Source organism: Pseudomonas sp. c313 (genome assembly GCF_055407145.1).
In genome coordinates, this window is record NZ_JBUZRD010000008.1 from 57672 (window position 1) to 115342 (window position 57671).

General features: G+C 59.8%; 52 protein-coding genes and 2 pseudogenes (2 of these 54 cut by a window edge). 21 read left to right on the forward strand and 33 right to left on the reverse strand.

Annotation, left to right across the window (positions count from 1 at the left end):
* Together phaC and ACZRKZ_RS20280 are read left to right on the forward strand one after the other, a co-directional pair.
* Positions 1-666, forward strand: partial view of a class II poly(R)-hydroxyalkanoic acid synthase gene (gene phaC, locus ACZRKZ_RS20275; protein WP_463982548.1) — the end only. It extends 1017 nt beyond the left edge of the window; only the last 666 of its 1683 coding nucleotides appear in the window; the start codon falls outside the window, past its left edge; its stop codon occupies positions 664-666.
* A gap of 33 nt (positions 667-699) precedes the next feature.
* On the forward strand, positions 700-1323 hold the full coding sequence (locus tag ACZRKZ_RS20280; protein ID WP_463982549.1) for a TetR/AcrR family transcriptional regulator: 624 nt from the start codon (positions 700-702) through the stop codon (positions 1321-1323).
* Positions 1324-1468: 145 nt separating this feature from the next.
* Here the strand turns inward: ACZRKZ_RS20280 and ACZRKZ_RS20285 are convergent, their stop codons facing one another.
* The 3 genes from ACZRKZ_RS20285 to ACZRKZ_RS20295 all read right to left on the reverse strand — a co-directional run bounded on the left by ACZRKZ_RS20285 (position 1469) and on the right by ACZRKZ_RS20295 (position 3154).
* Entirely contained in the window at positions 1469-2293 is an 825-nt protein-coding gene (locus ACZRKZ_RS20285) for a phasin family protein (RefSeq protein ID WP_463982550.1), read from the reverse strand.
* A 12-nt stretch (positions 2294-2305) separates the two neighbouring features.
* The gene (locus ACZRKZ_RS20290; RefSeq protein ID WP_463982551.1) at positions 2306-2728 is read right to left on the reverse strand and encodes a phasin family protein; all 423 of its coding nucleotides are present in this window, start codon (positions 2726-2728) and stop codon (positions 2306-2308) included.
* 150 nt (positions 2729-2878) lie between these two features.
* On the reverse strand, positions 2879-3154 hold the full coding sequence (locus ACZRKZ_RS20295; protein WP_463969007.1) for a polyhydroxyalkanoic acid system family protein: 276 nt from the start codon (positions 3152-3154) through the stop codon (positions 2879-2881).
* A 144-nt stretch (positions 3155-3298) separates the two neighbouring features.
* Here ACZRKZ_RS20295 and ubiE point away from each other — a divergent pair, with 144 nt between their 5' ends.
* The 11 genes and pseudogenes from ubiE (at position 3299) to ACZRKZ_RS20350 (ending at position 11397) form a co-directional block, all read left to right on the forward strand.
* Positions 3299-4069, forward strand: a complete 771-nt coding sequence (gene ubiE, locus ACZRKZ_RS20300) for a bifunctional demethylmenaquinone methyltransferase/2-methoxy-6-polyprenyl-1,4-benzoquinol methylase UbiE (protein ID WP_133101302.1) — start codon at positions 3299-3301, stop codon at positions 4067-4069.
* Positions 4069-4692 (forward strand): ubiquinone biosynthesis accessory factor UbiJ, encoded by a 624-nt coding sequence (locus ACZRKZ_RS20305; RefSeq protein ID WP_149411271.1) that lies wholly within the window; start codon positions 4069-4071, stop codon positions 4690-4692. The genes ubiE and ACZRKZ_RS20305 overlap by 1 nt, the downstream gene beginning before the upstream one ends.
* Positions 4689-6293 carry a ubiquinone biosynthesis regulatory protein kinase UbiB gene (ubiB, locus tag ACZRKZ_RS20310; protein WP_463982552.1) on the forward strand — a complete coding sequence of 535 codons (1605 nt, stop codon included), beginning with the start codon at positions 4689-4691 and terminating at the stop codon, positions 6291-6293. Before ACZRKZ_RS20305 ends, ubiB begins: the two co-directional genes overlap by 4 nt.
* A gap of 64 nt (positions 6294-6357) precedes the next feature.
* Positions 6358-6750 (forward strand): phosphoribosyl-AMP cyclohydrolase, encoded by a 393-nt coding sequence (gene hisI, locus ACZRKZ_RS20315; protein ID WP_133101299.1) that lies wholly within the window; start codon positions 6358-6360, stop codon positions 6748-6750.
* A gap of 2 nt (positions 6751-6752) precedes the next feature.
* A complete protein-coding gene (locus ACZRKZ_RS20320; protein ID WP_463969005.1) occupies positions 6753-7085 on the forward strand; it encodes a phosphoribosyl-ATP diphosphatase in 333 nt (110 codons plus the stop codon).
* A 27-nt stretch (positions 7086-7112) separates the two neighbouring features.
* Positions 7113-7391, forward strand: a complete 279-nt coding sequence (locus ACZRKZ_RS20325; protein ID WP_463969004.1) for a twin-arginine translocase TatA/TatE family subunit — start codon at positions 7113-7115, stop codon at positions 7389-7391.
* A 10-nt stretch (positions 7392-7401) separates the two neighbouring features.
* Complete coding sequence (tatB, locus tag ACZRKZ_RS20330; RefSeq protein WP_463982553.1) at positions 7402-7851, forward strand: Sec-independent protein translocase protein TatB; 450 nt, start codon at positions 7402-7404, stop codon at positions 7849-7851.
* Positions 7848-8654 carry a twin-arginine translocase subunit TatC gene (gene tatC / locus ACZRKZ_RS20335; protein ID WP_149493974.1) on the forward strand — a complete coding sequence of 269 codons (807 nt, stop codon included), beginning with the start codon at positions 7848-7850 and terminating at the stop codon, positions 8652-8654. The genes tatB and tatC overlap by 4 nt, the downstream gene beginning before the upstream one ends.
* Positions 8651-9358: a 16S rRNA (uracil(1498)-N(3))-methyltransferase gene (locus tag ACZRKZ_RS20340; protein ID WP_463982554.1), complete on the forward strand. Its 708-nt coding sequence runs from the start codon at positions 8651-8653 to the stop codon at positions 9356-9358. The genes tatC and ACZRKZ_RS20340 overlap by 4 nt, the downstream gene beginning before the upstream one ends.
* A 122-nt stretch (positions 9359-9480) precedes the next feature.
* A pseudogene (locus tag ACZRKZ_RS20345) lies at positions 9481-10491 on the forward strand (methyl-accepting chemotaxis protein); the annotation flags it as partial.
* Positions 10492-10692: 201 nt separating this feature from the next.
* Positions 10693-11397, forward strand: a complete 705-nt coding sequence (locus ACZRKZ_RS20350; RefSeq protein ID WP_463982635.1) for a methyl-accepting chemotaxis protein — start codon at positions 10693-10695, stop codon at positions 11395-11397.
* Between the two features lie 110 nt (positions 11398-11507).
* Here the strand turns inward: ACZRKZ_RS20350 and ACZRKZ_RS20355 are convergent, their stop codons facing one another.
* The 18 genes and pseudogenes from ACZRKZ_RS20355 to hutC all read right to left on the reverse strand — a co-directional run bounded on the left by ACZRKZ_RS20355 (position 11508) and on the right by hutC (position 33611).
* The gene (locus ACZRKZ_RS20355) at positions 11508-12242 is read right to left on the reverse strand and encodes an amino acid ABC transporter ATP-binding protein (protein ID WP_149411280.1); all 735 of its coding nucleotides are present in this window, start codon (positions 12240-12242) and stop codon (positions 11508-11510) included.
* Positions 12235-13194 (reverse strand): amino acid ABC transporter permease, encoded by a 960-nt coding sequence (locus ACZRKZ_RS20360; RefSeq protein ID WP_463982555.1) that lies wholly within the window; start codon positions 13192-13194, stop codon positions 12235-12237. The genes ACZRKZ_RS20355 and ACZRKZ_RS20360 overlap by 8 nt, the downstream gene beginning before the upstream one ends.
* A gap of 75 nt (positions 13195-13269) precedes the next feature.
* Positions 13270-14067 (reverse strand): transporter substrate-binding domain-containing protein, encoded by a 798-nt coding sequence (locus ACZRKZ_RS20365; RefSeq protein ID WP_133101290.1) that lies wholly within the window; start codon positions 14065-14067, stop codon positions 13270-13272.
* Between the two features lie 351 nt (positions 14068-14418).
* A pseudogene (mdoH, locus tag ACZRKZ_RS20370) lies at positions 14419-17006 on the reverse strand (glucans biosynthesis glucosyltransferase MdoH); the annotation flags it as partial.
* Positions 16999-18735, reverse strand: a complete 1737-nt coding sequence (locus ACZRKZ_RS20375; RefSeq protein WP_463969000.1) for a glucan biosynthesis protein G — start codon at positions 18733-18735, stop codon at positions 16999-17001. The gene ACZRKZ_RS20375 and the pseudogene mdoH, both read right to left, overlap by 8 nt.
* A 267-nt stretch (positions 18736-19002) precedes the next feature.
* Positions 19003-19440, reverse strand: a complete 438-nt coding sequence (dtd, locus tag ACZRKZ_RS20380; protein WP_463968999.1) for a D-aminoacyl-tRNA deacylase — start codon at positions 19438-19440, stop codon at positions 19003-19005.
* Positions 19437-20408 carry a prolyl aminopeptidase gene (pip, locus tag ACZRKZ_RS20385; protein ID WP_463982556.1) on the reverse strand — a complete coding sequence of 324 codons (972 nt, stop codon included), beginning with the start codon at positions 20406-20408 and terminating at the stop codon, positions 19437-19439. The genes dtd and pip overlap by 4 nt, the downstream gene beginning before the upstream one ends.
* A gap of 160 nt (positions 20409-20568) precedes the next feature.
* Complete coding sequence (gene hutG / locus ACZRKZ_RS20390) at positions 20569-21369, reverse strand: N-formylglutamate deformylase (protein WP_463982557.1); 801 nt, start codon at positions 21367-21369, stop codon at positions 20569-20571.
* An 11-nt stretch (positions 21370-21380) separates the two neighbouring features.
* Entirely contained in the window at positions 21381-22586 is a 1206-nt protein-coding gene (gene hutI, locus ACZRKZ_RS20395; protein WP_463982558.1) for an imidazolonepropionase, read from the reverse strand.
* A gap of 16 nt (positions 22587-22602) precedes the next feature.
* Positions 22603-24012 (reverse strand): amino acid permease, encoded by a 1410-nt coding sequence (locus ACZRKZ_RS20400; RefSeq protein WP_463982559.1) that lies wholly within the window; start codon positions 24010-24012, stop codon positions 22603-22605.
* A gap of 141 nt (positions 24013-24153) precedes the next feature.
* Positions 24154-25692, reverse strand: coding sequence for a histidine ammonia-lyase (gene hutH / locus ACZRKZ_RS20405; protein WP_149411289.1), 1539 nt, complete (start codon positions 25690-25692; stop codon positions 24154-24156).
* A gap of 127 nt (positions 25693-25819) precedes the next feature.
* On the reverse strand, positions 25820-27343 hold the full coding sequence (gene hutH, locus ACZRKZ_RS20410; RefSeq protein ID WP_463982560.1) for a histidine ammonia-lyase: 1524 nt from the start codon (positions 27341-27343) through the stop codon (positions 25820-25822).
* Positions 27344-27433: 90 nt separating this feature from the next.
* Positions 27434-28258 (reverse strand): quaternary amine ABC transporter ATP-binding protein, encoded by an 825-nt coding sequence (locus tag ACZRKZ_RS20415; protein WP_463982561.1) that lies wholly within the window; start codon positions 28256-28258, stop codon positions 27434-27436.
* Positions 28255-29106, reverse strand: coding sequence for an ABC transporter permease (locus ACZRKZ_RS20420; RefSeq protein ID WP_350613967.1), 852 nt, complete (start codon positions 29104-29106; stop codon positions 28255-28257). Before ACZRKZ_RS20420 ends, ACZRKZ_RS20415 begins: the two co-directional genes overlap by 4 nt.
* Positions 29107-29177: 71 nt before the next feature.
* Complete coding sequence (locus ACZRKZ_RS20425) at positions 29178-30146, reverse strand: ABC transporter substrate-binding protein (protein WP_463968992.1); 969 nt, start codon at positions 30144-30146, stop codon at positions 29178-29180.
* A gap of 161 nt (positions 30147-30307) precedes the next feature.
* Complete coding sequence (gene hutU, locus ACZRKZ_RS20430) at positions 30308-31993, reverse strand: urocanate hydratase (protein WP_463982562.1); 1686 nt, start codon at positions 31991-31993, stop codon at positions 30308-30310.
* A gap of 350 nt (positions 31994-32343) precedes the next feature.
* Complete coding sequence (locus ACZRKZ_RS20435) at positions 32344-32904, reverse strand: HutD/Ves family protein (protein ID WP_463982563.1); 561 nt, start codon at positions 32902-32904, stop codon at positions 32344-32346.
* Entirely contained in the window at positions 32901-33611 is a 711-nt protein-coding gene (gene hutC, locus ACZRKZ_RS20440) for a histidine utilization repressor (RefSeq protein WP_178114394.1), read from the reverse strand. Before hutC ends, ACZRKZ_RS20435 begins: the two co-directional genes overlap by 4 nt.
* Positions 33612-33757: 146 nt before the next feature.
* Between hutC and ACZRKZ_RS20445 the strand changes: the two genes are divergently transcribed.
* A complete protein-coding gene (locus ACZRKZ_RS20445; RefSeq protein WP_463968990.1) occupies positions 33758-35122 on the forward strand; it encodes a formimidoylglutamate deiminase in 1365 nt (454 codons plus the stop codon).
* A gap of 36 nt (positions 35123-35158) precedes the next feature.
* Here ACZRKZ_RS20445 and ACZRKZ_RS20450 read toward each other — a convergent pair whose 3' ends face one another.
* From ACZRKZ_RS20450 to ACZRKZ_RS20475, 6 genes are all read right to left on the reverse strand, one after another.
* Positions 35159-35728 carry a lipocalin family protein gene (locus ACZRKZ_RS20450; RefSeq protein ID WP_463982564.1) on the reverse strand — a complete coding sequence of 190 codons (570 nt, stop codon included), beginning with the start codon at positions 35726-35728 and terminating at the stop codon, positions 35159-35161.
* A 30-nt stretch (positions 35729-35758) separates the two neighbouring features.
* Positions 35759-36013 (reverse strand): hypothetical protein, encoded by a 255-nt coding sequence (locus tag ACZRKZ_RS20455; protein WP_133101272.1) that lies wholly within the window; start codon positions 36011-36013, stop codon positions 35759-35761.
* Between the two features lie 155 nt (positions 36014-36168).
* Complete coding sequence (locus ACZRKZ_RS20460) at positions 36169-37179, reverse strand: class 1 fructose-bisphosphatase (RefSeq protein WP_149411300.1); 1011 nt, start codon at positions 37177-37179, stop codon at positions 36169-36171.
* 112 nt (positions 37180-37291) lie between these two features.
* Complete coding sequence (locus tag ACZRKZ_RS20465) at positions 37292-38599, reverse strand: DUF3999 domain-containing protein (RefSeq protein ID WP_463982636.1); 1308 nt, start codon at positions 38597-38599, stop codon at positions 37292-37294.
* 35 nt (positions 38600-38634) lie between these two features.
* A complete protein-coding gene (locus tag ACZRKZ_RS20470) occupies positions 38635-42171 on the reverse strand; it encodes a DUF2339 domain-containing protein (RefSeq protein ID WP_463982565.1) in 3537 nt (1178 codons plus the stop codon).
* Between the two features lie 126 nt (positions 42172-42297).
* Entirely contained in the window at positions 42298-44748 is a 2451-nt protein-coding gene (locus tag ACZRKZ_RS20475; protein WP_463968986.1) for a glycogen/starch/alpha-glucan phosphorylase, read from the reverse strand.
* 223 nt (positions 44749-44971) lie between these two features.
* Here ACZRKZ_RS20475 and ACZRKZ_RS20480 point away from each other — a divergent pair, with 223 nt between their 5' ends.
* Positions 44972-45406, forward strand: coding sequence for a YkgJ family cysteine cluster protein (locus ACZRKZ_RS20480; RefSeq protein WP_133101268.1), 435 nt, complete (start codon positions 44972-44974; stop codon positions 45404-45406).
* A 115-nt stretch (positions 45407-45521) separates the two neighbouring features.
* On the opposite strand, the gene typA is transcribed toward ACZRKZ_RS20480, so the two are convergent.
* Entirely contained in the window at positions 45522-47342 is a 1821-nt protein-coding gene (gene typA / locus ACZRKZ_RS20485) for a translational GTPase TypA (protein ID WP_463968985.1), read from the reverse strand.
* A 139-nt stretch (positions 47343-47481) separates the two neighbouring features.
* Entirely contained in the window at positions 47482-48936 is a 1455-nt protein-coding gene (gene thiI, locus ACZRKZ_RS20490) for a tRNA uracil 4-sulfurtransferase ThiI (RefSeq protein ID WP_463968984.1), read from the reverse strand.
* Between the two features lie 332 nt (positions 48937-49268).
* Here thiI and glnA point away from each other — a divergent pair, with 332 nt between their 5' ends.
* The 4 genes from glnA (at position 49269) to ntrC (ending at position 54166) form a co-directional block, all read left to right on the forward strand.
* Entirely contained in the window at positions 49269-50675 is a 1407-nt protein-coding gene (gene glnA / locus ACZRKZ_RS20495) for a glutamate--ammonia ligase (protein ID WP_133101264.1), read from the forward strand.
* A 187-nt stretch (positions 50676-50862) separates the two neighbouring features.
* Positions 50863-51396, forward strand: coding sequence for a chorismate mutase (locus ACZRKZ_RS20500; RefSeq protein ID WP_463982566.1), 534 nt, complete (start codon positions 50863-50865; stop codon positions 51394-51396).
* A 251-nt stretch (positions 51397-51647) separates the two neighbouring features.
* Entirely contained in the window at positions 51648-52733 is a 1086-nt protein-coding gene (gene glnL / locus ACZRKZ_RS20505; protein WP_463968982.1) for a nitrogen regulation protein NR(II), read from the forward strand.
* The gene (ntrC, locus tag ACZRKZ_RS20510; protein WP_463968981.1) at positions 52730-54166 is read left to right on the forward strand and encodes a nitrogen regulation protein NR(I); all 1437 of its coding nucleotides are present in this window, start codon (positions 52730-52732) and stop codon (positions 54164-54166) included. The genes glnL and ntrC overlap by 4 nt, the downstream gene beginning before the upstream one ends.
* A gap of 381 nt (positions 54167-54547) precedes the next feature.
* On the opposite strand, the gene ACZRKZ_RS20515 is transcribed toward ntrC, so the two are convergent.
* Complete coding sequence (locus ACZRKZ_RS20515; protein WP_149411308.1) at positions 54548-54988, reverse strand: hypothetical protein; 441 nt, start codon at positions 54986-54988, stop codon at positions 54548-54550.
* Between ACZRKZ_RS20515 and ACZRKZ_RS20520 the strand changes: the two genes are divergently transcribed.
* Complete coding sequence (locus ACZRKZ_RS20520; RefSeq protein WP_463968980.1) at positions 54987-55442, forward strand: tRNA (cytidine(34)-2'-O)-methyltransferase; 456 nt, start codon at positions 54987-54989, stop codon at positions 55440-55442. The genes ACZRKZ_RS20515 and ACZRKZ_RS20520 overlap by 2 nt on opposite strands.
* Before the next feature lie 44 nt (positions 55443-55486).
* Here the strand turns inward: ACZRKZ_RS20520 and secB are convergent, their stop codons facing one another.
* Genes secB through ACZRKZ_RS20535 form a run of 3 tightly spaced genes read right to left on the reverse strand, consistent with a single transcriptional unit; the run spans position 55487 to position 56684 of the window.
* Positions 55487-55972, reverse strand: coding sequence for a protein-export chaperone SecB (gene secB, locus ACZRKZ_RS20525; RefSeq protein WP_133101259.1), 486 nt, complete (start codon positions 55970-55972; stop codon positions 55487-55489).
* A 42-nt stretch (positions 55973-56014) separates the two neighbouring features.
* A complete protein-coding gene (grxC, locus tag ACZRKZ_RS20530) occupies positions 56015-56269 on the reverse strand; it encodes a glutaredoxin 3 (RefSeq protein ID WP_133101258.1) in 255 nt (84 codons plus the stop codon).
* Position 56270: 1 nt separating this feature from the next.
* Positions 56271-56684, reverse strand: a complete 414-nt coding sequence (locus ACZRKZ_RS20535) for a rhodanese-like domain-containing protein (RefSeq protein ID WP_149411310.1) — start codon at positions 56682-56684, stop codon at positions 56271-56273.
* Between the two features lie 151 nt (positions 56685-56835).
* On the opposite strand from ACZRKZ_RS20535, the gene gpmI reads away from it, so the two are divergent.
* Positions 56836-57671 carry the 5' portion of a 2,3-bisphosphoglycerate-independent phosphoglycerate mutase gene (gene gpmI / locus ACZRKZ_RS20540; protein ID WP_463982567.1) on the forward strand. The gene runs 691 nt beyond the window's last position, so the window shows 836 of its 1527 coding nt (coding positions 1-836); the start codon lies at positions 56836-56838; its stop codon lies off the right edge, out of view.

Sequence of the window (57671 nt, forward strand, 5' to 3'; positions counted from 1 at the left end):
GCCGACGAGCAAACCCTGGAAGCCGCCAAGCGCCACTCCTATCAACAAGGCGTACTGGACGGCCGGGACATGGCCAAGGTGTTTGCCTGGATGCGCCCTAACGACCTGATCTGGAATTACTGGATTAACAACTACCTGCTGGGCAAGGAACCGCCGGCGTTCGACATCCTGTACTGGAACAACGACAACACCCGCCTTCCCGCTGCCCTGCACGGCGACCTGCTGGATTTTTTCAAGCACAACCCACTGAGCCACCCTGGCGGCCTGGAAGTCTGTGGCACACCTATCGACTTGCAGAAGGTCACGGTGGACAGCTTCAGCGTGGCCGGGATCAACGATCACATCACCCCGTGGGACGCAGTCTACCGCTCGACCTTGCTGCTGGGCGGCGAAAAACGCTTCGTGCTGTCCAATAGCGGGCATATCCAGAGCATCCTCAACCCGCCGAGCAACCCCAAGGCTAACTTCGTCGAAAACATCAAGCTGAGCAGCGACCCGCGCGCCTGGTACTACGATGCAAACCACGTCGAGGGCAGTTGGTGGCCGCAGTGGCTGGAGTGGATACAGCAGCGTTCAGGGGTCCAGCGCGAAACGCTGACTGCTCTGGGCAACCAGAATTACCCACCAATGGAAGCTGCGCCCGGCACGTATGTGCGGGTCCGTTGACAACTTGACTCACCGATTACTTAAGAAGACTGGATGAAAACCCGCGACCGTATCCTTGAATGTGCCTTGCTGTTGTTCAACCACAAGGGCGAGCCGAACGTATCGACCATGGAGGTGGCCAATGAAATGGGGATCAGCCCCGGTAACCTCTACTACCACTTCCACGGCAAGGAGCCCTTGGTGCTCGGCTTGTTTGAGCGTTTTCAGGGTGAGTTGGCACCCCTGCTCGATCCGCCGCCGGATGTGCAACTGGCCGCTGAGGATTACTGGTTGTTCCTGCACCTGATCGTGGAGCGCATGGCCCACTACCGGTTTCTGTTCCAAGACCTGTCGAACCTGGCCGGGCGCTTGCCGAAACTGGCCAAGGGCATCCGTAACCTGCTGAATGCGTTGAAACGAACGCTGGCCTCGCTGTTGGCGCGACTCAAGACCGAGGGGCAATTGGTCAGCGATACCCAGGCGTTGGGGCAACTGGTGGAGCAGATCACCATGACCCTGCTGTTTTCCCTGGACTACCAGCGGATTCTCGACCGCGAAGGTGAGGTGCGGGTGGTGGTGTACCAGATCATGATGCTGGTGGCGCCACATCTTCTGCTGCCGGCACGGCTGGCGACAGAGCGGTTGGCACTGCACTACCTGGATGAAGCGGATCTGTGAAAAAGCGCCGGCCAAATGTGGGAGCCGGGCTTGCCCGCGATGCAGTCACCTCGCTAACACAGTCAGACCGAGGTAATGCTATCGCGGGCAAGCCCGGCTCCTACAGGCCTTTGCAGGCCGGGCGTTTTTGCGTGTCCCGTGAAAATCAGGACTGACTGGTAGGCGTCGGGGTTACCGAAGTTGCAGTCGGGGTAGCAGCGGTCTGCGTCGGCGCGGTGGCCGAGTTGGTCGCGGGTGCCGGGGTTGCGGGTTTGGCCGCAATGACTGGCTTTGGAGCGGCTGGCTTCTTGGCTACGGCAGGTTTCTTCGCTGCGGCTGGTTTTGCAGCAGCTTTAGCCGCGACAGGTTTAGCAGCAGGCTTGGACGCTGCGGTTTTGGCCACTGGCTTGGCAGCAGGTTTAGCCGCTGTTTTTGCTGGTGCCTTGGCCGCTGGTTTGGCGGCGGCCTTGACCAACGGTTTGGCCGGGCTTTTCGCTGTTGGTTTGGCGGCAGCGGTTTTAGCGGCAGGCTTGGCAGCAGGTTTTGCCGCTGCGGTTTTCGCCGCCACTGGAGCCACTTTGGCGCCTGTGAGTTTTTCGATTTGCTTGGTCAAGGTATCGACCTTGCTGTGCAGCGCCTTCACTTCATTGCGGCTGGGTACGCCCAGTCGCGAAATGGCACTGTTCAGACGCTTGTCGAAAGCGCCTTCCAACTCATCCCACTTGCCCAATGCCTGGTTTTTAACCGCATTGATGCGAGACTTGGCAGAACCTGCAGTTGCCTTTGCTGCATCTACTTGTTTACCCACTGTGCTCTTGGTCAACTTCTCGGCTTTCTCGCCGTCTTTAACCAAGGTCTCGAAGTATTTACCGCCGTCACTGCTGACCTTCGAGTACACGCCTAAACCAGCAAGCCAGATCTTGCGGGAGTATTTTTCGACTTCCCCAATCCACGAGCTGCCTTCTTTCTCAGTATTCTTTTTACCAGCCATCCCGTTATCTCCTTAATGTTTACGCGCGACACGTTCGAGCAATGCCGTCAGCTCATCGAGCTTAGCAGAGACTGTCTCCACGTCATGTTTAGACGCAATGCCGATCCGATTCAAGGCACTTGCAACACGAGCATCAAAAGCCTTCTCGACTTTATCCAGCTGCACTTCGACACGACCTTTGACGCTGAAGACATTGCTCTTGACTTGATCAATCTGACTGTTGGCCGCATCAAGTTGCTCAATCGCAACTTTTTTGCCTTTGCTTTCAACATGTTGACCAGTCTTGATGAGTTCTTTGAAGTACTCGCTGCCCTCACTGCCAACCTTGGCATAAGCCCCCAAGCCGGCCAGCCAGATCTTGCGGGCATAGGTTTTAACGTCGCTTAGGGCGTTAGTCGAAGCGTCGTTTTTTTTCTTCAAAATAACTTTGGCCATGGTGCACCTCACGCATAAAAGGGTGGAGGAACTGCCCACAGGAGTTGAGGGCTTGGGCACAAAGTAGGCAGAAAAATTAGAATCGGCACCCTAAGAACAATACTAAAGCGCTTATAGCCACAGTCATCAACTGCGGCTACACGTCGTGAATCAGGCCAGCGCCTTATCCAGTGCCTTCTCGATTTCAGACTTGATAGTGCCACTCATGGCCGACATCAACAGGCCCAGTTCAACCTCAATCCTGAGGGAATCTTCAGCCACTTTCACGGTGCCTTTGACGCCGGAGCGCTTGAGGTTCAGCGTGTCGCCGGACCAGGACGGCTCCAGGCCATATTGTTCCTTGAGTTTGTGCGCCAACTTGTCAGCCTTTTCTCGGGCAGCTTCCTTACCGAGAGTGTGGGCACGCTCAACCTGTATACGGGCCATTTGAATGACTCCTCCTTATAGAGACTTATTGACCACCCATGCGGCAAAAGGTCTCGGTGGCCACCTATCTTACCTTCACCCTTGCCAAGACAAAGCATGCCTTGGGGATTAGAATGTCCCGCATTCTCTTTTGGTGACAGCGATATGACTGATCAGCGCAAAGGCAGCGATGCCGAACCCACCACTCACTTCGGTTTCAAGAACGTCCCGGAAAGCCAGAAAGCGGAAAAAGTCGCTGAGGTGTTCCACTCCGTGGCCGCCAAGTACGACCTGATGAACGACGTGCTGTCCGGCGGCATGCATCGCCTGTGGAAGCGCTTCACCATCGAACTGTCCGGCGTACGCACCGGCAACCGCGTGCTGGACATCGCCGGCGGCACAGGCGATCTGGCGGCAAAGTTTTCCAAACTGGTTGGCCCTACTGGCCAAGTGGTATTGGCCGACATCAACGGCTCGATGCTCAAGGTGGGGCGCGATCGCCTGCTGGATAAAGGCGTGGCCGGCAATGTCGAGTTCGTCCAGGCCGACGCTGAAAAGCTGCCGTTCCCCGACAACCACTTCGACTGCGTGACCATCGCCTTCGGCCTGCGTAACGTCACCCACAAGGAAGACGCCCTGCGCTCCATGCTGCGGGTGCTCAAGCCCGGCGGCCGCCTGTTGGTGCTGGAGTTCTCCAAGCCCACCAACGCGCTGATGTCCAAGGTCTACGACACCTACTCGTTCGCCTTCATGCCGTTGATGGGCAAGCTGATCACCAATGACGCCGAGAGTTACCGCTACCTGGCCGAATCGATCCGCATGCACCCCAACCAGGAAACCCTGAAGTCGATGATGGTAGAAGCCGGTTTCGACCGCGTGACCTACCACAACATGACTTCTGGCATCGTCGCCCTGCACCGCGGCATCAAGCCCTGATGCTGTTCACAGGCCTTCTCGCTAGCGTCGAACACGGCCTCAACCGTGTCCTGCGCCTGGACAGCACCGCCCTGGCGCGACTGGCGCACTTGAACGGCAAGATCATTGCCGTCGACTGCACAAGCCCCGCCTTGCAGCTGTTTATCCTGCCCAGCGATGAAGGCCTGCTGCTGGCATCCCATTGGGCCGCCGATTCCGACTGCACCCTGCGCGCCCCTGCTTCCAGCCTGCTGCGCCTGGCGTTGAGCCGGGACAAGACAGCGATCCTCCACGGCCCTGACGTTGAGCTTGAGGGCGATAGCGCGGTGCTGATGGACCTGGCCGCCGTGCTGCAAGACCTGGAACTGGATTGGGAATACGAGCTGTCCCGCTGGGTCGGCCCGGTGGCCACGCAACTGATCAGTGGCCACCTGCGCAGCCGCACGCGCTGGTATCAGCAGGGCTTTGCCAGCCTGAACCAGAACCTCGCCGAATACCTGAGCGAAGAATCGCGCACCCTGGTCGGACAACGGGAAGCCGAAGCGCGCTTTCGTGAACTCGATCAGGCCAAACTCGACCTGGAACGTCTTGAGGCGCGCTTCGAGCGCCTGAGCCAATCCCTTGATTCAAGCGATAACGCATGAAGCTGCTCGCCGTCCGCCGTTTGTTTCGTATCCAGCGCGTCGTAATCCGCTACCGCCTCGATGACCTGCTGTTCGCCCTGCCTCTGCCGTGGTTCCTGCTGGCGGTGCGTTATGTGCTGCCGTGGCGCTGGTTCCCACGCAAGACCCTTACACTTACCCGTGGCGCCCGCCTGCGCCTGGCGTTGCAGGACCTGGGCCCGATCTTCATCAAGTTCGGACAGATCCTGTCCACCCGCCGCGACCTGCTGCCCGAAGACATCGCCGACGAACTGATGTTATTGCAGGACCGCGTACCGCCATTTGATTCGCAGGTGGCGGTGAAACTGATCGAAGAACAGTTGGGCAAGAAGATCAGCGAAGTGTTCAGCCGTTTCGACATTGAGCCACTGGCTTCCGCCTCGGTGGCCCAGGTTCATGCCGCGCAGCTCAAAAGCGGTGAAGAAGTGGTGGTCAAGGTGATCCGCCCCGGCCTCAAGCCGATCATCGGCCAGGACCTGGCGTGGCTGTTCATTCTCGCCCGCGCCGCCGAGCACTTCTCTGCCGATGCACGCCTGCTGCACCCGGTGGACGTGGTCCAGGACTACGAAAAAACCATCTACGACGAACTCGACCTGCTGCGCGAAGCCGCCAACGCCAGCCAGCTCAAGCGCAACTTCGAAGGCTCACAGCTGTTGTACGTGCCGCAAGTGTATTGGGACTGGTGCCGGCCGAAAGTGCTGGTGATGGAACGCATCTACGGGATTCAGGTCACCGACCTGGCCACCCTGGCCGACCAGCGCACCGACATGAAAATGCTTGCCGAGCGCGGTGTGGAAATCTTCTTCACCCAGGTGTTCCGCGACAGCTTTTTCCACGCCGACATGCACCCCGGCAACATCTTCGTCAGTACCGTGAACCCGTGGAGCCCGCAGTACATTGCGATCGACTGCGGCATCGTCGGCAGCCTGACCCCGGAAGACCAGGATTACCTGGCCCGCAACCTGTTCGCCTTCTTCAAGCGCGACTACCGCCGTGTGGCGCAACTGCATATCGACTCGGGCTGGGTGCCGGCGGAAACCAAACTCAACGAATTCGAAGCGGCGATCCGCACCGTCTGCGAGCCGATCTTCGAAAAACCGTTAAAAGATATTTCTTTCGGCCAGGTGCTGATGCGCCTGTTCCAGACTGCCCGGCGCTTCAATATGGAAGTGCAACCGCAGTTGGTGCTGCTGCAGAAAACCCTGCTGAACATCGAAGGCCTGGGCCGCCAGCTGTACCCGGACCTGGACCTGTGGAACACCGCCCAGCCGTTCCTGGAGCGCTGGATGCGCGAGCGGGTCAGCCCGAAAACCCTGCTGGGCAACCTGCAAAGCCAGGTCGAACAGCTGCCGCACCTGGCCAACATGACCCGCGATTTGCTGGAGCGCATGTCCCAGCCCCACGCCAAGGACTCGGCGGCGCCGTGGCACAAACGCAAGGACGACTGGCTCCTGCGCCTGCTGGGTGCCGGGCACCTGGCCGGTGGCGCAGTGCTGGCTGCCGGCGGTCCATTGAATGAACTGGGGCATTGGCCGGCTGGCATCATGGTCGCCGTGGGTGTGTATCTGATCGTGCGTCGATAGCCAGTCCGGTTATACACTGTTGCAAATTGCCGAGGCTGACAGCGCCCGGTTGTCGGAGTCGAAGATGAAAGACTGGCTGGACGAAATCAAATGGGACAGTGACGGCCTGGTGCCGGCCATTGCCCAGGACTACAAGACCGGGCGCGTACTGATGATGGCCTGGATGAACCGCGAGGCCCTGAGCCTGACTGCCGCCGAGCAGCGTGCCATTTACTGGTCACGTTCCCGTGGCAAACTGTGGCGCAAGGGTGAAGAGTCCGGGCACGTGCAAACCCTGCACGAGATGCGCATCGACTGCGACGCCGACGTGGTAATCCTCAAGGTCGAGCAGATCGGCGACATCGCCTGTCACACCGGCCGTCATAGCTGCTTCTACCGTGTGTTTGAAAACGGCGAGTGGAAGACCGTCGAGCCCGTGCTCAAAGACCCGCACGCTATCTATTCGGCAGGACACTGAACATGACCGATACACTCAACCGTCTGGCCCAGGTGCTGGAAGACCGCAAAGGCGCGGCTGCTGACAGTTCCTACGTTGCCAGCCTGTATCACAAGGGTCTGAACAAGATTCTCGAAAAGCTCGGCGAAGAATCCGTCGAGACGATTATTGCTGCCAAGGACGCCCAGATCAGCGGCGATTACAGCGATGTAATCTACGAAACCGCCGACCTGTGGTTCCATAGCCTGGTGATGCTCGCCCAACTGGGGCAGCATCCGCAGGCCGTGCTTGATGAACTGGACCGTCGCTTCGGCTTGTCCGGACACGCCGAAAAGGCTTCGCGCCCGTCCACCTGAATAACTTTTTGACCGAGGAATTGCAGCATGGGCATTTTTGACTGGAAACACTGGATCGTCATTCTTGTGGTCGTTGTGCTGGTGTTCGGCACCAAGAAACTGAAAAACCTGGGCACCGATGTCGGCGAATCCATCAAGGGCTTTCGCAAGGCCATGAACGACGACGAAAAGCCGGCCGACCCCGCCGCCAACCCGGTCCCACCGGCGCAGCCTGTTCACCCACAGGCCACTCAGCCGATCACTGAACGTCGCACCTTCGATGTCCAGGCAGAGAAAGTCGAAGAGCCGATCCGCAAAGACTCGTGAGCACTGACTAATGTTTGGTATCAGCTTCTCTGAACTGCTGCTCGTCGGCCTCATCGCCCTGTTGGTGCTTGGGCCTGAACGCCTGCCCGGCGCCGCGCGTACGGCCGGCCTGTGGATCGGGCGCCTGAAACGCAGTTTCAACGCCATCAAACAGGAAGTTGAACGGGAAATAGGCGCCGACGAAATTCGCCGGCAACTGCACAACGAACACATTCTGTCTTTGGAGCAGGAAGCGCGGAAAATTCTCGCGCCGCAACAGCAGGCGGCTACCCCGGTTGAGCCTGTCGCCGAGCAGAGCATCGCGCCGCCAGTCGCGCCAGTATCGACACCCGTAGTCGATGCCGTGCCCGTCGTGGAACTCTCGCCCGCTGCTCCAGCCGTTGCCCCGACAGAACCTGCGCCGACGCCTGCCGCGTCGCCCGCTCCCCACGACCCTACATTGCCGCCGCGAGCCCCATGAGCGCTGATAAACCGGAAAACGACCAGCACATGCCGCTGGTCTCGCACCTCACCGAGCTGCGCACCCGCCTGCTGCGTTGTGTCGCGGCGATCTTCGTGATCTTTGCCGGGCTGTTTGCCTTTACCCAGCAGATCTACACCTTCGTCTCGACGCCGCTGCGCGATTACCTGCCGGTGGGCGCGACCATGATCGCCACCGACGTGTCTTCGCCGTTCCTCACGCCGTTGAAGCTAACGATGATGGTCTCGCTGTTTTTGGCGATCCCGGTGATCCTGCACCAGATCTGGGGCTTTATCGCGCCGGGCCTGTACAAGCATGAAAAGCGCATCGCGGTACCGCTGTTGGTGTCCAGCATCATGCTGTTCTACACCGGCATGGCCTTCGCCTACTTCCTGGTGTTCCCGCTGATCTTCAAGTTCTTCGCCGCTGCCACCCCGGCCGGGGTGGAGATGATGACCGACATCACCAGCTACCTCGACTTTGTGATGACGTTGTTCTTCGCCTTTGGCGTGGCCTTCGAGATCCCGGTGGCTGTGGTGCTGCTGGTGTGGATCGGCGTGGTCGACGTCAAATACCTGCGCAAGATCCGCCCGTACGTGATCATCGGCTGCTTCGTAGTCGGCATGATCCTGACACCGCCGGACATCTTCTCGCAAACCTTGCTGGCCGTACCGATGTGGATGCTGTTTGAAATCGGCATCCTGTTTGCCAGCCTGGTGAGTAAACGCGGCGAGCATCCGGACGATCAACCCGCCGACGCCGACCAAGGCCCGGACGACCAGCCGCCAGCGACCCAGCCGTGAACCTGCTGCTGCTTGAGGAGGCCGATTTTATCGCGGCCGACCGTGTGATCCTGCGTGATCGGCGCCTGGTGCACATGCAGGAAGTCCACCGCGCTGCGGTGGGCGACAGCCTGCGGGTCGGGCGCATTGGTGGGTTGATGGGCAGTGCCGAGCTGCTGCGCCTGGAAGCCCATGAAGCGGAACTGCAAGTCACCCTCGATCAGCCGCCACCGGCCAAACTGCCACTGACCCTGCTGCTGGCCTTGCCGCGCCCAAAAATGCTCCGTCGGGTGCTGCAAACCGTAGCGTCCATGGGCGTGCCACGGGTGGTATTGGTCAACAGTTACAGGGTAGAAAAGAGCTTCTGGCAGACGCCATTCCTGGAACCGGAAGCGGTCCGCCAGCAACTGATACTCGGCCTGGAACAGGCACGAGATACTGTGCTGCCTGAGATCATCATCGAAAAACGCTTCAAGCCCTTCGTCGAAGACCGCTTGCCCGCCTTGGCGCAAGACACCCTCGGCCTGGTTGGCCACCCCGGCGACTATCCACCCTGCCCTCGTGGGCTGGATGAGCCGGTGACCTTGGCCATCGGCCCGGAAGGTGGCTGGATTCCTTATGAAGTGGACTTGCTGGCCAAGGCAGGGTTGCAGCCGGTGCAGTTGGGTGCGCGAATTTTGCGGGTTGAAACCGCCGTCACCGCTCTGCTCGCACGCCTGTTCTGACCCCGCAACCTCACTGTTACAACTAAGCCCGCTCGCCACAAAACCTTCTCACCTCCAGAATTCGCATTGCGAGCCGATACGCTCTGAATAAATCCAAGCCTTGTTCTAGGGGAGTTCACAGCATGTACCGTTGGTTAGCCGAGAAATTGGGGAATGTAAGCGTCAATCGCAAGCTGAGCGTAGGCTTTGGCCTGGTGCTGATCCTGACGTTATTGATCACCTTTACCGGCTGGACTGGACTGAGTGGTGTGATCAGCCGCGGTGACAAGCTGGGGTTTATTTCCAGCCTCAATGAGCTGACCAAGGACCTGCGCCTGGCGCGCGTGGACTATGAAATGCACCGTGGCGAACAAGGCCCAGAGGCGGTCAATGATTTTTTGGGCCGGCTGGAAACAGGGCTGAAGACCGCCCGTACAATGATCGAACAGCCTGCCGATATCGCCATGATCGATGAGCAGTTGGCGGCAGTAGACCAGTACAAGCGCTCGTTCATCACCATGACCCAAGCCGGCGCCAACCGCGAAAATGCGCGCAGCAAACTCGGCGATACCGCCGACAATGCCGTGGTCAAGGTCGGCGAAGTCGAGAAGACGCTGCTGCAAGGCGACAGCGCTACCGTGTTCAACAGCGTGGTCGACCTGAGCAAACTGATCCAACAGGCGCGCTTTCAGGTACGCGGCTACACCTACAGCGGCAAGCTTGAAGCGCAACAGCCCGCCCTGGATGCCATCGACAACGCGCTGAAACAGATCACCCTCCTCAACGGCCAGTTGCCGGAGCAATACCAGGCCAACCTGCAGCAGGCCAGCGTTTCGCTACAAGCCTACCGCGCCGCCGTCAGCCAGTATCGCGACTCTCAGGGGGCCAGTACTGCAGCAGTGAAAACCATGGCCGAGCAAGGCGATATCCTGCTGGACCGCAGTAAAAAACTGACCATCTCGCAAACTGTAGTCCGCGACACCGATGCCGCGCAGGCCAAGCAACTGCTGCTGTTCGCTACAGCCCTGGCCTTGATCTGCGGCCTGGTGGCCGCCTGGGCCATCACCCGGCAGATCGTCATCCCGCTGAGCCAGACGCTGAAAGTCGCCGAACGCGTCGCAGCTGGCGACCTGACCCACAACCTGATTTCAGAACGACAGGACGAACTGGGCCAACTGCAACGGGCCATGCAAAACATGACCGTCGGCCTGCGTGAACTGATCGGCGGCATCAGCGACGGCGTCACCCAGATCGCCAGCGCAGCCGAGGAACTGTCCGCCGTCACCGAACAGACGAGCGCCGGAGTCAACAGCCAAAAGGTCGAGACCGACCAGGTGGCCACCGCCATGAACGAAATGGCAGCCACTGTGCAGGAAGTCGCGCGCAACGCCGAGCAAGCCTCAGAAGCGGCCGTTGCCGCTGACCAGCAGGCTCGCGAAGGCGACAAGGTGGTCGGCGAAGCCATCACCCAGATCGAGCGCTTGGCCCGCGAAGTCGGCAACTCTACCGACGCCATGGGCCACCTCAAGCGCGAAAGCGACAAGATCGGCAGTGTGCTGGACGTGATCAAGTCCGTGGCCCAGCAAACCAATCTGCTGGCTCTCAACGCGGCCATCGAAGCCGCCCGCGCCGGGGAAGCTGGACGTGGCTTTGCGGTGGTCGCCGATGAGGTACGCAGCCTGGCCCAACGCACCCAGAAGTCCACCGAAGAAATCGAAGAGCTGATCGTAGGCCTGCAAAGCGGCACACAGCAGGTGGCGACCATCATGGACAATAGCCGCAGCCTTACCGACAGTAGCGTCGAGCTGACCCGTCGGGCTGGCAATGCCCTGGAAAACATCACCCGCACGGTCTCGACCATCCAGGCGATGAACCAGCAGATTGCCACTGCCGCCGAGCAACAAAGCGCGGTCGCCGAAGAGATCAACCGCAGCGTGCTGAACGTACGCGACGTCTCCGAACAAACCTCGGCGGCCAGCGAAGAAACTGCTGCGTCCAGTGCCGAATTGGCGCGCCTTGGGGTTTACCTGCAAACCCTGGTAGGCCGCTTCCGGATCTGACCGTCCCCAGCGGCGGCCAATCATGGCCGTCGCACTTTGTGAATTCAAGGTATGAACCGGCAGACCCACATCCAGATCGCTCCCACGCAGAGCATGGGAACGATCATCGTCTACAAGACCTGGCGCAAAAACGCCTGGGCCCGCGGGTCCTTGGGCGCATCGAAGAATTGCGCCGGAGCGGCATCCTCCAGCAACTTCCCATGATCGAAAAACAACACCCGATCCGCCACTTCCCGGGCAAAGCCCATTTCGTGGGTCACACAGACCATCGTCATGCCTTCCAGGGCCAGGGTCTTCATGACATCCAGCACTTCGCCGACCATTTCCGGGTCCAGCGCCGAGGTGGGTTCGTCAAACAGCATTACCTTGGGTTCCATGGCCAGCGCCCGGGCAATTGCCACGCGCTGCTGCTGACCACCGGAAAGCCGCGACGGGAACTCGTTGGCTTTCTGGGCAATACCGACCTTTTCCAGCAACGCCAAGGCTTTGGCCTCGCGCTCCTTTTTGCCACGCTTGCGCACGACTTTCTGCGCCAGGCACAGGTTTTCCAAAACAGTCATGTGGGGAAACAAATTGAAGTGCTGGAACACCATGCCGACTTCACGCCGGTAGGCGTTCACATCGGTCTTCGGGTCGGCCAGTTGCAGGCCGTCGATGCTGACCGAACCAGAATCGAACTCTTCCAGGCCGTTGAGGCAACGCAGAAACGTCGACTTGCCAGAGCCGGACGGGCCGATCACCACCAACACTTCGCCCTTGGCCACTTGGGTGGTGACGTTATCCACCGCGCGGACTACGTGCCCACGAGAGTCAAAAACTTTTACCAGATCGCGGACTTCAATCACTTTGCGCGAGCCTCCGCTCAAGCCGGCTGGCGACTTTCGACAGCGGCAGGTTGATCAGCAGGTACAGGCCTGCGACGCAGAACAGGATTTCAAACGGCGAGAACGAGGTGGTGATCACTTCGCGACCACTCTTGAGCAGTTCGGTGATAGCGATCACCGACACCAGGGACGTGTCCTTGACCAGGCTGATAAATTGCCCGGCCAGGGGCGGCAGCACGCGTTTGAAGGCTTGCGGCAACACCACATGGCGCATCGATTGGCCAGCGCTCAAGCCCAGGGAACGGGCAGCTTCGCCCTGGCCACGGGCAATCGACTGCACCCCGGCGCGAACGATTTCCGCCACATAGGCGCCAGTAAACAGCGACAAGGCGGCGATACCGGCAAATTCCCGGGACAGGTTGAGCACCGTGCCAATAAAGAAGTAGAAAATGAAGATCTGCACCAATAGCGGCGTACCGCGCACCAGTTCGACGTAGATCGTCGACAGATCCCGCAAGGTCGGGTTGTTCGACAGCCGGCACAAACCGGTCGCCAGGCCAATGGCCAGGCCCAGAATGCCTGACACCAGCGACAGCCACAGAGTGGTCCACAAGCCCCACATCAGCGGGCCCAGCGCCCAATGCCGAGTCACGCCGATCACATCGCCCTCGGCCACATCATCGCCGCGGGCCACTTGCACACTGTTATCCGCAACAGTGAGATGTTGCTCGTCACCGGCGCCATTGCGCAGGGTCACTTCGGCAGTATCGCCTTTGCGCACCAGTTCAACGACTGTGGAAATATCTGCCGCTCGCTGGGATTCCTCGGCCTGGTAGGCGAAGTATTGCGGCACGCGGTTCCAGCGCCATTCGTAGGACATCAGCGAGGTGGCGTAGTACAACGCCCCAGCCAGGCCGACCAGAACCAGCATTGTCAGCAGGTGCCAGGGCCATTGGGCTTTTTTCTGTTTCATTGCTCAACATCCATCAAGATCGGAGGGCATGCCCTTTTGTGGCGAGGGGGCAAGCCCCCTCGCCACAAGTCAGTCTTATTCCATGTCCTTGAGCCAATCACTGCTCTTGAACCACTTGTCATGGATGCGATCGTAGGTGCCGTCGTTGCGGATCTGGTGCAGAAAGTTGTTGATGAAGTTGATGCTGTCGTAGTCGCCTTTCTTCAAGCCGAACGCCAGGGGTTCAAAGGTGAACGGCTGGTCGAGGTACACCAGCTTGCCGTTGCCGACCTTTTTCTCTGCTACCACGTTGTAAGGCGCGTCATAGACGAATGCATCGGCCTTACCGTTGACCACGTCGAGCACACCTTCCTGCTCGTTGTCGTAGCCGTGGTACTTGGCCTTGGAGATCAGTTTCTTGGCAACCATCTCGCCAGTGGTGCCGAGCTTGGAGGTCAGGCGATATTTCTCGTCATTCAGGTCTTTATAAGACTTGATGGTGCCTTCCAGTTCCTTGCGGATCAGCAGGGTTTGGCCGACGACGATGAAGGGTTCGCTGAAGTTCAGGCGCAGGTTACGCTCCTGAGTCAGGGTCATGCCGCTGCCGATCATATCGAACTTGTTGGTCAGCAGCGCCGGGATGATGCCGTCATAACCGGTGGAGACCGTCTCCAGCTTGACGCCCATGGACTTGGCCATGGCCTTGAGGATGTCGACTTCAAACCCGATGATTTCACCGCGCTTGTTGGTCATCTGGAACGGCATGTAGGTCGGGTCCATCCCGACTTTCAGCGTTCCGCGCTTGACCGCATCATCGATAGCACCGGCCTGGGCAGCATTGACTGCTACCAGCGCCGTAACGCCAAGCAACAGCATCGAAAGATACTTTTTCATCATCAAGTCCCCTGAACTCATTTTATTGTGAGGTCGGTGCGCAAAAGGGCTGCACCATTTCGGGGAGCGATGCTAACCCACTCGCCCACCAGCACATAGGTCTAGGCGGAATTTGTTGGCGGGTATGACAGAAAAAACCCATAAAGGCTGCGCGAACAGCACAGGTAGACCGTCTGCTGCGAGAGCCAGGCACTCCTTAGATGTGAGGCTGTCGTCATCACCTTTCTTCAAAGCAAACGCCAGGAGTTCGTAGGTAAAGGGGCTTTTGTGTCGAAATAACAAGGCGTTGTCGCAATGTGGCAGAAGGGAAAAACACTGTAGGAAGGGCGCTTCGAACGCCCCCGAGACTAGCCTCGGGGGCGTCTGAATCAGGCTGGTTGAGCCTGGGACGACAGCGGTTGCAAAGGCAGCAACGGCGCGTGGGGGTCGGACTTGACCGATTCACGCCAGGCACCGAGCCATTCGGCGTGACCTTCGCTCCAGACCTGCTCATGCAAGCGTGCCAGGGCGACCGGATCGCTGAGCAAGGCCAGACGTTCGCCGTTATTGAGGCCGGCTGGGCCGACGCTCAATGCATGACGAACACGTTCGATACGCAGCAACTCAATCGGCTCCGCGTGACCATGCCGAGAGGTCGCCAGGGCACAGGCCAGGGCGTTCTGCTGAGGATCGACCACGGCCCGCACGAAACCGTCATTGAGCGCGTGCCAACGGTTTTCGTGGGTGTACTGGTCGGTCGACAGCAGCGCCTGGGGCGGATTGTATTCCTCAGGGATCAGGAACAGGCTTTCGTCGCGCGACTTGAGGCCCAGCTTGACCCGGCTTGAAATCACCGAAACCGGGATCGACAGCATCAGCGAACCGACAATCGGCACCAGCCACCACAGGAAGCTTGGGTTCAACCACACCACCAACAGCGCCCAGAAAAAGCCGAGCAACGTTTGCGGACCGTGACGCTTGACCGCCTCGCTCCACGGTGTGGAGTCGTCGTCACGCTGCGGCGAGTTCCAGGTCGCGGCCCAGCCGAGGAACGCGGCGAGCACGAAGCGGGTGTGGAAAATCATCCGCACCGGCGCCAGCAGCACGGAGAACAGCATCTCCAGCAGCATCGACAGGGTCACCTTGAACTTGCCGCCGAACTCTTTCGCGCCCTTGGCCCAGATCAGGATGATGCTCAACAGCTTGGGCAGGAACAGCAGCACGATGGTGGTGGAGAACAGCGCTACCGCCTTGTCCGGATGCCATTGTGGCCACAGTGGGTACAACTGGCGTGGCGCCATGAAGTACTGCGGCTCCATCAGGGTGTTGACCGCCAGCAGAGCGGTCGACAGCACCAGGAAGAAGAACCACAACGGCGCCGACAGGTACGACATCACACCGGTAAGGAACACCGCACGGTGCACCGGGTGCATGCCCTTGACCAGGAACAGGCGGAAGTTCATCAGGTTGCCGTGGCACCAGCGACGGTCACGCTTGAGTTCGTCCAGCAGGTTGGGCGGCAATTCTTCGTAGCTGCCGGGCAAATCGTAGGCAATCCACACGCCCCAGCCGGCACGACGCATCAGCGCCGCTTCAACGAAGTCGTGAGAGAGGATGGCACCGGCAAACGCGCCTTTACCGGGCAATGGCGCCAGGGCGCAGTGCTCGATAAACGGCTTCATGCGGATGATTGCGTTGTGACCCCAGTAGTGGGATTCACCCAACTGCCAGAAGTGCAGGCCGGCAGTAAACAGCGGGCCGTAGACGCGGGTGGCGAACTGCTGCATGCGCGCATACAGCGTGTCCATGCCCGATGCCCGTGGCGCGGTCTGGATGATGCCGGCGTCCGGCGTGGCTTCCATCAAGCGCACCAGGCTGGTCAGGCATTCGCCGCTCATCACGCTGTCGGCGTCGAGCACCACCATGTACTTGTAGTCACCGCCCCAGCGACGGCAGAAGTCGTCGAGGTTGCCGCTCTTGCGTTTGACGCGACGGCGACGGCGGCGATAGAAAATCTTGCCGAAGCCACCCGCGTCGCGGCACACGTCAAGCCAGGCTTGCTGTTCGGCGATGCAGATATCGGCGTCGTTACTGTCACTGAGGACGAAAAAGTCGAAGCGATCCAGGTCACCGGTCGCGGCAACCGACTCGAAGGTCGCCCGCAGGCCGGCGAATACCCGTGGCACGTCTTCGTTGCAGATCGGCATGACCAGGGCGGTACGAGCTTCCTTGGGAATTGGCTCATCGCCAGCGCTTTTCCCGGAAATACGGTACTTGTCGTGGCCGGTCAGCAGTTCCAGGAAACCCATCAGCGCGGTCCAGAAACCGGCCGAGACCCAGCAAAACAGTATTCCGAACAGAATCAGGATGCTGGTTTGCAGGGCGTAAGGCAGGACCTGGGTAGCGGTCGCCATCAGGGTCTGGTTGCGGATCTCGTCCATGTCGACGAAGGACCAGCCCTGATACGGCATGATGCCTTTCATGTACCAGCCGGCGACGATCGTCTGGCCGAGCATCAGTGTCAACAGGATGTAACGACGGATCGAACCGACCGTGCGCCAGCGGGCAGCGGGCAGCACACGCTCGTCCTTCGGCGGTGCCGGAGGATTGGAGCGACCGGTCAGCCGGCGCCAGCCGCGTACCAGGATATTGGTGCGCCAAGGTTCAGGCACCACCTTGGTCCGACGGATCGGCGGCGTGGCCTTGAGGCAGACGCGACCGCTGGCGTCGAGCACGAGCATCTCAGCATCTTGCAGCTCTTCGGCCGTGTTGAGGGTCAGTCGCCGACCGACCGACGCTTGGGCAGCGTCGGCCGGGGCGTCGAAGGTCGAAGACGAAAGGCGCTCATGCAGCTCGGCGAAGGAATTGCAGCCCGCGAGTTCGGCGCGCTGCTCATCGGTCATCGGAAGATGCGCCAGATACTCGGCAAGCGTCTCTGGCTGGGCTTGAGAGTTACTCATCGGCAGGCAACTGATAGCTCCAGGTTTCGGTCAGGACTTGTTCAGTTTTGACCGGCTCCGGTGTGGCTGGGGCAGCTTCTGGCTGCTTGGCTTCCTTGTCTTTGGCGTCTTTCTTGGCCTGTTTCTCATGTTGCTTGGCCAGTACTTTGTCCGCTTTCAACACTTGGGTCGAAGCCTTTTCCGGTTCCGGCACTGCAACGTCCTGGACCAGGGCCGCACGCATCTCGGTTGGCTTGCCCGCGTCCTTGATCTTCATGCGCAGGGTCAGGCGCCAGCCTTTGGTGTGCGGGTTGTAGCGAACGCTGTTTTCCACCAACTCGGCATTGTCGCCGACGCTGACCTGGCTGCGAACCTGGGCATCTGGCAGCAGAGCCTTGAGGGACGGGCCCTCGAAGTCCACCAGATAGGCAACGCTGCCATCTGGCTGACGGATCAGGTTGGACTGTTTCACATCACCCGTAGAGCGCAAGGTCTGCTTGACCCAAGCACTGTCAGGGGAATGGAACGGCGCGTCATTGAGGGTCCAGTGCAGACGGTAGCTGACGTCCAGCGGCTGGCCGGGCTCTGGCAGTTTTTCCGGGCTCCAGAAGGCAACGATGTTGTCGTTGGTTTCATCGGCAGTCGGGATCTCTACCAGGTCGACGGAACCCTTGCCCCAGTCGCCCTCAGGCTCAATCCAGGCGCTTGGGCGCTTGTCGTAATTGTCGTCCAGGTCTTCGTACTGGCTGAAGTTACGACCGCGTTGCAGCAGGCCGAAACCACGCGGGTTTTCCACGCTGAAGTTGCTGACCGACAGGTGTTTAGGGTTGTTCAGCGGACGCCAGATCCACTCGCCGTTACCGGCATGGATCGACAGACCGCTGGAATCGTGCAGCTCACGGCGGTAGTTGAGAACCTTGGACGGCTGATTGGCGCCGAACAGGTACATGCTGGTCAGCGGGGCAATGCCCAGCTTGGTGACTTTGTCGCGCAGGAACATCTGGGATTTGACATCGACGATGGTGTCGGTGCCCGGACGCAGGATCAGGCGGTAGGCGCCGGTAGCCCGTGGCGAATCCAGCAGGGCGAAGATCACCAAGTGCTTGTCACCCGGCTTTGGACGCTCAATCCAGAACTCGGTGAAACGCGGGAATTCTTCGCCAGACGGCAGCGCGGTGTCGATGGCCATGCCGCGGGCAGACAAGCCGTAGACCTGATCCTTGCCAACGACGCGGAAGTAGCTGGCGCCGAGCATGGTCATGATTTCGTCTTGCTTGTCGTCCTTGTTGATCGGGTACAGGACACGAAAGCCGGCATAACCCAGCTGTTCGGTGGCCTTGGGATCAAACTTGACGTCGCCGAAATCGAAACGAGCCGGGTCGTACTTGATTTCCTGGACGTCAGTGGCGGTGACTTCATTGATCTTCACCGGTGTATCGAAGTGCATACCCTGGTGATAGAAGGACAGCTTGAACGGAGTTTTCTGATCGGCCCACTCGGCTTTTTCATGGCGAAAACGAATTTTCTGGTAATCAGCAAATTTCATTTCGCGAAATTCGTTTGGCAGATTGCTGCGCGGGGCTTGGTATTTCTGCCCGGCCAGCTCTTTTGCCTTGGCCGACACATCATCCAGACTGAATGCCCACAGTTGACCCGCGCCGAACAGGCAAAACAGGGCGGAGCCCGTTACCAGTGCGTTTCGTAACCGCTTGGCAGACAATTTTGGTGCATTACAGGGACTAACAATCACGAGCAACCCTCGCCGAAAACAGATCAAAAAACCAACGGCCAGCTATCTATATGCCAGGTTGGCGAGCATTGTTCCGACTCCCACGGGGCTAAATGATTCCCCAATGGCTATCGGACAAGTCTCTACCTAAGTCAAAAATGGACCAATTAACGCTGATCCCCGTAGCGCGCGATTATCTAGTAGCCCGCGAGACAACGCATCAGGGGCAGCGAAGTATTTGTAGTGAAAACCTGTGTTTTGGGGCATTAAAAGTCGTTTTCAGTACATTCAGGTCTGAAACAGGAAGGTGACCGGCCCGTCATTGACCAAATGCACCTGCATATCCGCGCCAAAACGCCCCGCCGCCACCGTGCCATGCAATTGTTGCGCTTGTAACAACAAGTGGTCAAAAAGCGCCTCTGCCAGCGCCGGAGGGGCCGCCGTGGAGAAGCCGGGGCGCAGGCCACTTTTGGTATCCGCCGCCAGGGTGAACTGTGAAACCAGCAGCAACCCGCCGCCGATGTCCTTCAACGACAGGTTCATCTTGCCCTCGTCGTCGCTGAACACCCGATAGTTAAGCAGTTTATGCAAGAGCTTGTCGGCACTTGCCTGGGTATCTGAAGGCTCGACGGCCACGAGCACCAGCAAACCCTGGCCTATTGCGCCGACTACTTCCCCCGCCACTTCGACCCGGGCGCCTCGCACCCGCTGTAAAAGCCCCTTCATGCTTCTTCTGGAGGTAAATCAAGCAGACGTCGTGCCATTTGGCTCGCCGCACGCACCAACGCGTCAGTAATGCCTGGCTCGGAAGCGGCATGGCCGGCATCACGGATCACCTGCAGTTCGCTGTTGGGCCAAGCCTGATGCAACGCCCACGCGTTATCCAGCGGGCAAATCACATCGTAGCGGCCGTGGACGATGACGCCAGGCAGGTGGGCGATCTTGTGCATGTCGCGAATCAGTTGGTTGGGCTCAAGGAAGGCATTGTTGGTGAAGTAGTGGCATTCAATACGGGCAATGGACAGCGCGCGCTGCGGCTCGCTGAAACGATCAACCACTAACGGATTTGGACGCAGGGTGGCAGTACGGCCTTCCCAGGTCGACCAGGCCTTGGCGGCGTGCATCTGGGCAATCTGGTCGCTGCCGATCAGGCGCTTGTGGAAGGCGGTAAGCAGGTCGTGACGCTCGTCCTGTGGGATCGGCGCGATGTAGTCCTGCCAGTAATCGGGGAACAGGCGGCTGGCACCGGCCTGATAGAACCATTCGATTTCCTGGGGACGGGCGAGGAAGATGCCCCGCACGATCAAACCGTGGACACGCTCAGGGTGGGTTTGCGCATAGGCCAGGGCCAGGGTCGAACCCCAGGAACCGCCGAACAGCACCCATTTGTCGATGCCCAGGTGTTGGCGAATCCGCTCAAGGTCGGCCACCAGATCCCAGGTAGTGTTATTTTCCAGGTTGGCGTGAGGCGTGGAGCGACCGCAGCCGCGCTGATCGAAAGTAATGATCCGATACATGTTCGGGTCAAAATAACACCGGCTCTGGGCATCGCACCCGGCTCCAGGGCCTCCATGGATGAACACAACGGGCAGGCCTTGCGGGGAACCGCTTTCGTCGACGTACAACACATGGGGTTCATCGACGGCCAGATCGTGCCGGGCGTAGGGTTTGATCTGCGGGTACAAAGTCTGCATTGCGCGCTCCGTAAGGGGTCGAGTTCATCCCTGGTGGGACATCTATTATTTTGCCGTCTGGCATCATAAACCCGAATGGTGCAATGAGCATGTCCTTGACGAATCAGACCTCGGTCAACAGAACCTCAAGCGCTGTGTAAATACCTATGGCTGCCGCAAGTCACCGATAATGCTTCTGCCCCCACGCCAGGAACCCTTCCAGCAATTCCTTCAACACCACCCGTGTCGGCCCAGCCACGTCCGCCCGATACCGGAATGGCTCAAACTCTTCCATATATGTGCACTGCCCCAACTCCAGCTGCACCGCATGGATATTGTCTGCCGGGTTGCCGTAATGGCGGGTGATATGCCCGCCCTTGAAGCGACCATTAAGCACATGGCTGTACTGTGGATGAGCGGCGCATATGGCTTCCAGTTGGCTAGCCAGTTCAGGATCGCAGGCGGCACCGTTGAAGGTGCCTAGGTTGAAGTCGGGCAGTTTGCCGTCGAACAGGTGCGGGATCACTGAGCGGATCGAGTGGGCATCAAATAGCAGCGCGTAGCCGAACTCGGCCTTGAGGCGGGCCAACTCTTCTTGCAGGGTGCGGTGATACGGCGTCCAGATCTGTTCCAGATAGGTCGCGCGCTCGGCCTTTGAGGGCTCCAGGCCTTCGCGGAACAACGGCACGCCGTCGAACAGCGTCGCCGGGTACAGGCCGGTGGTGGCGCCGACGTACAGCGGCTTGTCGTCGGACGGCCGGTTGAGGTCGATGACAAAGCGCGAATACTCGGCGGCCAGGGTGCTCGCGCCCAGTTCTTTGGCGAAGTCATAAAGCGTGGGGATATGCCAGTCGGTGTCCGGCAGGCTTTGCGCCTCGGGGATCAACCCGGCCTCGACCACAGGGGTCAGGCGCAAACCAGCGTGGGGCATGCTGATCAGCAGCGGTGTGCTACCTTGTTTGAAGCTCAAAACCTTATCCACAACGGTGCTCCTTAAACAGTGACGTCGACGCCGTGGCGCACGACGCGTTTATCCAACTCGCCGCCCAGCCAGTAAGCCAGGTCGGCGGGGCGATCGATCTGCCAGGCGACAAAGTCCGCCACCTTGCCCACTTCCAGCGAACCATGGGTATCACCCATGCCCAAAGCGGTAGCCGCATGTTGGGTCGCGCCAGCCAGCGCTTCCTCGGGGGTCATTCGAAACAGGGTGCACGCCATGTTCAACATCAGCCGCACCGACAACGCTGGCGAGGTGCCTGGGTTTAGATCGCTGGCGATGGCGATCTTCACCCCGTGTTTGCGCAGGGCGTCCATGGGCGGCAGTTGGGTTTCGCGCAGGAAGTAGAACGCTCCCGGCAGCAACACCGCGACGGTGCCCGAGGCGGCCATGGCGATGGCATCGTCTTCGGTCATGAACTCCAGATGGTCCGCCGACAACGCCTGATAACGCGCCGCCAGGCTGGAGCCGTGCAGGGACGACAGTTGCTCGGCGTGCAGTTTCACCGGCAAGCCAAGTTGCTGCGCGGCGACAAACACCCGTTCCACTTGTTCCGGGGAGAACGCCAGGTATTCGCAAAAGGCGTCCACCGCGTCCACCAGCCCTTCGGCCGCCAGGGCCGGGAGCATTTCACTGCAGATATGTTCGATGTAGGCGTCGGCACGATCGACGTATTCCGGCGGCAAGGCGTGGGCCGCCAGGCAGGTGCTGCGCACGCTAACGGGAAGCTCGGCGCCCAGGCGACGGATCACCCGCAGGATCTTGCGTTCGCTGGCCAAATCCAGGCCGTAGCCGGACTTGATCTCCACCGTGGTCACGCCGTCACGCAGCAAACTGCGCAGACGCTTGTGGGCGCTGGCGAACAGTTCATCTTCCGTGGCGGCGCGGGTGGCGCGCACGGTGCTGGCGATACCGCCACCGGCAGCTGCGATCTCGGCGTAACTCACGCCTTGCAGCCGCTGCTCGAACTCACCGCTGCGATTGCCACCAAACACCGTGTGGGTGTGGCAGTCGATCAACCCGGGCGTGACCCATGCGCCTTGCAGGTCATAAGTCTTCGCATAGTCAGCGCCCGGCAGTTCGCCGCGAGGGCCGATCCACTCGATGAGCGTGCCTGATGTCACGATGGCGGCGTCCTCGATAATCGAGTATTTGCCCTGGGCCATGGTTGCGACGTGGCAGTGTTGCCAAAGCGTTTTCATTCAACACCTGCGTTGGTTATCGATGAGACAAGGCTGGCTCGTAATGGACCTTGGCTGCTTGCCCGGCGGCGGGTTTTACCCACAGCAGATAGGCAACGACCAGCAAGGCGATCCATACGACACCGACCATAAGGGCTGCCTGGGTGTCCGGGAAATACCCCAGCACGCCGAAAATAAACAGCATGAACACGATGGCCGCTGCCGGCGCGTAGGGCCAGAACGGCACCGGGAATTTCAGTTCGGCGATCTGCTCTTTGGTCATGGCGCGACGCATCGCCACTTGTGTGATGAGGATCATCAGCCAGACCCAGACCGTGGCGAAGGTGGCAATGGAGGCGATCACCAGGAATACGTTTTCCGGGATCAGGTAGTTCAACACCACGCCGCCCAGCAGCGCAGCGCCCATCACCACCACGGTCATCCACGGCACGCCCTGGCGGGACAGTTGCGCAAAGCCTTTGGGTGCCTGCCCTTGCTGGGCCAGGCCGTACATCATGCGGCCGGCGCCGAAGATGTCGCTATTGATGGCCGAAACGGCTGCCGAGATCACCACGATATTAAGGATGGTCGCCGCCGAGCCGATGCCCAGGTTGCTGAATATCTGCACGAACGGGCTGCCCTGGCTGCCGATCTGCGGCCATGGGTAGATCGCCATCAGCACAAACAGGGTCAGCACGTAGAACAGCAGGATACGCAGCGGTACGGCGTTGATCGCCTTGGGAATGACCCGCTGCGGGTCCTTGGCTTCGCCGGCAGTGATGCCGATGATTTCGATGCCGCCAAAGGCGAACATCACCACTGCAAAGGAAGCGATCAAACCGCCGACGCCGTTGGGCATGAAGCCACCGTGGGCCCACAAGTTGCTCAGGCCGGTAGCCGGTGCGTCACCCGCTGAGTGAATGCCGAACAGCATGATGCCGAAACCGCCGAGGATCATTGCGACAATGGCGCCGACCTTGAGCAGCGATAGCCAGAACTCCATTTCGCCAAAAACTTTGACGCTGCACAGGTTCAGGCCGCCGATCAGGAACACGATGCCCAGCACCCAGATCCAGCGCGCCACTTCGGGAAACCAGAAGCCCATATAGATGCCAAAGGCGGTGACGTCGGCCAGGCAGACGATAATCATCTCGAAGGCGTAGGTCCAGCCGAGAACAAAACCGGCCATGGGGCCCAGGTAGGTGCTGGCGTACTGGCCGAAGGAGCCGGACACCGGGTTGTGCACAGCCATTTCGCCCAGGGCGCGCATGACCATGAACACCGCGGCGCCACCGATCAGGTAGGCCAGCAGCACAGCGGGGCCGGCCATCTGGATGGCTGAGGCAGAACCGTAAAACAGCCCGGTGCCGATCGCCGACCCCAGTGCCATGAAGCGAATATGGCGGGCGGAGAGCCCGCGTTTCAAACCCGTTTCTTGCTGGTGCATTTCTCGTCCCTAATTGTTCTTGTTTTCTGTAGGAGCGAGCTTGCTCGCGAAGAACCCAAGGACACCGCGTTTCTTCTGGCTCCCCGTGTCATCGTTAACGTCCATCGCGAGCAAGCTCGCTCCTACAGGGGGTATTGCGGGTTACAGGCTCGGCAACAGCTTCGCCGGTACCAACTCATTCAGGCAGCGCGTGGCCAGCAACTCTGTGGCGGCGTTGATGTCCGGTGCAAAGAAGCGGTCCTTCTCATAGAACGGCACTTTGCCGCGCAGGATGCCACGGGCTTTTTCCAGCTTCGGCGAGGTTTTCAGGCCGTCGCGCAGATCCAGCCCCTGGCAGGCCGCCAGCCATTCCACAGCGAGAATGCCGCGCACGTTCTCGGCCATTTCCCATAGGCGCTTGCCCGCAGCCGGGGCCATGGAGACGTGGTCTTCCTGGTTGGCGGACGTCGGCAAGCTGTCGACGCTATGGGGATGGGCCAGCGCCTTGTTCTCACTGGCCAGGGCCGCTGCAGTCACTTGGGCGATCATGAAGCCGGAGTTAACACCACCGTTGGCCACCAAAAACGGCGGCAGTTGCGACATGTGCTTGTCCATCATCAACGAGATGCGGCGCTCGCTCAGGGAGCCGATTTCAGCGATGGCCAAAGCCATGTTGTCAGCGGCCATGGCCACCGGTTCGGCGTGGAAGTTGCCGCCGGAAATCACGTCGCCTTCAGCGGCGAACACCAACGGGTTATCGGACACGGCGTTGGCTTCGACCACCAACACCTCTGCCGCCTGGCGGAGTTGGGTCAAGCAGGCGCCCATGACTTGCGGCTGGCAGCGCAGGGAGTACGGATCCTGGACCTTGTCGCAGTTCTGGTGGGATTGCGAGACTTCGCTGCTCTCCCCCAACAGATCACGATAGGCGGCAGCCGAATCGATCTGGCCGCGCTGACCGCGAGCGGCATGAATGCGCGCGTCAAACGGCGAGCGCGAGCCCAGCACCGCTTCCACCGTCAGACCGCCACAGGCCAGGGCACCGGCGAACAGGTCTTCGCCCTCAAACAGGCCGCGCAAGGCATAAGCAGTGGAAACCTGGGTACCGTTAAGCAGCGCCAAGCCTTCTTTCGCAGCCAGGGTCAGCGGGGTCAGGCCAGCGACTTTCAGCGCTTGCGTCGCCTCCAGCCATTCGCCTTTGTAACGAGCCTTGCCTTCGCCAAGCAGTACCAGGGACATGTGCGCCAATGGCGCCAAGTCACCGGAGGCACCCACCGAGCCTTTCAGTGGAATGTGCGGGTAAACCTCGGCATTGATCAGGGCGATCAACGCGTCGATCACCTGCCGGCGAATCCCGGAGAAACCCCGGCTCAGGCTGTTGACCTTGAGCACCATGACTAACCGCACCAACGCATCACTGATGGGCTTACCCACGCCGGCGGCGTGGGACAGCACCAGTGAGCGCTGGAGGTTTTCCAGGTCTTCACTGGCGATACGGGTGGAGGCCAGCAGGCCAAAACCGGTGTTGATGCCATAAGCGGTGCGGTTCTCGGCGAGAATCTGCTCCACACAGGCGACGCTGGCTTCGATCTGGGCCGAGGCGCTGTCATCCAGGGTGAGGGTTACCGGCTGCTGGTAGATGTCACGCAGTTGGGCAAGGCTCAGTTGGCCTGGAATCAGGTTTAGCGCAGTCACATTCATGCTCCTTTTGAGAGTGTTGTTAACTACCAGTCGCTCCGGATGCTTCCGTTATCCGCCGTTGTCCTCTTTTAGATGACTGACGGCTTGGCACGCTGGTTATTGTTGGGATTTTTTATTACAAATCTGCTCAGTGCAAATTCGGTAGTGCGTTGTGCAGCAAGTCGGCGTTCTTGAGCAGCGTTGCGGCCGCTGTGATGTCCGGCGCCAGCCAGCGGTCCTGGTCATAAGCCGGGACCTGTTCGCGCAGCAGGCGCCAGGCGGTGTGGGTGCCTGCGCCGAAGCGTTGCTCCTGGAGAAATTCGAAAGCCTGGGCCGCCAGCAGGTACTCGATGGCGAGGATCTGGGTGACGTTTTCCAGCACTTGGTGCAACTTCAGCGCGGCGTTGGTGCCCATGCTCAGGTGATCTTCCTGCAAGCCGGAGGTGACGAAGTTGTCGAGCACCGCCGGTTGCGCCAGTTGGCGGTTTTGCCCGCAGAGGGACGCGGCGACGTACTGCACGATCATCATCCCCGAATTGACGCCGGGGTTGCTCACCAGGAACGCCGGCAGCCCGCTGACGTGGGGGTTGATCAGGCGATCAAGGCGACGCTCAGCGATGGAGCCGATCTCTGCCAGGGCGATGGCCAGCATGTCCGCTGCCAGTGCCACCGATTGCCCATGGGGATTGGCCTGGGACACCACGCGGTAGTTGTCCGGGGTGCCGAGCAGCAATGGATTGTCGGTGGCGCCGTTGAGTTCGGTTTCGATCTGCCGTGTGGCGTGTTCCAGTTGATCGCGCGCCGCACCATGGACCTGGGGAATCGAGCGAATGCTCAAGGCATCCTGGGTGCGAATGCCTTTGCTTGCAGCGATCACTTCACTGCCGTCCAGCAGTGCCCGCAGGTTGCTGCCCACTTGCTGCATGCCCGGATGCGGCTTGAGGGCGATGATTTCTTCGTCGAACGCGTCGATCTGACCGCGCTGCGCCTCGAAGCTCATGGCGCCAATCACGTCGGCCCATTGCAGCAGGCGATGGGCATCGGCCAGGGCCAGGCAGCTCAGGCCGCTCATGCACGGCGTGCCGTTGACCAGGCACAACCCGTCCTTGGCACCCAGCACCACCGGCTGCAAGTTTTCGGCGGCCAGGGCCTCGTGCGCCGAGACAATCTGGCCCCGGTAGCTGACGTTGCCGACCCCGAGCAAGGCGATGCTGATATGGGCCATGTGGGTGAGGTAACCCACCGAACCCTGGGACGGCACTTGCGGGGTGATACCGTGGTTGAGCAGGGCCAGCAGCGAATGCACCACCTGCGGATGCAGACCGGACTTGCCCTGGCTGTAGTTGATAATGGCGGCGCAGATGATCGCGCGGGTTTGCTCGGTGCTCAGCGGCGCACCGACGCCGCAGGCGTGGCTAAGCAAGGTGTTGCGCGACAGTTGGCTCAGTTGCTCGCCTTTGAGGGAAACATTGCACAAGGCGCCCAGGCCGGTATTGACGCCATAGGCCCGTTCGCCACTGCTGACGATGCGCTGGACGATGGCCTGGGCATTATCGATCCGCGCCCAGGCCTGGCCCGACAGTTCGAGGACAGCACCGTGGCGAGCCACGGCGACCACGTCCTGCCAGCGCAATGGGGTGTCGGCGATGATGATTTTTTCAACCTGGGACATCGTTGACCTCTTCATACAAATCTTGAATTTATGACTAACCCTGTGGCCAGCGGGCTTGCCACAACAAGCGCCGTCACCAAAAAAACCGGATCAAACCACCGCGGCCCGCCGTTTAACAAAGCGGTCCACATACTCATCCGCCGGTGAATGCAGGATCTCCCTGGGCGTGCCGACCTGGATCAGCTTGCCGTCCTTGAGGATCGCAATGCGGTTGCCAATGCGTACGGCCTCGTCGAGGTCGTGGGTGATGAAAACGATGGTCTTGTGCAGGGTCTTTTGCAGTTCCAGCAACTGGTCCTGCATCTCGGCGCGGATCAGCGGGTCGAGGGCGCTGAAGGCTTCGTCCATCAGGATGATGTCGGTGTCGGCCGCCAGTGCGCGGGCCAGGCCCACCCGTTGGCGCATGCCGCCGGATAGCTGGTGCGGATACTTGTTCTCGTAGCCCTTGAGGCCCACGGTTTCGATCCAGTGCAGCGCCCGTTCGGCACACACTTGCTTGGTCTCGCCGCGCACTTTCAAACCGTAGGCGACGTTGTCCAGCACGCTCTTGTGGGGCAGCAGGCCGAAGCTCTGGAACACCATGCTGATCTTGTGCCGACGAAATTGGCGCAGGGCTTCCATGTCCAGTTGCAGGATGTCTTCGCCGTCCACCAGGATCGCGCCACTGGTAGGGTCGATCAAGCGGTTGAAGTGGCGCACCAGGGTCGACTTGCCGGAACCCGACAGGCCCATGATCACGAAGATCTCGCCAGTATCGATGCTCAGCGACAGGTCGTTCACACCTACCACGCAACCGGTATCAGCCAGTACCTGGTCCTTGGTCTTGCCTTGGCCAATGAGAGCCAGCGCTTCCTTGGAACGGGAACCGAAGATCTTGAATACGTTTTTGACTTCAATCTTGCTGACGGTAGTCATTTGCTCGCCTCATGCCGTGGACGACCATAGGCCTGGGTGATGCGGTCGATGACCACTGCGAGAATCACGATCGCCAGACCAGCTTCAAGGCCGCGCCCAACGTTGAGGGTCTGGATGCCCACCAGCACGTCTTCACCCAAGCCACGGGCGCCGATCATCGAGGCGATCACCACCATCGACAATGCCATCATGGTGGTCTGGTTGATCCCGGCCATGATGCTCGGCAGGGCCAGGGGCAATTGCACGCCAAACAGCTGCTGCCAGCGGTTTGCACCAAAGGCGTTGATGGCTTCCATGACTTCGCCATCGACCTGGCGAATGCCCAGGTCGGTCAGGCGAATCAGCGGCGGCGCGGCGTAGATCACCGTGGCGAAAATCGCCGGGACCTTGCCCAGGCCGAACAGCATCAGCACCGGAATCAGGTACACGAAGCTGGGCATGGTTTGCATGATGTCCAGCAGCGGCATCAACACCGAACGCAGGCGATTGCTGCGGGCCGAGAGAATCCCCAGGGGGATGCCGATCAACACCGAGATCACCGTGGCCACCATCATCAGCGCCAGGGTTTGCATCAGTTTGTCCCACAGCCCGACCGCGCCCACCAAAAACAGCAGGCCGACGATCACCGCAGTCATTACCACCTTGCGGGTGGCGTGCCAGGCAATGCCGCCGACAATCGCCAGCATCAACCACCAGGGCGCCGCGCGCAGCAACCCTTCCAGGTTGACGATGGCCCATAACAAGGTGTCGGAGATCTGCCGGAACACATCACCGTAGTTGGTCACCAGCGAATCAACCCAACCGTTGACCCAGTCAGCGATGGAAAACGTAAAACTCTCAGGAAACATAGCGTGCTCTCGATCCAGTGGGTTGTGGCCGGCCGCCCGATTGCCTGTTGGGGCAACCGGGAACGCTCAACCTACAAGGCCGCGTCGATTTTCTTGGCTGCGTCGTCGCTCACCCATGCGTGCCAGATTTCAGGGTGTTCCTTGAGGAAAATTTTCGCCAGTTTTGGCGATTCAATTCGCTCTTTAGTCATACGAGCCAGGTTCTGGTTGAGCAGGTCGATCGGCAGATTGACCTTCTCCAGTACCGCTACCAATTCCGGCGCTTGCTCGTGGAACACCTTGGACAGGCCTACCTTGATGGTCACGCTTTTATCCACACCGGGTTTTTCTTCCAGCTTCACCAGATCCACCTGACCCATGAGCGGGGTAGGCGACCAGTAGTAGAACAGGATCGGCTCGCCACGCTTGTAGCTGGACAACACCGCCGCATCCAGCGCCGGGCCTGTGCCTGGGCGGAAGTTGGTGTAGGTGCTTTCCAGCCCGTAGCTTTTGAGCATTTCGCTGTTATCCAGCTCGCAGGTCCAGCCGGCCGGACAGTTGTAGAAGCGGCCCTTGGCCGGCTCTTCCTGGTCCTTGAACACGGCGGAATACTTGGCCAGGTCGGCGATGGTTTTCAGGTCTGGCGCCTTGGCTTCGAGCTTGCGCTTGGCGTCGCCTTCGATCACATAACGCGGCACGTACCAGCCTTCGATGGCGCCCACTACCGGAGCGCCGACGCCGACGACTTTGCCGGCCTTCTCGGCCTTGTTCCAGACTTCGCTGCGGCCTACCCACTCCTCAGCGAAGACCTGAATGTCATTGCTGCCGAGGGCGTTCTCCATGGTGATGGAGTTGCCCGGCAGGCTATCGGTTTTGCAGTCGTAGCCTTTCTCCAGGACGATTTGCAGGACATCGGTCAGCAACATGCCGCTTTCCCAGTTCAGGCCGGCGAATTTCACCGGCTTGCCTGACTCGCACCAGCCTGCTGCCTGAGTGGCACCAGCGCTGGCCAACAAGCCTGTGGCGAACAACGTGGCCAGCAGGGTCTTATTCATTTTCATTGTGTGACGCTCCCAATCATGAAATGGATTACGGCAGTCAAAAGGCATCCTGCCTTGTCCACGTCCCATCAGGCTTGTGCCAGCAGCCCGCTTGTTGTTGGTGCAGCGCCCTGCTCTACCGGCAGGATCAAGCGTTCAGAAAACGGGCTGTGCCACTTTGGTTACTTGATCATCGGCAGGTTCAGGCCCTGCTCCTTGGCGCAATCAATAGCAATCTGGTAACCAGCGTCGGCGTGACGCATCACCCCGGTGGCCGGGTCGTTGTGCAGCACGCGGGCAATACGCTCAGCCGCTTCATCGGTACCGTCGCAAACAATCACCATCCCCGAGTGCTGGGAGAAGCCCATGCCGACGCCGCCGCCGTGGTGCAGCGAGACCCAGGTCGCACCGCTGGCGGTGTTGAGCAAGGCGTTGAGCAGTGGCCAGTCGGACACGGCGTCGGAACCGTCCTGCATGGATTCGGTTTCACGGTTCGGGCTTGCGACCGAGCCAGAGTCCAGGTGGTCGCGACCGATTACGACAGGCGCCGACAGCTCACCGCTGCGCACCATTTCGTTGAATGCCAGACCCAACTTGGCACGCTGGCCCAGGCCAACCCAGCAGATACGCGCCGGCAGCCCCTGGAACGCAATGCGCTCGCGGGCCATGTCCAACCAGTTGTGCAGGTGGGCGTCGTCAGGGATCAGCTCTTTTACTTTGGCATCGGTTTTGTAGATATCTTGCGGATCACCCGACAGTGCAGCCCAACGGAACGGGCCGATGCCACGGCAGAACAGCGGACGGATGTAAGCCGGTACAAAACCCGGGAAGTCGAAAGCGTTTTCCACGCCTTCTTCTTGCGCCATCTGACGGATGTTGTTGCCGTAGTCGAAAGTCGGTACGCCCATTTTCTGGAAGTCCAACATCGCTTTAACGTGCACGGCCATCGATTGCTTGGCGGCTTTGATCACAGCAGCAGGTTCGGTCTTGGCGCGAGCGCGGTATTCGTCCCAGGTCCAGCCAGCCGGCAGGTAACCGTTGAGCGGATCGTGGGCGCTGGTCTGGTCGGTAACCATGTCCGGACGCACGCCACGCTTGACCAGCTCCGGCAGAATTTCAGCCGCGTTGCCAAGCAGGGCGATGGAAATTGCCTTGCCTTCCTTGGTGTATTTGTCGATACGGGCCAGAGCGTCGTCGAGGTCAGTGGCTTGCTCGTCGACATAGCGGCTGTTCAACCGAAAATCGATGCTGACCTGTTGGCATTCAATGTTCAGCGAGCAAGCGCCGGCCAGGGTTGCGGCCAGAGGCTGAGCACCGCCCATGCCACCAAGGCCTGCGGTCAGAACCCAACGACCCTTGAGGTCATTGTTGTAATGCTGGCGACCGGCTTCGACGAAGGTTTCGTAAGTGCCCTGGACGATGCCCTGGCTGCCGATGTAGATCCAGCTGCCCGCGGTCATCTGGCCGTACATGGCCAGGCCCTTGGCATCCAGTTCGTTGAAGTGTTCCCAACTGGCCCAGTGCGGCACCAGGTTGGAGTTGGCGATCAGTACGCGTGGGGCGTTGCTGTGGGTCTTGAATACGCCAACCGGTTTGCCGGATTGCACCAGCAGGGTTTCGTCGTCATTGAGGTTGGTCAGGCTTTCGACGATCTGGTCGTAGCATTCCCAGTTGCGCGCCGCACGGCCGATGCCGCCGTATACCACCAGCTCTTTCGGGTTTTCGGCCACTTGCGGGTCGAGGTTATTCATCAGCATGCGCAGCGGCGCTTCGGTCAGCCAGCTTTTGGCGGTGAGCGTGTTACCGCGAGCAGCGCGGATTTCGACGTCACGATACTTTGTAGGCTTAGCCTCGGAAAAATCAGTCACGAAAAACTCCTCAACGATCAATGCGCGAACATGATTGGTGCGAAGAGGATGTTCATGGACTCTTACGCACACATCTTTACTTGTACATACAAGCATATGCAATCAAGCGGCCAACTTGGATGGGGAGGGTTGTAGATTTTTTCGGACAGCGGTGAAAGCCTTTGAAAACAAGGCTTCGCGGCTTGATGAATTTTCTTTCAGAGGGCTTTTACGGCGAGGGAGGCTTGTCACTCAGGCAGGCTTTTGCGCCATGCTGGGGCATTCGGTAACAAGTTGGTGCGGAGCCTGGAAACAGATCGAGAGACCAACGGAAACCAAATGTGGGAGCGGGCTTGCTCGCTCCCACATTTTTAACCGCGTGCAGTCAGTTCGATGACGCAGCATCTGCCAGTAACGGACACGTCCAACAGGCCAGCGTTACCGTCCAATTGCAGGCAATCGTGACGGCCCAATACTTCACCAAGCACCGCCACTTCATCCGTCACACTGAACACCAGCACGGTCTGCGCCTCACTAAAGAAGCGCTGCGCCCCATCCATCCACTGCAACCGCGCCTGATAGCGCTGCGGTGAATAGATCAGGTTGAAATCGCGGATCGGCCCGCCCACCAACTTGCAGGACACCTGGCTTTCACCCTTGAACGGGAACGGATCAAGCGGTAACAACCCACGCGTATCCTGGCCATCCACCGTCAGCACCATGCCCGCTCCTTGCAGCACCGTAATGATCCGCTGATACCCGGAAAAGGTGGAGAACCCGCCCGACTCACCGATATCGGCAATCGACAGGCGCCAGCCAAAACCGTCCAGCCCCTCACCCGCATCACGGGTGATCTCTTCGGTGCTACCGCCGCCGTTCTTCCACGGCATGCGTACGTAATCAGTGGCGCGCCAGACTTTCATCGAACTCATTTACTGAAACGTCCTTCCAGGCGGTGACGGGAGCCGGGGTGGATCAAACGGGCGGCGGTCACCGGCTGGCGGCCGGACCAGGTGCGACGGCGGATCAGCAGGCACGGCTCGCCAGCTTCGATCTGCAGCAGCTTGCATTCCTGGGCGTCAGCGAGGATCGCTTCGACCACGTGCTCGCCTTCGGTCAGCGGCGCCACCTGGTTGAGGTACGCGTAAGGGGTTTGCAAGGTGAAATCCTGGGCCAGGTAGTCCGGCGCCACCTGGGCGTTGACGAAACGATCTTCGATTTGCACCGGAATATCGTTTTCGTAATGCACGATCAGCGAGTGGAAGACCTTCTGCCCTTCGCGCATGTCCAGGGCCACGGCGCGCTCAGAACCGGCAGCTTCTTCGCCCAAGGTGATGACCTTGCAGGTGTGGCGATGGCCGCGGGAGGCGATTTCATCGGCAATGTTGTGCACTTCAAACAACGCAGACTGGCTCTTGGGCTCAGCGACAAAGGTGCCGACGCCCTGCATGCGCACCAGCAGGCCTTCGACAGTCATTTCCCGCAGGGCACGGTTGATGGTCATGCGGCTGAAACCCAATTGGCTCACCAGTTCGCTTTCAGACGGAACGCGGTAGTGCGGCGGCCAGTTTCCGCTGAGGATCTGTTGGCTGATCATCTGTTTGACGCGGGCATACAAGGGCGCCGGACTTTCGTCCATGTGGGCAGCCAGCGGAGACTTGGCGGGCGGAGTCGGCACAGGAAATCCTTGCAGGTGAAAAAAGAAGCCTAGCTTGCCGGAGTTTACCGAGCAGGCAAACGTCTGTATATGTATATACAAATAACACACGATGGGGTGCTTGAACCATGTCCGCTTTCTTTGCCGAACGCGCGCTGCTGCCTAATGGATGGGCCAATGATGTACGTCTTGAAGTCAGCGCCGATGGCCTGCTGACAAAAGTTGAGGCCAACGCCAGCGCGGACGGCGCCGAGCGGCTCAGAGGCCCGCTGTTGCCGGGCATGCCGAACCTGCATTCCCATGCGTTCCAGCGGGCCATGGCCGGGCTGGCAGAAGTGGCCGGCAACCCCAATGACAGCTTCTGGACCTGGCGCGACCTGATGTATCGGATGGTCGGCAAGATCAGCCCCGATCAGTTGCAGATCATCGCCCGCCAGTTGTATATCGAGATGCTCAAGGCCGGTTACACCTCGGTGGCCGAATTTCATTACGTCCACCACGATGTCGACGGCCGGCCCTACGCCGACCCGGCTGAACTGGCGCTGCAGATCAGCCAGGCAGCGGCAAGCGCGGGCATCGGCCTGACCTTGCTGCCGGTGCTGTACAGCCATTCCGGTTTTGGCGGCCAGGCGCCCAATGAAGGCCAGCGCCGTTTTATCAACAGCACCGAGAATTACCTGCAGCTGCAAGCGCGCCTGCAATCGCAGCTGGCGGCACAACCGGCGCAGCACCTGGGCCTGTGCTTCCACTCGTTGCGTGCGGTAACGCCACAACAGATCAGCGACGTATTGGCCGCCAGCAACAAGGCGTGCCCGGTGCATATCCACATCGCCGAACAGCAGAAGGAAGTCGACGACTGCCTCAGTTGGAGCGGTCGCCGCCCTCTGCAATGGCTGTATGAAAACACCGAAGTCGATCAACGCTGGTGCCTGGTACACGCTACCCACGCCAACCCGGAAGAAGTGACATTGATGGCCAGGAGCCGGGCGATTGCCGGCTTGTGCCTGACTACCGAAGCCAACCTGGGCGATGGGGTTTTTCCGGCGGTGGACTTCCTCGCTCAGGGTGGGCGCATGGGCATTGGTTCCGACAGCCATGTCTCGCTGAGCGTAGTGGAAGAATTGCGTTGGCTGGAATATGGCCAGCGCCTTCGGGATCAGCGGCGTAACCGGCTGTACCGCAGTGATCAACCGATGGTCGGCCGCACGCTTTACGACGCCGCGCTGGACGGCGGCGCCGAGGCACTGGGGCAGCCGATTGGCAAACTGCAAGTCGGCAAACGTGCCGATTGGCTGGTGCTGGACGGTAACGACCCGTACCTGGCGACAGCTCATGAAGACGCGATTCTCAATCGCTGGTTGTTTGCCGGCGGTGATCGGCAGGTGCGGGATGTACTGGTCAACGGCCAGTGGGTGATTCGCGACGGGCGTCATGCTGGCGAAGAAGACAGCAGCCGAGCGTTTACCCAGGTCTTGCGGGATTTACTGGGCTGAAAAAAACGCCGCCTGAATCAGGCGGCGTTTTTTTATTTACTGCGAAGTCTTCGACATCTGCTTGTCCGACGTGCGCCAGATCAAGCGGGTAGTGTCGTAACCCTGTTGCCGTGCCCTGCTCAGCAGGTCTTCACGGGTTTCGGCGCTGACCGTCGGTGTGCGTGACAGCAGCCACATGTAGCGCCGGCTCGGGCTACCGACGATGGCAGTCTTGTAGTCATCGCTGATGTACAACACCCAGTAATCACCCTTGGCGATGCCCGGTAGCAGTGCGGTAAACCAGTTATTGAATTCGACCCAAAGCTTGTCAGTCTTGCCTTCGACCTGCGGCGTGGCTGTGCCCTTGGCTTCTTCCCACTTCCAGTCTTCGGTCAGGCAACGGTTATATACCGCCAGGTTGCCGTCGGGCAGCAGGGAGTAGCGGGCTTCAGACTGCGCACAGTTGCGCTGGAAATACATCGGCAATCGAGCCAGCTCATACCAGGTGCCCTGGTAACGCTTGAGGTTGACGCTGCCAACGGTCTTGGGTTGCAGATCATCGCCAGAATGGCTGGCGCAGCCCGCCAAAAACAGGCTGGCGCAGAGGTATAGAACAAAACGCATCATTGTTTTTCTCCCGCAGGCTTGCGCCCCGGTTTACTTCAGGCCTTGCCCGGAAAACATCAGAACTTTGTCACCGGCGTATTGCACGCTGATAAAGCTGTTTTTGTCGCCCCATGTGCAGCTGGACATGCCCAGCGCGCCGGAACAATCAGTCGGCTTACCCAGCAGCGATTCCACCTCGGCCTTGGGCATTCCCGCCGACAGCTTCGCGTAATTTTCCTGGGTGACCTTGCTGCAAGCGGCCAGCAGCACGCAAAAACACAACAGGGCGAGACGGCGTAACGACATGGAATAACTCCTGGAGAGACGAAGCAGCATGGGTATCTGCCAGAAGCTTAGAAGGAAAAAGGGGTGTCTGGTTCCCGACAAGCGAAAACAAAAAAGCCCCGAAAACGCTGAAACGTTTCGGGGCTTTTTATTAGCTCAAAACCGACCTTAAAAAATCAGTCCTTGTGGTAACCGGTCACACGTTCCACTTCTTCTTTCGAACCGAGGAATACCGCCACACGCTGGTGCAGGCCCTCCGGCTGAATGTCGAGAATGCGCTGATGGCCGTCGGTGGAGACACCACCAGCCTGCTCGACCAGGAACGACATCGGGTTAGCTTCGTACATCAGGCGCAGTTTGCCTGGCTTGGACGGCTCGCGGCTGTCGCGCGGGTACATAAACAGGCCGCCACGAGTCAGGATACGGTGTACGTCGGCGACCATCGCGGCGACCCAGCGCATGTTGAAGTCCTTCTTCAACGGGCCGGTTTCGCCTTCCAGCAGTTCTTTGACGTAACGCTGCACCGGCGCTTCCCAATGACGCTGGTTGGACATGTTGATCGCGAATTCCTGGGTATCTTCCGGAATCTTGATGTCTTCGTGGGTCAGTACGAAGCTGCCCATTTCGCGGTCCAGGGTGAACCCTTTGACGCCGTCGCCCAGGGTCAGCACCAGCATGGTCTGCGGGCCGTAGATCGCGTAACCGGCACACACTTGCTGGGTGCCTGGTTGCAGGAAGGCTTTTTCGTTGAGGTTTTCGTTCTGGGTCAGGTATTCGTTCGGGCAACGCAGTACCGAGAAGATGGTGCCGACCGACACGTTGACGTCAATGTTCGACGAGCCGTCCAGTGGGTCGAACACCAGCAGGTAGGCGCCTTTCGGGTATTTGCCCGGAATCTGGTAGGCATTGTCCATTTCTTCGGACGCCATGCCGGCCAGGTGACCACCCCATTCGTTGGCTTCAAGCAGGATTTCGTTGGAAATCACGTCGAGCTTCTTCTGCACTTCGCCTTGTACGTTTTCAGTGCCCATGCTGCCCAGGACGCCGTCCAGCGCGCCTTTGGAGACGGCGTGGCTGATTTCCTTGCAAGCACGCGCCACCACTTCGATAAGGAAGCGCAGATCGGCAGGCGTGTTGTTGCTGCGGGTCTGCTCGATCAAATAGCGACTCAGGGTAACGCGGGACATGGACGGCTCCGGAGAATGGGGGGGCTAAAAACCCGCGCAGTTTAGCGCGAGTCGGGGCGTATTTCCTCCTATCAGACGAGATAACGCCGATAGAGTTCATGCAGGGCCTGCGTCAAGACTTGGCCGGCGGCTTGCGCAACAAACTGTTGGCCATCGCCCCAAGAGCCGCCACGCCCAGCAGCAGCACGGCCCATAAGCCTATCGTCTTCCAGTTCATCCCCGTTGGCGCAGGTGCGACAGTGGAGTTGACTACCAGCTCCCCCACCATCCTGGCCTGACCCAAACTGGCCAAGCGCTTTGCGTTGTAATCGGGAATCAGCGTCGACAACGGCAAGTTGGCCGCTTTGACTGAAGGGTTGCCCAGCACCAGGGTAAACGGCGGCTCGCCCCGCGCCAGGAACACCAATTGCGTGGCCCTCACCGCAAAGGTCAATGCTGGCGCCTCAGCGCCCAGGCCACCGCCCCGCTCGTCCACTTCAAGCTTGAGCTGTTGAACGGTCTGCCCCGGTAACTGCAACTCGTCCTGCACCACTTCCTGGCCATTCTGCGTCAGCCGGTAGAGCAAGCCGCTGCTCAATGGCTGCCAGGCCTGACTGCTTTCACGGCGTCCGTACAAGGTCACAGGCGCCAGGCTGTTGGACTGACTCAGCTGAATACGCAAGCGCTCAACGTTCAGCCCGGCGGGCAATTGCCAGCTGTATTCGCCCGTCTTCAGGCGGTTGCCCGCCAGAGGCTGGGACCACACCAAGGGCAAGGGCAGGCTGCTGGTGCTTTGCAGTTGGACGGACGTCAACGTCGGCGCCGCCTGGCCTTTCCACAACAACCGAAGATAGCGGGCCGACTGCCCCGGCAAGCCGACTTCATGCTGCTCGACCCGTTCGTCGGCAAACGCCAGTCGTGCCACCTGCCCTTCGCCCCAGGATTGCCAGTGCTGCAAATCATCACTGGCTTCGATGCTGAAACGCTGAAAGCCGTCGCGCTCGCTGGTCCAGTCGAGGATCAATTGCTGCAACGGCCTCTTGATCGCACTGGCGTCGAGCAACCAGCCGCGCAGCACTTCTTCGCCGGCTTCCACCTGGCTCGCGGGCTGCACCTCCACCAGAGTGCCGCTGGCGCTCGACTGCACGCGTACGCTGGGCACCGTTTCGCTGGCATCGGCCAAGGCATACAGCGGGAACCACTTCACATTGGTGAGGCTGCGACTTTCGCTGCGTTGCGCAGACTCCCGTGCCAGGGCGTAGGCCTGGGGTTCGCCGGCAGCGTTGAATACGCGCACATCGCTGAGGTCGACCTGCCGGGCGCTCAGTTGCACTGCCAACGGTAATTCAAGTCGATACCATGGGCCTTCGCCGCTGACGGTTAGCGGCACCTGGGTGGTGAAGTCGGCGGGCGCTTCCCGAGCCCATGCGGATAACGTCATACACAGGCCCAATACCGCCACGCTCAGCTTACCGATCAAGAGGAAGCTCCTTGAGTTTCAATCACAGGTTCGGCGCGCTTGGGCGGCAGCGGTGCGAAATAACCCACCACCAGCAACAGCCCACCCACACCGATAAACGACACGATCCGCGCCAGACCGCCACGGTTGCTCAGTTCGACGAAGAACAATTTGGCGACCACCACGGCAATCAGCGCCGCGCCGATCAGCCAGACTTCCCGGCGATGGCGCAGGTGGCCGCCGATCATCAGGCTCAGGGCAATCAGGGTCCAGACAATCGACAAGCCGGCCTGGACCAGCATCGACTCCAGCAACACATCCAGATGGAACGGCACACCGCTCCAATGGTGAGCGGTGCGCATCACCAGCGCGGTGAAGAAGGCGAACAGCGAGACTCCAGCGATTCCCTGGGCAATCTGCTCGCCACGCGGCCCCATGTGTGGAACCGCGCTGCGTGCCCACAGGTAGACGCCCAGCAGCGCAAACAGCAGGCCCAAATCCAGCGGATTGAGCAACGGCACGTAAGGCAGCGGCTCGGCAGTCCCGTCGCTGAAGATATTGGCCAGCCAGAACCAGCCAAGCATCAGCACCGCCAGAGGCAGCGCCGCGTAGAAACGGTATTGGCGAGGATAAGCCGACACCGGCCACGGCCAACTGCGCGGCGCGGCGGCCAGCACCAGATACAGACTCGGCAGGATCGCCCAACCCAGCCAGCGCCAGGCGTTGTACTGCTCGGACAGCAGCAACAGACCGTAACGCAGCTCCAGCGCCAGCACGCCGATCAGCAACCAGCAGCCAAGCACATGAGCCGCGCCCAGGGCTTTTTCCGGCAGTGTCAGCGCCAGGCGCCGCAGCGAGACAAAGTGCACGGCGAACACCGCGACCCAGGCAAGCCAGGCGAAATCCGCAGCCGGGTGATAGCGCGAATGCCAGGACGCCAGCAACACCACGCCGGCCGCTGGAATCAGCAGCGTGCACAACCATCCCAGCGAGGCCCATTGCAGACGCAAGGCCAATACCGCCCAGATCGCCACGCTCAACGCCGCTACTGCCAACAGCAAGGTGCCTTGCAGCGCCAGCGGCGCGAAACGCAGCACTTCGCCGATCAGCGCCAACGCCCACCAGGCCGCACCCCACACCAGCAGCAGGTCCGACAGGCGCTGCAATTTCAATGCCTCGAACACCGGCGCATGCAGGCCGCGCTGCAAACGCCAGGCGCCCACCAGCGCCGCCAGCCCCAACACCATCGGCGTCCAGAAACCGCTATGGCCCAGAGGCCGCAAGCCTTCGCTGGTCAACGGCCCTAGCAGGTCCGGCGCCGCCAACAGAAACGATCCACCGCCAATCACTTGCAGCAACAGCCCGAAGACAAAGCTGACCCGCTGTTGCAGGTACAGGCTCAACCAGATGATCAACAAACCGCTAGCCGCCCACACGCCGCTGGCGGTCTGCCATGGCAATACAAATAGCACCGCCAGATTGATCAGCACCAATCCGGCCAACAGCACCACCGACAGGCCTCGCAACAAACGCACATCGCTGCGCACCATATCGTCACGCGCCGCCAGCAGCATGCCGCCCACCAGGGCCAGGCCGATCAGCGAGGCCGTGAGTAATCCGCTCCAACCGGCATTGAACACGGCCGCCGAGTCTGCGCTGGCGCCTTGCAGACGCAGCAAAAACAGTGCGCCGCCCAGCAGTTGCACGGTAAATGCGCTGAACAGGAACGTGCGCGAGCCGATGCGTAGGCCGACAAACAACGTCACCAGGCCGGCCAGCGCCCAACTGATGGCAGTGCCGTGGGTCGACAGCAGCAGTGGCGCGAGCAAATACACAAAGCCCAGGCCGACACTGGCCAGTACCGGCAAACCTTGACGTTCCCAACCTGAAGCCTGCTCCAACGGGGCCTTGCGCAGTTGATAGAAACTGAACAACAACGCCGCCCCCAACAGCAATGCACCCAATGGCGCACCGTCCAGCAGGCTGTTGTCGCCGACCCGCAGCTCACTGAGGAACGCCAGCGCCGAACCGATCTGCAACAGTAAGCCAAACACCCGCGCAAATGGTCGTTGCTGGCGCAAGCCGAGCCAGAAAATCCCAGCGCCCTCGACAGCCCAAGCCGCTGCCGTCCAACGCGCATCCAGCCCGAGAGGAATCGCCAGGCTGGCAAAGATCACCCCCAGCGCCAGGCAGGTTTCCGCCAGCAGCAAGGCGCGGCCGCCGCTGAGCAGACGCGCCAACCCCATATAAATAATGCCCAACGCCAACGCACTGAAAGCGGCGGCAAATTCCAGGTGCTGCACCAGCGCAAACTGCAAGCCAAAGCCCACCAGCGGCGGACCAAATAGCATGCTGCCGTCAACATAGTCACCCTTGGCCGCCGACCAACGCAGCAACGCGCCACGGCTTTCATCCTCGGGAGCGTCGGTCATCTCCAGCAATTTGCGCCGGGCGAACAACAGGCCGATGGCCAGGTACATCAGGAAAAATAGAATCAGGAACGGTTCGGTGCTCCACAGCAGCTCAGGCGTATAGGAGCGCATGCCCCAGGCGAAGCCGATGCCGAAGGTGCCGACAAAGCCAATCAGGTTGAGCAAGCGCCAGGCCTTGAACCAGGCAATGGCGAGGATGCCGGCGTTGAGCAGGGCGAAGTAGCTGAACAACGCCACATGGTTGCCGGCGCCGGTCGAGGTGAGGATCGGCGCGGCAAACCCGCCAAGGGCAGCAGCGCAGGCCAGGCCGAGGGCGTCCTGGGTGATCGCCAGAATCGCCGAGAACACGGTCACCGCGACCAGCAAACCGAGGGCGGCACCGGGATCAAGCAGCGGATGCAAACGCATGGCGGCGAACACCGTCAGGTACAACACGGCGATGCCGGTGCCTTGCAGCATCAACCCGTAGTTGCTGTTGCGCAGCCGCAGCCACCAACCCAGACCGAGCAGGCCCACGGCACAGGCGGCAACCCCGGCGTAGCGCAGCTCCACCGGGACGACCATGCCTTCGGTGGCGTAGCGCAGCAAAAAGGCCAGGCCAAGGAACAACAACACCACGCCGACCCGCAGCACCGTATTGCCGCCAAACAGCCAGCTGCGCGCGCCGCTGATGGCGCGCTCGATCAGGTTGGGGCCACGGGGGGTGACGGGCGCAGCAGGTTGCGTCGCCGGCGCAGGTTTCCAGGCATCATCCGGCAACGGACGGCTTGGCTCAACCGCCGCTGAATAGACCGGCTCCAACTCGATGGGCAGCTCCCAGACCAGCTCGGGAGCTGTCGGCAAAGGTGGCGGCTCGGAAATCGAGGGTTCAACAAATACACTGGGCGCGACCAGCACAGCCTCAGGTTTTTCCAGCTGTGCCAGGCGTTGTTCCAGAGACTTCAACGCCTTTTGGGCGGTCTCCAACTGACGGCCCTGCTCGTCGGTGCGCGAAGCCAGCATCGACAGGCGAATCGCCTGGCCAATGCCCAGACCCAGCAGCGCACCAATGCCCGCATCACTGAACGACTCATCGAGTGTCCAGCCGAGCACCAGGCCAATCAGCATGAAAATCCATTGCATGGTCGATATCCCTAAGCAGCCCGGAGCGGGCGGAACCGCCGCTTAGTATATCGAGGGAGGAGCCGCAAACCGCAAGTTATAAGCTTCAAATTTGTCGCTCAAGGCTTGAAGCTTACGGCTGCCGTCCTAGTCCAACGCTTTCCAGATCTCTGTTGCGTACTCCCTGATGGTCCGGTCGGATGAGAACCAGCCCATCCGCGAGGTATTAAGCACCGCCGAGCGCCACCATTCCTTGGAGTCGTGCCAATGGGCCTCGACTCGCGCCTGAGCATCCCAATAGGAATCGAAGTCGGCGCATACCAGGAAGCGGTCGTAGTCGATCAAAGAATCGATCAAGCCGGCATAACGGCCCGGATCATCCGGCGAGAACACCCCGCCGCGAATCGCTTGCAGCACATCGTTCAAGCGATGAGACGCGGCAATTTCCGGCCCTGCGTTGAACTCGCCGGCGTGTTTGCGCGCTTCTACCTGCTGGGCGCTGAGGCCGAAGATAAACATGTGTTCGGCACCCACACGCTCGTGCATCTCGACGTTGGCACCATCCATCGTGCCGATGGTCAGCGCGCCGTTGAGGCCGAACTTCATGTTACTGGTGCCTGACGCCTCGAAGCCGGCGGTGGATATCTGCTCCGACAGGTCGGCAGCGGGAATGATGCTTTCCGCCAGGCTGACGTTGTAGTTGGGCAGGAACACCACCTTGAGCAGGCCGCGCACGGTCGGGTCGTTGTTGACGGTACGGGCGATGTCGTTGGTCAGCTTGATGATCAACTTGGCCTGGTGATAACTGGCCGCCGCCTTGCCAGCGAAGATCTTCACCCGTGGCACCCAGTCGGTTTCCGGCTCGGCACGGATCGCCTGGTACAGAGCGACGGTGTGCAGCAGGTTCAACAGTTGGCGCTTGTATTCGTGGATGCGTTTGACCTGCACATCGAACATCGCCGCCGGGTTGACCGAAATCCCCAGGCGCTCATGAATGATGTCGGCCAATGCCCTTTTACTGTGCAGACGCTGTTCGGCGAAGGCTTTGCGAAACGCTTGTTTCTCGGCGAAGGTTTCCAACTCCACCAGGCGCTGCTCGCAAGTGTCGAGAATGTCCGGACCTAATGCCTCGACCAACATCGCCGTGAGCTTGGGGTTGGCCTGGTACAACCAGCGGCGAAAGGTGATGCCGTTGGTCTTGTTGTTGATCCGGTCCGGGTAAAGCTTGTGCATCTCGGAAAACACCGTGCTGCGCATCAATTGCGTGTGCAAACCGGATACGCCATTAACGCTGTGGGAACCCAGGAACGCCAGGTTGCCCATGCGCACGCGGCGGCCGTTGTCTTCTTCGATCAGTGAGACAGCGCGGAGCACGTCGAAATCGTGGATGCCCTTGGCCCGCAGCGAGTCGATGTGCTGGGCATTGATCAGGTAAATGATCTGCATGTGCCGAGGCAGCATGCGTTCCATCAGGACCACTGGCCAGGTTTCCAGGGCTTCGGGAAGCAAGGTGTGGTTGGTGTAGGACAGCGTTTCGACGGTGACCTGCCAGGCCGCATCCCAGGCTATGTCGTGCAAGTCCACCAGTTGGCGCATCAACTCGGCCACGGCGATGGACGGGTGGGTGTCATTGAGTTGGATCGCCGCGTGTTCGCCCAGGCTCAGTACCGAGCCGTGCATGTTCTTGTGGCGGCGCAGCAGGTCCTGCAGCGAGGCCGAGACGAAAAAGTATTCCTGGCGCAGGCGCAGTTCCTGCCCCGCATCGGTGCTGTCTGCCGGGTAGAGCACTCGTGAGATGCTTTCGGCCCGCGCCACTTCAGCGACAGCACCCAAGTGATCACCCGCGTTGAAGCGCTCAAGGTGCAAATCTTCCACCGCTCGCGCACGCCACAGCCTCAGGGTGTTGACGCTGGCACCACGCCAGCCGACCACTGGCGTGTCGTAGGCCACCGCGCGCACGGTCTCATTGGGCGACCAGACCTGGATCGGCTTGCCGGACGCGTCCAGCACCGTTTCCACGCCACCACCAAAACCAATGGGGTAAATCACTTCCGCCCGCTCGAACTCCCAAGGGTTGCCGAAATCCAGCCAGCGCTCGGTCTGCTCCTGCTGCCAGCCATCGACAATCGCCTGGCGGAACAAACCGTGTTCATAACGAATGCCATAACCGTGGCCAGCAATGCCCAAGGTCGACATGCTTTCCATAAAGCACGCCGCCAGACGGCCAAGACCACCGTTGCCAAGGGCCGCATCGGGCTCCAGCAGGCGAATGCGCTCCATGTCCACACCCAACTCGCTCATCGCTTCGCGCGCCACGTCCAGCAGGCCGAGGTTGCTCAGGCTATCGTAGAGCAGGCGGCCGATAAGGAATTCGAGGGAGAGGTAATAGACCCGTTTCTGGCCCTTGCGGTAAATGTTGCGGGTGTGGTCCATCCAGTGTTCCACCATATGGTCCCGGGCAGCCAGGGCAATGGCTTCAAACCAGTCATGATCGAACGCGTGATCCGGGTCCTTGCCCACCGCGTAGGTGAGTTTGGTCAAGACAGCATCGCGGAATGCGGCTACCTCTGCTTCTCGTACAAGCGGTTCCTGAGACATTGATGCGACCTCGGGCGAGATAGAAGGAGTTGCTAGAGCCTAGTCGGTCTGACCCACCGCAGACGCTCTGGTTCGGCAGTTTTTTCATTCATTCGCATTTACCGAAAAGGATGCAGGGGCCGTGCCCGAACGTCCTTTGAGCCGAAATCTTCGAAATATTGTTCAAAAAACCACCAATCCCGGTATGATCCCGCGCCCGGACAAAGCCCCTCTTGGAAACCTGATGAAGCCTCAACTGATTGCCGCCGCCGAACTCGACCGTCTCGAGACTTGGCAGAAGTACTCCAGCCATATGTGCGGCGGCTGCGTGTCCAGCTGCTGCACGCTGCCAGTTGAGGTGAAGATCAAGGATTTGATCCGCATTGGCATCGTCGATGAGTTCGAGCGCGGTGATCCGCCAAAGAACATCGCCAAGCGTTTGCAGAAGGAAGGGATCGTCGAGCGCTATAACCAGAAGTCCGAGATCTTCACCCTGCAGCGCATGAGCAATAACGATTGCCTGTACCTGGATCGTAAAAGCCGCTTTTGTACTATTTATGACAAGCGTCCGGATACTTGCCGCAATCACCCCAAGATTGGCCCGCGGCCTGGGTATTGTGCGTACAAGCCCAAGGAAGTGGTGCGCGATACCAAGGTTCGGGTTCTGGAAAAGTTCTAAACCGATACCTTGTGGCGAGGGAGCAAGGTATTCACCGACCATTAAAGCCCAGACAAACAAAAACGCCCCCGACCTTGCGGTCGGGGGCGTTTTTTTTGCCAGCTAACTAAATAACTTAGTTACCGGACTTCTTCGCAGCGCGGGTACGCTCGCTTTCGCCCAGGATCTTCTTGCGAAGACGGATGGACTTAGGAGTGACTTCGCACAATTCGTCTTCTTGAACGAATTCCAGAGCCTGCTCCAGGGTGAAGCGGATAGGCGGAACCAGAGCGATGGTTTCGTCTTTACCCGAAGCACGCATGTTGTCGAGCTTCTTGCCTTTGGTTGGGTTAACGCCCAGGTCGTTGTCGCGGCTGTTGATGCCGACGATTTGACCTTCGTACACGTCTTCACCGTGACCCAGGAACAGTTTGCCGCGAGCTTGCAGGGTTTCCAGCGAGTAAGTCAGAGCCTTACCGGTAGCAACCGAAACCAGCACGCCGTTTTGACGGCCGGACATGTCGCCGGACTTCATCACGTCGTAACGGTCGAAGATCGAGGTCAGGATGCCTGCACCGGAGGTCAGGGTCAGGAACTCGTTACGGAAACCGATCAGGCCACGAGCCGGGATGTTGTACTCAAGGCGCACACGGCCCTTGCCATCCGGAACCATGTTGGTCAGGTCGCCTTTACGGATACCGATCTGTTCCATGATCGCGCCCTGGGATTCTTCCGGCAGGTCGATGGTCACGTTTTCGTACGGTTCGTGCTTAACGCCGTCAACCAGACGAATGATCACTTCCGGACGACCAACACCCATTTCGAAGCCTTCGCGACGCATGGTTTCGATCAGTACCGAGAGGTGCAGCTCACCACGGCCGGAGACTTTGAACTTGTCGGCGGTGTCGCCTTCTTCAACGCGCAGAGCAACGTTGAACAGCAGTTCCTTGTCCAGACGTTCCTTGATGTTACGGCTGGTGACGAACTTGCCTTCTTTACCGCAGAAAGGTGAGTCGTTTACCTGGAAGGTCATCGAAACGGTTGGTTCGTCAACGGTCAGCGGCTTCATCGCTTCAACATTCAGTGGGTCGCACAGAGTGTCGGAAATGAACAGCTGGTCGAAGCCGCTGATGCAGACGATGTCGCCGGCAGCTGCTTCGTCAACGTCGATACGGTGCAGACCGTGGTGACCCATCAACTTCAGGATACGACCGTTACGGCGCTTGCCGTCAATGTCGATAGCCACAACTTGAGTGTTCGGCTTGACGCGACCACGAGCGATACGGCCAACGCCGATAACACCCAGGAAGCTGTTGTAGTCCAGTGCCGAGATTTGCATCTGGAACGGGCCGTCACGGTCAACTTGTGGAGCCGGGACGTGGTCAACAATGGCCTGATACAGCGGGGTCATGTCTTCAGCCATGTCGGTGTGTTCCAGACCGGCAATGCCGTTCAGGGCCGAGGCGTAGACGACTTTGAAGTCCAACTGTTCTTCGGTAGCACCGAGGTTGTCGAACAGGTCGAAGATCTGGTCCAGAACCCAGTCCGGACGTGCGCCTGGACGGTCAACCTTGTTGATCACCACGATTGGACGCAGGCCGGCTTCGAAAGCCTTCTTGGTCACGAAACGGGTTTGCGGCATAGGGCCGTCTTGAGCGTCAACCAGCAGCAGAACGGAGTCAACCATCGACATTACGCGTTCAACTTCGCCGCCGAAGTCGGCGTGGCCCGGGGTGTCCACGATGTTGATGTGGTAGCCGTTCCAGTTGATGGCGGTGTTTTTCGCCAAAATGGTAATACCGCGCTCTTTCTCCTGGTCGTTGGAGTCCATCACGCGCTCGTCGTTAAGCTCGTTGCGCTCCAGAGTGCCGGATTGACGCAAGAGTTTGTCTACCAGGGTGGTTTTACCATGGTCAACGTGAGCAATGATGGCGATGTTGCGTAGATTTTCGATCACTTGTGTATCTCGATCAGAGGATTCGGTGTGCTGACAGGTCGTGGCAGCGATTAACAGTAGAGTCAGGCCTTGCCGTTACAGCTTGACGGCAGAGTCGGGGGGCCGGTGACGCAGACCACAGGCGAACAGCCCCGGGCTCTTAGCTCGGTCGATAAACGCGCACATTGGCATGCCCCTCACTGAGCAAATGGTGGGCATGCAGGCGACTCATCACGCCTTTGTCGCAATACAACAGGTACTGACGGCTGTCATCCAGTTCCTTGAAACGTGCGTTCAATGCATAGAACGGCAACGTTTGTACGTCGATGCCAGCGATTTCCAGCGGCTCGTCCTCAGCAGCATCCGGGTGACGGATGTCGATGACGATCTGACCGGCTAGAGCCTCGCTGACTTCTTCGATCTGCAAATCCTGGCCCAACTCGTCGATTACGCGATCGATCGGCACCAGTTTAGCGTTCTCAAGCGCACGCTCGAGAATCGCCATGTCAAACTGTTGTTCTTCGTACTCCACGCGGTTGCGCTTGGCGTGGGTCTTGGGGTTCACCGAAATGACCCCGCAGTATTCCGGCATGTGCTTGGCGAAATCCGCCGTGCCAATCTGGGTCGCCAGGTCGATGATGTCCTGCTTGTGACTGGCAATCAGCGGGCGCAACACCAGCTTTTCGGTCACAGAGTCGATCAACGACAGGTTCGGCAGGGTCTGGCTGGACACCTGGGAAATCACTTCACCGGTAACCAGTGCATCGATTTCCAGCCGATCCGCGATTCGGGACGCAGCGCGCAACATCATACGCTTCAATACTACGCCCATATGACTGTTATCGACTTTCCCGAGAATTTCTCCCAGGACTTCCTCGAAAGGAACGCTGACAAACAGCACACGCTGGGAGCTGCCGTATTTTTTCCAGATGTAATGCGCGACTTCCATCACGCCCAGTTCGTGTGCACGCCCGCCCAGGTTAAAGAAGCAGAAGTGGCTCATAAGCCCGCGCCGCATGATCTGGTAGGCCGCCACCGTGGAATCGAAACCGCCAGACATCAACACCAGGGTCTGTTCCAGGGCGCCCAGCGGGTAACCGCCGATGCTGTCGTGCTGGCTGTGAATCACAAACAACCGTTGGTCGCGAATTTCCATCCGCACTTCAATTTGCGGCTCTTTCAGGGAAATTCCGGCGGCGCCGCACTGACGACGCAGCTGGCTGCCGACGTATTTCTCGATATCCATGGAGCTGAAGGTGTGCTTGCCAGCACGCTTGCAACGCACGGAAAAAACCTTGCCCGCCAACACATCCCCGTAGTGCTGCTTGCACTTGGCCGTGATGTCGTCGAAATCGCCAAGCGGGTACTCGTCGACCTGCAGGAAGTGCGCGATGCCCGGCACACAGCTCAGGCGCTCGGTCATGTCCTTCAAGGCTTTGGGGTCTGTAATGCGGGTTTCCAGTTCGATATTGTCCCACACACCGCTCACCACCACCGCCGGGTCCAGATCGCGGAGCACGGCACGGATATTTTTGGCCAATTGACGGATGAAACGCATCCGTACCGGTCGGCTCTTGATGATGATCTCAGGGAAGACTTTAACGATTAATTTCATGAAAACAGTGCGCGCAGGCCCAGCCGAAAAAGGGGGGCGCGGATTATAGCGGAAATCGCTCAAGGTTTAACCAGTTAATATGCGGTCGGCTTTTCGCGCACTAAATCGGGGCATTTGTGATTTCATGCGCTACATTGCGGTGCGTTATTTCCCCCGCTTTGGCCCTTTGCACCTTTATAGGGGCCTTTTTAAGGCAAAAAACCCATGGCGGGGCACTGGCATGCAATTTGCTCTCTTGTGAGGCAGGTTGCCTTGGCAGAGTATTCGCGCCGGCATCACCCACATTTAAGGGCTAACTCCACTACCCAGCCCGAAGCCACCCGGAGGACACTATGTCGAAGTCGGTTCAACTCATCAAAGATCATGACGTCAAATGGATTGATCTGCGCTTCACGGACACCAAAGGCACTCAGCACCACGTGACCATGCCGGCTCGCGACGCGCTGGATGACGCCTTCTTCGAAGAAGGCAAAATGTTCGACGGCTCCTCCATTGCTGGCTGGAAAGGCATTGAAGCTTCCGACATGATCCTGATGCCGGACGACAGCACCGCCGTACTCGACCCGTTCACCGAAGAGCCAACCCTGATCCTGGTTTGCGACGTGATCGAGCCTTCGACCATGCAAGGCTATGATCGTGACCCACGTGCGATCGCCAAGCGTGCCGAGGAATACCTGAAGTCGACCGGTATCGGCGACACCGTATTCGTAGGCCCGGAGCCAGAATTCTTCATTTTCGACCAAGTGAAGTTCAAGTCCGACATCTCGGGCTCGATGTTCAAGATCTACTCCGAACAAGGTTCGTGGATGTCCGACCAGGACGTGGAAGGCGGCAACAAAGGCCACCGTCCAGGCGTCAAAGGCGGCTACTTCCCGGTTCCGCCGTTCGACCACGACCACGAAATCCGTACCTCCATGTGCAACGCCATGGAAGAAATGGGCCTGGTCATCGAAGTTCACCACCACGAAGTGGCAACTGCCGGCCAGAACGAAATCGGTGTGAAGTTCAACACCCTGGTTGCCAAGGCTGACGAAGTTCAGACCCTGAAGTACTGCGTACACAACGTGGCTGATGCCTACGGCCGTACCGCTACCTTCATGCCTAAGCCGCTGTACGGCGATAACGGTTCGGGTATGCACGTTCACCTGTCCATCGCCAAAGATGGCAAGAACACCTTCGCTGGCGAAGGTTATGCCGGCCTGTCTGACACCGCCCTGTACTTCATCGGCGGCATCATCAAGCACGGTAAGGCCCTGAACGGCTTCACCAACCCGTCGACCAACTCCTACAAGCGTCTGGTCCCAGGTTTCGAAGCTCCAGTAATGCTGGCCTACTCGGCTCGCAACCGTTCCGCTTCGATCCGTATTCCTTACGTGTCCAGCCCTCGCGCTCGCCGTATCGAAGCTCGCTTCCCGGATCCAGCAGCCAACCCATACCTGGCCTTCGCTGCCCTGGTAATGGCCGGCCTGGACGGTATCCAGAACAAGACCCACCCAGGCGACGCAGCCGACAAAAACTTGTACGACCTGCCGCCTGAAGAGGCCAAAGAGATCCCACAAGTGTGCGGCAGCCTGAAAGAAGCCCTGGAAGAGCTGGACAAGGGCCGTGCGTTCCTGACCAAAGGCGGCGTGTTCAGCGACGACTTTATCGATGCCTACATCGCCCTGAAAAGCGAAGAAGAAATCAAGGTCCGCACCTTCGTACACCCACTGGAATATGAGCTGTACTACAGCTGCTGATCCGGTAGCGCTGCTTAACGTGGCGTGACGAAAAAAGGCCTCCTTCGGGAGGTCTTTTTTTTGCCCGCAAAACCCTGTGGGAGCGGGCTTGCCCGCGAAAAACTCAAGAACGCCGCATTTCTTCAATATTTACGCGTTATCGTTAACGACCATCGCGAGCAAGCTCGCTCCCACAGAGGGTTCTCCGTTGAAATTCAAACTCGCCTTTATCTTGCTGGCCATCAGCGCCAGCGCATCCGCCGCGCCACCCACCCTCGCGCCACTGCTCGCCAGCATCGCCGAACGTCTGGCGATTGCCGACCAGGTAGCCTTGAGCAAATGGGATAGCCACAAGCCCGTCGAGGACCATCCACGGGAGCAGGACGTGATCGCCAGCGTCGTCGCCCAGGCCGCAGACTACAAACTGGCGCCGGCGCAGGCCGAGCAATTTTTCTCGGCACAGATTGAGGCGAACAAACTGGTGCAGTACGCCCATTTGTCCGATTGGCAGTTGCAGGGCAACGCGCCCAACGAGCCGCGTCCGGACTTGGTCGGGCAGATTCGCCCGCAACTGGATCAACTGCAAAAGCGCCTGCTGCAACAACTGGCAGACTTCACCCCCCAGCGTAGCGATCCACAATGCCCACAGTGGCTGGCAAAGGCTGTTCATCAACCCCTTGATCCATTACGGCAACTGGCAATGATCCGCGCCACCGCGCAATTGTGTATCTACAAAGGGTAAGTACCCGTAGCCGCCTCATGCAGCCCTTACAAAGTCGCACTATATTGGTGCGATACCCTGCACCCTTCCCACATGACCAGCCCATTTTGGTTCGAAACTTCCCGTCCAGGTTGGCAGAACGCTACAGTTTCGCGCCTTAAACCCTTATTTCAGGGCTTTAACGCTTCTTTTCGGAGCCTTGGTTTGGTTTTTGCATTTTCCTTGTATCAGCGCATGCCTCAAGCCTGCGCCTTGCTCCAAAAGAGGTCCTAATGACCATCAGCGACGCACTGCACCGTTTGCTACTCGATAACCTGACCACCGCGACCATCCTGCTCAACGACGAACTGCGCCTTGAGTACATGAACCCCGCGGCGGAGATGCTGCTGGCCATCAGCGGTCAGCGCAGCCATGGGCAGTTCATCAGCGAATTGTTCACTGAGTCGGCTGAGGCCCTGAGTTCCTTGCGTCAGGCCGTGGAGCAGGCGCACCCGTTCACCAAGCGCGAAGCGATGCTCACCGCCCTCACCGGCCAGACCCTGACGGTCGACTACGCGGTTACACCCATCCTGAGCAACGGCACTACCTTGCTGCTGCTGGAAGTCCATCCTCGTGACCGCCTGCTGCGGATCACCAAGGAGGAGGCGCAACTGTCCAAGCAGGAAACCAGCAAAATGCTGGTGCGCGGCCTGGCCCATGAGATCAAAAACCCTCTGGGCGGGATTCGCGGTGCCGCACAGTTGCTGGCCCGTGAGCTGCCGGACGAGAACCTCAAGGACTACACCAACGTCATCATCGAAGAGGCCGACCGTCTGCGTAACCTGGTGGACCGCATGCTCGGCTCCAACAAGCTACCGTCGCTTGCGATGACCAACATCCATGAAGTGCTGGAGCGCGTCTGCCATCTGGTAGAAGCTGAAAGCCAGGGCTGCATCACCTTGGTGCGCGACTATGACCCGAGTATTCCCGACGTCTTGATCGACCGCGAACAGATGATCCAGGCGGTGCTCAATATCGTGCGCAACGCCATGCAGGCCATCAGCAGCCAAAACGAACTGCGCCTGGGCCGCATTAGCCTGCGCACCCGCGCCCTGCGCCAGTTCACCATCGGCCATGTGCGCCATCGCCTGGTGACCAAGGTCGAGATCATCGACAACGGTCCAGGCATTCCTGCCGAATTGCAGGACACCATCTTCTTCCCCATGGTCAGCGGCCGCCCGGACGGTACCGGGCTGGGCCTGGCCATTACCCAGAACATCATCAGCCAGCACCAGGGCCTGATCGAATGTGAAAGCCATCCTGGCCACACCACGTTCTCGATCTTCCTGCCACTGGAACAAGGAGCCCCATCGACATGAGCCGTAGTGAAACTGTCTGGATCGTCGATGACGACCGTTCCATCCGCTGGGTCCTTGAGAAAGCCTTGCAACAGGAAGGCATGACCACCCAGAGCTTCGACAGCGCCGACGGGGTGATGAGCCGCCTGGCCCGCCAGCAGCCCGACGTGATCATCTCCGACATCCGCATGCCCGGCGCCAGTGGCCTGGACTTGCTGGCGCGGATTCGCGAGCAGCACCCGCGCTTGCCGGTAATCATCATGACCGCGCATTCGGACCTGGACAGTGCTGTCGCCTCCTATCAGGGCGGCGCCTTTGAATACCTGCCCAAGCCGTTTGACGTCGACGAAGCCGTCGCACTGGTCAAGCGCGCCAACCAGCACGCCCAGGAACAGCAAGGCCAAGAGGTTGTGCCAACCCTGACCCGTACCCCGGAAATCATCGGTGAAGCGCCGGCGATGCAGGAAGTGTTTCGCGCCATCGGGCGCTTGAGCCATTCCAACATCACCGTGCTGATCAACGGCGAGTCCGGTACCGGTAAAGAACTGGTGGCCCACGCCCTGCACCGTCACAGCCCACGGGCGGCTTCGCCGTTCATCGCCTTGAACATGGCGGCGATCCCGAAGGACTTGATGGAGTCCGAGCTGTTCGGCCATGAAAAAGGCGCGTTCACCGGCGCGGCCAACCTGCGCCGTGGCCGTTTTGAACAGGCTGATGGCGGCACGCTGTTTCTCGATGAAATCGGCGACATGCCGGCCGACACCCAGACTCGCTTGCTGCGAGTATTGGCGGACGGCGAGTTCTATCGGGTCGGCGGGCATACGCCGGTCAAGGTCGATGTGCGGATCATCGCCGCGACTCACCAAAACCTGGAAACCCTGGTGCAGGCCGGGAAATTCCGTGAAGACTTGTTCCACCGCCTCAACGTGATCCGCATCCATATCCCACGGATGTCGGACCGCCGCGAAGACATCCCGACCCTGGCCCGCCACTTCCTCGCCCGCGCCGCGCAGGAGCTGGCAGTCGAGCCGAAGCTGCTGAAGACCGAAACCGAGGAATACCTGAAGAACCTGCCATGGCCGGGCAACGTGCGCCAGCTGGAAAACACCTGCCGCTGGATCACGGTGATGGCGTCCGGGCGCGAAGTGCACATCAGCGACCTGCCGCCAGAACTGCTGAGCCTACCGCAGGATTCGGCACCCGTGACCAACTGGGAGCAGGCGCTGCGCCAATGGGCTGACCAGGCGCTGGCACGCGGCCAGTCAAACCTGCTGGACAGTGCCGTGCCGGCCTTTGAGCGGATCATGATCGAAACCGCCCTCAAGCATACTGCCGGCCGCCGTCGCGACGCCGCCGTATTGCTGGGTTGGGGCCGCAATACCTTGACCCGCAAGATCAAGGAACTGGGGATGAAGGTCGATGGCGGGGATGATGACGAGGGTGACGAGGGCTGATTTCCGCCCTCAACCACACCGAAGATCCAGGGCGGGCCGGGCTTGCCCGTGATCAAAACGTGCACTGCTTCAATGCACCACGATCCAGGACCGCGCACAAACCCCAGGCGTTAAACGCCTGCACTGCTTAAAAACTCTTAAGCACTGAAAACGCAAAAGCCCCGTAACCCGGGGCTTTTCGCTTCTTGCTGAGATTTTTTGGCACACCTGAACAACCTTGGCACGCCCCCTGCAATACCTCTATCACTACCCAGTTTCGGGGACCTTGGTACAGGCAGGCCGAGAATCCCCTTCTTTACATCCGGGGTGCTTGATGCGATCCGCGTCGCACTTCAAACCGTTTTGGGAGCCCTGGTACAGGCAGGCCGGGAACTCCCTCTTTTATTGCTCTTGGAGATGGATCTTGAGCCGCCAGCGGCCATCGACCTTCTCTCCCGACCATTCCCCGCGCAACGGCCGAGCCGCCACCAGGTTCAGCAGCAAGCCACCGTCGGTCTTGCGTACCCGCCAGTTCACATCCTTGTCGCTGACCTTCAGTTGTCCGCCCTGAGCCTTGCCCAGCGCGTCGAACAACAGCGCCACGGTGCCATCAATGTGCTCGCCATGGAGCTTGGGTTCGCTGTTGAACCACACCAGCAAGCCATCGGCCGTCGGCTCCACCTGTTGCAGCTCAACAGGGTCCGCAGTGGTCAAACGACCAATCATCAAACCCACCATCAACCCGACAATCGCCAACGAGCCCAAAACCCGTGGCAATAGCTTCGGCCTGGGATCTTCTTCAGGGGTAGAATGCAGCGCATCTTTGCCTTCGGAGCCGTGCATGTTTCACGTCATCCTTTTTCAACCAGAAATTCCGCCGAATACCGGCAACGTTATCAGGCTGTGCGCCAACAGTGGCTGCCACCTGCATTTGATCGAGCCCCTGGGCTTTGACATGGACGACAAGCGCCTGCGTCGGGCGGGCCTGGACTACCACGAGTACGCCACCCTGCAACGCCACGCAGACCTCGCCAGTTGCCTGGAAAGCCTGAACTATCCACGACTATTCGCCTTCACCACCAAAGGCTCGCGGCCATTTCATGATGCCAGCTTTGCCGAAGGCGATGCCTTCCTGTTCGGCCCGGAAAGCCGGGGCCTGCCGGCGGACGTGCTCGACGCCCTGCCCGATGGACATCGCCTGCGTCTGCCGATGCGTGAAGGCTGCCGCAGCCTGAACCTGTCAAACACCGTAGCCATCGCCGTCTACGAAGGTTGGCGGCAGTTGGGCTTCAAATAAAAAAAGCGCCGGCAACGGCGCTTTTTTTTGGCTACATCGACGTCTTACTGAACCGTCGGCGAGCCTTCCTGTTGCATGCGCTGCAGCTCTTGCGCATACAGGGCATCGAAGTTCACCGGAGCCAGCATCAACGCCGGGAACGAGCCACGGGTGACCAGGCTGTCCAGGGTTTCGCGGGCATACGGGAACAGGATGTTCGGGCAGAACGCGCCCAGGGTGTGGCTCATGGAGGCTTCGTCCAGACCCTGGATCAGGAAGATACCGGCCTGTTGCACTTCAGCGATGAAAGCGACTTCTTCGCCATTCTTGACGGTGACCGACAGGGTCAGTACGACTTCGTGGAAGTCGCCTTCCAGTGCCTTTTGACGGGTGTTCAGATCCAGGCCGACGCTTGGCGTCCACTCCTGGCGGAAGATCGCCGGGCTTTTTGGCGCTTCGAATGACAAGTCACGCACATAGATGCGCTGCAGGGAAAATTGTGGGCCTTGAGCCTCTTCTGCTGCCGCTTCGGTGTTCTGTTGGTCAGTCATCGCAGATCCTTCTTGATCTTGGGGTCTTTTAGGGTTTAGGAGTCAGACGTGAAGCAGCGCATCCAATTTACCAGCGCTCTCCAGGGCGAACAGGTCGTCGCATCCACCGATGTGCCGGGCGCCGATCCAGATTTGCGGCACGGACGTGCGTCCCGCTTTCTGGACCATTTCGGCGCGCACCTGTGGCTTGCCATCGACCTTGATCTCTTCGAAGGCAACGCCCTTCTTTTCCAGCAAGGCCTTGGCCCGCATGCAGTAAGGGCACCAATCGCTGGAATACACGACAACCTGGCTCATATCACTTCACCAATGGCAGGTTATCGGCGCGCCAGCTGGAGATACCGCCCGACAGCTTGGCGGCGGTGAGACCGGATTTCAGCATCTCGCGGGCGTGACCACCGGAGTGCTGGCCCTGGGCGTCGACCAGGATGATGGTCTTGTCCTTGTGCTTTTGCAGTTCGCCGAGGCGTGCAATCAGCTTGTCCTGGGGAATGTTCAGCGCGCCAACAATGTGACCGGCGGCGAAATCCTTGGCCGGACGAATGTCGACCACAACGCCCTCATCCTTGTTGACCAGCGCGGTCAGCTCAGCAGTACTGAGGCTGCGGCCACCGCGGCTCATTTCGTGAGCGATCAGCAGCGCCAGCAATATGACGAAGGCACCGACGAGCAAATAGTGGGAAGTGGCGAATGCAATCAGGTGATCAACCATCAAGGAGGTTCCAGGGCGTTAAAATGGCGGTAAGTATACACAGCCACCATGGCCGGCCAACCCCCGTAAAGCGGTGACGTCACCGGAACTTCGCTTTAAACTGCCACTCCCTTTTCAATTGCCTTCCTTTAATACCGCCGCGAGAGGATCTATGACTACCACGCCTAAACCTTTGGTCCTGATAATTCTCGATGGCTTCGGACACAGTGAAAGCCACCACGACAACGCCGTGTACTCGGCCAAAAAGCCTGTACTGGACCGTCTGAGCGCCACGGTGCCGAACGGCCTGATCTCGGGTTCGGGCATGGATGTAGGCCTGCCGGACGGTCAAATGGGCAATTCGGAAGTCGGCCATATGAACCTGGGCGCCGGACGAGTGGTATACCAAGACTTCACCCGAGTGACCAAATCCATCCGCGACGGTGAGTTCTTCGAGAACCCGACCATCTGCGTAGCGGTGGATAAAGCCGTCGCTGCCGGTAAAGCCGTGCATTTCATGGGACTGCTGTCAGACGGTGGCGTACACAGTCATCAGGACCACCTCATCGCCATGGCCGAACTGGCCTTCAAGCGCGGCGCCGAAAAGATCTACCTGCACGCCTTCCTCGACGGCCGCGATACCCCACCGAAAAGCGCGCAATCGTCCATCGAACTGCTGGACGAAGCCTTCAAGACCCTCGGCAAGGGTCGTATCGCCAGTCTGGTAGGCCGTTACTTTGCCATGGACCGTGATAACCGCTGGGATCGCGTCTCCCAGGCTTACAACCTGATTGTCGACGGCAACGCCGAGTTCAACGCCGCCACCGCCCAGAAAGGCCTGGAAGCCGCCTACGCCCGTGGCGAGAGCGACGAGTTCGTCAAGGCCACCACCATCGGTGAGCCGGTCAAAGTGGAAGACGGCGACGCCGTAGTGTTCATGAACTTCCGCGCCGACCGCGCCCGCGAGCTGAGCCATGTGTTTGTCGATGACCACTTCAAGGACTTCGA

Coding starts and splice junctions, on each gene's coding strand:
- hutC (WP_178114394.1), bottom strand. CDS start 33,611: ATGGACGAAAGTCCGGCGCCCTTGTATGCCCGCGTCAAACAGATGATC.
- ACZRKZ_RS20320 (WP_463969005.1), top strand. CDS start 6,753: ATGACCGATACACTCAACCGTCTGGCCCAGGTGCTGGAAGACCGCAAA.
- ACZRKZ_RS20415 (WP_463982561.1), bottom strand. CDS start 28,258: ATGACTACCGTCAGCAAGATTGAAGTCAAAAACGTATTCAAGATCTTC.
- ACZRKZ_RS20455 (WP_133101272.1), bottom strand. CDS start 36,013: ATGTCGTTACGCCGTCTCGCCCTGTTGTGTTTTTGCGTGCTGCTGGCC.
- ntrC (WP_463968981.1), top strand. CDS start 52,730: ATGAGCCGTAGTGAAACTGTCTGGATCGTCGATGACGACCGTTCCATC.
- glnA (WP_133101264.1), top strand. CDS start 49,269: ATGTCGAAGTCGGTTCAACTCATCAAAGATCATGACGTCAAATGGATT.
- thiI (WP_463968984.1), bottom strand. CDS start 48,936: ATGAAATTAATCGTTAAAGTCTTCCCTGAGATCATCATCAAGAGCCGA.
- hutH (WP_463982560.1), bottom strand. CDS start 27,343: ATGTCCCAGGTTGAAAAAATCATCATCGCCGACACCCCATTGCGCTGG.
- ACZRKZ_RS20365 (WP_133101290.1), bottom strand. CDS start 14,067: ATGAAAAAGTATCTTTCGATGCTGTTGCTTGGCGTTACGGCGCTGGTA.
- ACZRKZ_RS20475 (WP_463968986.1), bottom strand. CDS start 44,748: ATGTCTCAGGAACCGCTTGTACGAGAAGCAGAGGTAGCCGCATTCCGC.
- ACZRKZ_RS20435 (WP_463982563.1), bottom strand. CDS start 32,904: ATGAGTTCGATGAAAGTCTGGCGCGCCACTGATTACGTACGCATGCCG.
- ACZRKZ_RS20465 (WP_463982636.1), bottom strand. CDS start 38,599: ATGACGTTATCCGCATGGGCTCGGGAAGCGCCCGCCGACTTCACCACC.
- ACZRKZ_RS20425 (WP_463968992.1), bottom strand. CDS start 30,146: ATGAAAATGAATAAGACCCTGCTGGCCACGTTGTTCGCCACAGGCTTG.
- glnL (WP_463968982.1), top strand. CDS start 51,648: ATGACCATCAGCGACGCACTGCACCGTTTGCTACTCGATAACCTGACC.
- ACZRKZ_RS20290 (WP_463982551.1), bottom strand. CDS start 2,728: ATGGCCAAAGTTATTTTGAAGAAAAAAAACGACGCTTCGACTAACGCC.
- ACZRKZ_RS20480 (WP_133101268.1), top strand. CDS start 44,972: ATGAAGCCTCAACTGATTGCCGCCGCCGAACTCGACCGTCTCGAGACT.
- ACZRKZ_RS20520 (WP_463968980.1), top strand. CDS start 54,987: ATGTTTCACGTCATCCTTTTTCAACCAGAAATTCCGCCGAATACCGGC.
- ACZRKZ_RS20400 (WP_463982559.1), bottom strand. CDS start 24,012: ATGCACCAGCAAGAAACGGGTTTGAAACGCGGGCTCTCCGCCCGCCAT.
- ACZRKZ_RS20360 (WP_463982555.1), bottom strand. CDS start 13,194: ATGAAACAGAAAAAAGCCCAATGGCCCTGGCACCTGCTGACAATGCTG.
- ACZRKZ_RS20470 (WP_463982565.1), bottom strand. CDS start 42,171: ATGCAATGGATTTTCATGCTGATTGGCCTGGTGCTCGGCTGGACACTC.
- ubiB (WP_463982552.1), top strand. CDS start 4,689: ATGAAGCTGCTCGCCGTCCGCCGTTTGTTTCGTATCCAGCGCGTCGTA.
- ACZRKZ_RS20350 (WP_463982635.1), top strand. CDS start 10,693: ATGGCAGCCACTGTGCAGGAAGTCGCGCGCAACGCCGAGCAAGCCTCA.
- secB (WP_133101259.1), bottom strand. CDS start 55,972: ATGACTGACCAACAGAACACCGAAGCGGCAGCAGAAGAGGCTCAAGGC.
- dtd (WP_463968999.1), bottom strand. CDS start 19,440: ATGAAGGGGCTTTTACAGCGGGTGCGAGGCGCCCGGGTCGAAGTGGCG.
- ACZRKZ_RS20450 (WP_463982564.1), bottom strand. CDS start 35,728: ATGATGCGTTTTGTTCTATACCTCTGCGCCAGCCTGTTTTTGGCGGGC.
- ACZRKZ_RS20325 (WP_463969004.1), top strand. CDS start 7,113: ATGGGCATTTTTGACTGGAAACACTGGATCGTCATTCTTGTGGTCGTT.
- tatC (WP_149493974.1), top strand. CDS start 7,848: ATGAGCGCTGATAAACCGGAAAACGACCAGCACATGCCGCTGGTCTCG.
- ACZRKZ_RS20295 (WP_463969007.1), bottom strand. CDS start 3,154: ATGGCCCGTATACAGGTTGAGCGTGCCCACACTCTCGGTAAGGAAGCT.
- tatB (WP_463982553.1), top strand. CDS start 7,402: ATGTTTGGTATCAGCTTCTCTGAACTGCTGCTCGTCGGCCTCATCGCC.
- hutI (WP_463982558.1), bottom strand. CDS start 22,586: ATGAAAACGCTTTGGCAACACTGCCACGTCGCAACCATGGCCCAGGGC.
- hisI (WP_133101299.1), top strand. CDS start 6,358: ATGAAAGACTGGCTGGACGAAATCAAATGGGACAGTGACGGCCTGGTG.
- ACZRKZ_RS20445 (WP_463968990.1), top strand. CDS start 33,758: ATGTCCGCTTTCTTTGCCGAACGCGCGCTGCTGCCTAATGGATGGGCC.
- ACZRKZ_RS20460 (WP_149411300.1), bottom strand. CDS start 37,179: ATGTCCCGCGTTACCCTGAGTCGCTATTTGATCGAGCAGACCCGCAGC.
- hutH (WP_149411289.1), bottom strand. CDS start 25,692: ATGAATGTGACTGCGCTAAACCTGATTCCAGGCCAACTGAGCCTTGCC.
- grxC (WP_133101258.1), bottom strand. CDS start 56,269: ATGAGCCAGGTTGTCGTGTATTCCAGCGATTGGTGCCCTTACTGCATG.
- pip (WP_463982556.1), bottom strand. CDS start 20,408: ATGCAGACTTTGTACCCGCAGATCAAACCCTACGCCCGGCACGATCTG.
- ubiE (WP_133101302.1), top strand. CDS start 3,299: ATGACTGATCAGCGCAAAGGCAGCGATGCCGAACCCACCACTCACTTC.
- ACZRKZ_RS20535 (WP_149411310.1), bottom strand. CDS start 56,684: ATGGTTGATCACCTGATTGCATTCGCCACTTCCCACTATTTGCTCGTC.
- ACZRKZ_RS20420 (WP_350613967.1), bottom strand. CDS start 29,106: ATGTTTCCTGAGAGTTTTACGTTTTCCATCGCTGACTGGGTCAACGGT.
- ACZRKZ_RS20285 (WP_463982550.1), bottom strand. CDS start 2,293: ATGGCTGGTAAAAAGAATACTGAGAAAGAAGGCAGCTCGTGGATTGGG.
- ACZRKZ_RS20280 (WP_463982549.1), top strand. CDS start 700: ATGAAAACCCGCGACCGTATCCTTGAATGTGCCTTGCTGTTGTTCAAC.
- ACZRKZ_RS20515 (WP_149411308.1), bottom strand. CDS start 54,988: ATGCACGGCTCCGAAGGCAAAGATGCGCTGCATTCTACCCCTGAAGAA.
- ACZRKZ_RS20305 (WP_149411271.1), top strand. CDS start 4,069: ATGCTGTTCACAGGCCTTCTCGCTAGCGTCGAACACGGCCTCAACCGT.